This is a genomic window from Streptomyces sp. SAS_270, from assembly GCF_052543295.1.
Map to the genome: position 1 here is coordinate 57,672 of NZ_JBMNDS010000032.1, position 42,989 is coordinate 100,660.

The 42,989-nt window shown below is 70.8% G+C and carries 39 protein-coding genes (1 of these 39 only partly in view); 33 read left to right on the forward strand and 6 right to left on the reverse strand.

Annotated features, from left to right (window positions below; all coding sequences use genetic code 11):
• The 5 genes from ACN6LB_RS21830 to ACN6LB_RS21850 all read left to right on the forward strand — a co-directional run.
• Positions 1–548 carry the 3' portion of an ABC transporter permease gene (locus ACN6LB_RS21830; RefSeq protein ID WP_356134137.1) on the forward strand. It extends 451 nt beyond the left edge of the window, so 548 of the gene's 999 nt are visible here — the last part of the coding sequence; the start codon falls outside the window, past its left edge; it ends in the stop codon at positions 546–548.
• Positions 545–1,639: an ABC transporter ATP-binding protein gene (locus ACN6LB_RS21835; protein ID WP_445027380.1), complete on the forward strand. Its 1,095-nt coding sequence runs from the start codon at positions 545–547 to the stop codon at positions 1,637–1,639. The genes ACN6LB_RS21830 and ACN6LB_RS21835 overlap by 4 nt, the downstream gene beginning before the upstream one ends.
• A gap of 23 nt (positions 1,640–1,662) precedes the next feature.
• Positions 1,663–3,057 carry a dipeptide ABC transporter ATP-binding protein gene (locus ACN6LB_RS21840; RefSeq protein ID WP_445027381.1) on the forward strand — a complete coding sequence of 465 codons (1,395 nt, stop codon included), beginning with the start codon at positions 1,663–1,665 and terminating at the stop codon, positions 3,055–3,057.
• A 95-nt stretch (positions 3,058–3,152) separates the two neighbouring features.
• Entirely contained in the window at positions 3,153–4,544 is a 1,392-nt protein-coding gene (locus ACN6LB_RS21845; RefSeq protein ID WP_445027382.1) for a M1 family metallopeptidase, read from the forward strand.
• 98 nt (positions 4,545–4,642) lie between these two features.
• Positions 4,643–5,299, forward strand: coding sequence for a trimeric intracellular cation channel family protein (locus ACN6LB_RS21850; protein ID WP_356134042.1), 657 nt, complete (start codon positions 4,643–4,645; stop codon positions 5,297–5,299).
• On the opposite strand, the gene ACN6LB_RS21855 is transcribed toward ACN6LB_RS21850, so the two are convergent.
• Positions 5,208–6,419: an alpha/beta hydrolase gene (locus tag ACN6LB_RS21855; protein ID WP_445027383.1), complete on the reverse strand. Its 1,212-nt coding sequence runs from the start codon at positions 6,417–6,419 to the stop codon at positions 5,208–5,210. The genes ACN6LB_RS21850 and ACN6LB_RS21855 overlap by 92 nt on opposite strands.
• A gap of 145 nt (positions 6,420–6,564) precedes the next feature.
• Between ACN6LB_RS21855 and ACN6LB_RS21860 the strand changes: the two genes are divergently transcribed.
• The 3 genes from ACN6LB_RS21860 (at position 6,565) to ACN6LB_RS21870 (ending at position 8,975) form a co-directional block, all read left to right on the forward strand.
• Entirely contained in the window at positions 6,565–7,425 is an 861-nt protein-coding gene (locus ACN6LB_RS21860) for a thioesterase family protein (RefSeq protein ID WP_356134039.1), read from the forward strand.
• Between the two features lie 74 nt (positions 7,426–7,499).
• Positions 7,500–8,483 (forward strand): helix-turn-helix transcriptional regulator, encoded by a 984-nt coding sequence (locus ACN6LB_RS21865; protein WP_356134037.1) that lies wholly within the window; start codon positions 7,500–7,502, stop codon positions 8,481–8,483.
• Between the two features lie 105 nt (positions 8,484–8,588).
• A complete protein-coding gene (locus ACN6LB_RS21870) occupies positions 8,589–8,975 on the forward strand; it encodes a hypothetical protein (RefSeq protein ID WP_445027384.1) in 387 nt (128 codons plus the stop codon).
• 72 nt (positions 8,976–9,047) lie between these two features.
• Here ACN6LB_RS21870 and ACN6LB_RS21875 read toward each other — a convergent pair whose 3' ends face one another.
• Complete coding sequence (locus ACN6LB_RS21875; protein WP_445027385.1) at positions 9,048–9,674, reverse strand: TetR family transcriptional regulator; 627 nt, start codon at positions 9,672–9,674, stop codon at positions 9,048–9,050.
• A 155-nt stretch (positions 9,675–9,829) separates the two neighbouring features.
• Here ACN6LB_RS21875 and ACN6LB_RS21880 point away from each other — a divergent pair, with 155 nt between their 5' ends.
• The 3 genes from ACN6LB_RS21880 to ACN6LB_RS21890 all read left to right on the forward strand — a co-directional run bounded on the left by ACN6LB_RS21880 (position 9,830) and on the right by ACN6LB_RS21890 (position 11,642).
• Positions 9,830–9,997: a hypothetical protein gene (locus ACN6LB_RS21880; protein ID WP_356134031.1), complete on the forward strand. Its 168-nt coding sequence runs from the start codon at positions 9,830–9,832 to the stop codon at positions 9,995–9,997.
• Positions 9,998–10,017: 20 nt separating this feature from the next.
• The gene (locus ACN6LB_RS21885) at positions 10,018–10,296 is read left to right on the forward strand and encodes a DUF4190 domain-containing protein (protein WP_445027386.1); all 279 of its coding nucleotides are present in this window, start codon (positions 10,018–10,020) and stop codon (positions 10,294–10,296) included.
• A 176-nt stretch (positions 10,297–10,472) separates the two neighbouring features.
• The gene (locus tag ACN6LB_RS21890; protein ID WP_445027387.1) at positions 10,473–11,642 is read left to right on the forward strand and encodes a cysteine desulfurase family protein; all 1,170 of its coding nucleotides are present in this window, start codon (positions 10,473–10,475) and stop codon (positions 11,640–11,642) included.
• Between the two features lie 42 nt (positions 11,643–11,684).
• Here ACN6LB_RS21890 and ACN6LB_RS21895 read toward each other — a convergent pair whose 3' ends face one another.
• Positions 11,685–12,368: an N-acetylmuramoyl-L-alanine amidase gene (locus ACN6LB_RS21895; RefSeq protein ID WP_445027388.1), complete on the reverse strand. Its 684-nt coding sequence runs from the start codon at positions 12,366–12,368 to the stop codon at positions 11,685–11,687.
• A gap of 60 nt (positions 12,369–12,428) precedes the next feature.
• Between ACN6LB_RS21895 and mnmA the strand changes: the two genes are divergently transcribed.
• Positions 12,429–13,568, forward strand: coding sequence for a tRNA 2-thiouridine(34) synthase MnmA (gene mnmA / locus ACN6LB_RS21900; protein WP_445027389.1), 1,140 nt, complete (start codon positions 12,429–12,431; stop codon positions 13,566–13,568).
• 63 nt (positions 13,569–13,631) lie between these two features.
• On the opposite strand, the gene ACN6LB_RS21905 is transcribed toward mnmA, so the two are convergent.
• Positions 13,632–13,955, reverse strand: a complete 324-nt coding sequence (locus tag ACN6LB_RS21905; RefSeq protein ID WP_445027390.1) for a DUF427 domain-containing protein — start codon at positions 13,953–13,955, stop codon at positions 13,632–13,634.
• A 50-nt stretch (positions 13,956–14,005) separates the two neighbouring features.
• Here ACN6LB_RS21905 and ACN6LB_RS21910 point away from each other — a divergent pair, with 50 nt between their 5' ends.
• The 16 genes from ACN6LB_RS21910 to ACN6LB_RS21985 all read left to right on the forward strand — a co-directional run bounded on the left by ACN6LB_RS21910 (position 14,006) and on the right by ACN6LB_RS21985 (position 32,739).
• A complete protein-coding gene (locus tag ACN6LB_RS21910; RefSeq protein WP_445027391.1) occupies positions 14,006–14,545 on the forward strand; it encodes an LOG family protein in 540 nt (179 codons plus the stop codon).
• A gap of 7 nt (positions 14,546–14,552) precedes the next feature.
• Complete coding sequence (locus ACN6LB_RS21915) at positions 14,553–15,251, forward strand: SDR family oxidoreductase (protein WP_445027392.1); 699 nt, start codon at positions 14,553–14,555, stop codon at positions 15,249–15,251.
• 11 nt (positions 15,252–15,262) lie between these two features.
• A complete protein-coding gene (locus ACN6LB_RS21920; protein WP_445027393.1) occupies positions 15,263–15,661 on the forward strand; it encodes a hypothetical protein in 399 nt (132 codons plus the stop codon).
• A 19-nt stretch (positions 15,662–15,680) separates the two neighbouring features.
• Positions 15,681–16,688, forward strand: a complete 1,008-nt coding sequence (locus ACN6LB_RS21925) for a methionine synthase (protein WP_445027394.1) — start codon at positions 15,681–15,683, stop codon at positions 16,686–16,688.
• 15 nt (positions 16,689–16,703) lie between these two features.
• Positions 16,704–18,899, forward strand: a complete 2,196-nt coding sequence (ligA, locus tag ACN6LB_RS21930; protein ID WP_445027395.1) for an NAD-dependent DNA ligase LigA — start codon at positions 16,704–16,706, stop codon at positions 18,897–18,899.
• 260 nt (positions 18,900–19,159) lie between these two features.
• Entirely contained in the window at positions 19,160–21,376 is a 2,217-nt protein-coding gene (locus tag ACN6LB_RS21935) for a putative bifunctional diguanylate cyclase/phosphodiesterase (RefSeq protein WP_445027396.1), read from the forward strand.
• A 205-nt stretch (positions 21,377–21,581) separates the two neighbouring features.
• Entirely contained in the window at positions 21,582–21,878 is a 297-nt protein-coding gene (gene gatC / locus ACN6LB_RS21940) for an Asp-tRNA(Asn)/Glu-tRNA(Gln) amidotransferase subunit GatC (RefSeq protein ID WP_015036350.1), read from the forward strand.
• Positions 21,879–21,883: 5 nt separating this feature from the next.
• Positions 21,884–23,389 (forward strand): Asp-tRNA(Asn)/Glu-tRNA(Gln) amidotransferase subunit GatA, encoded by a 1,506-nt coding sequence (gene gatA, locus ACN6LB_RS21945; protein ID WP_356134007.1) that lies wholly within the window; start codon positions 21,884–21,886, stop codon positions 23,387–23,389.
• The gene (locus tag ACN6LB_RS21950) at positions 23,386–23,625 is read left to right on the forward strand and encodes a hypothetical protein (protein ID WP_356134005.1); all 240 of its coding nucleotides are present in this window, start codon (positions 23,386–23,388) and stop codon (positions 23,623–23,625) included. Before gatA ends, ACN6LB_RS21950 begins: the two co-directional genes overlap by 4 nt.
• Before the next feature lie 15 nt (positions 23,626–23,640).
• Positions 23,641–25,158 (forward strand): Asp-tRNA(Asn)/Glu-tRNA(Gln) amidotransferase subunit GatB, encoded by a 1,518-nt coding sequence (gatB, locus tag ACN6LB_RS21955; RefSeq protein WP_356134003.1) that lies wholly within the window; start codon positions 23,641–23,643, stop codon positions 25,156–25,158.
• Positions 25,159–25,425: 267 nt separating this feature from the next.
• Positions 25,426–27,666: an MMPL family transporter gene (locus ACN6LB_RS21960; RefSeq protein WP_445027397.1), complete on the forward strand. Its 2,241-nt coding sequence runs from the start codon at positions 25,426–25,428 to the stop codon at positions 27,664–27,666.
• Positions 27,644–28,219 carry a GNAT family N-acetyltransferase gene (locus ACN6LB_RS21965; RefSeq protein ID WP_356133999.1) on the forward strand — a complete coding sequence of 192 codons (576 nt, stop codon included), beginning with the start codon at positions 27,644–27,646 and terminating at the stop codon, positions 28,217–28,219. The genes ACN6LB_RS21960 and ACN6LB_RS21965 overlap by 23 nt, the downstream gene beginning before the upstream one ends.
• A 35-nt stretch (positions 28,220–28,254) precedes the next feature.
• Positions 28,255–28,881 carry a hypothetical protein gene (locus tag ACN6LB_RS21970; RefSeq protein ID WP_445027398.1) on the forward strand — a complete coding sequence of 209 codons (627 nt, stop codon included), beginning with the start codon at positions 28,255–28,257 and terminating at the stop codon, positions 28,879–28,881.
• 182 nt (positions 28,882–29,063) lie between these two features.
• Positions 29,064–29,276 (forward strand): hypothetical protein, encoded by a 213-nt coding sequence (locus ACN6LB_RS21975; RefSeq protein WP_445027399.1) that lies wholly within the window; start codon positions 29,064–29,066, stop codon positions 29,274–29,276.
• A gap of 113 nt (positions 29,277–29,389) precedes the next feature.
• Positions 29,390–32,458 carry a helix-turn-helix transcriptional regulator gene (locus tag ACN6LB_RS21980; RefSeq protein ID WP_445027400.1) on the forward strand — a complete coding sequence of 1,023 codons (3,069 nt, stop codon included), beginning with the start codon at positions 29,390–29,392 and terminating at the stop codon, positions 32,456–32,458.
• A gap of 38 nt (positions 32,459–32,496) precedes the next feature.
• The gene (locus ACN6LB_RS21985) at positions 32,497–32,739 is read left to right on the forward strand and encodes a DUF6191 domain-containing protein (RefSeq protein ID WP_356133991.1); all 243 of its coding nucleotides are present in this window, start codon (positions 32,497–32,499) and stop codon (positions 32,737–32,739) included.
• 11 nt (positions 32,740–32,750) lie between these two features.
• Here ACN6LB_RS21985 and ACN6LB_RS21990 read toward each other — a convergent pair whose 3' ends face one another.
• Together ACN6LB_RS21990 and ACN6LB_RS21995 are read right to left on the reverse strand one after the other, a co-directional pair.
• Positions 32,751–33,899, reverse strand: coding sequence for a PQQ-dependent sugar dehydrogenase (locus tag ACN6LB_RS21990; protein WP_445027401.1), 1,149 nt, complete (start codon positions 33,897–33,899; stop codon positions 32,751–32,753).
• A gap of 103 nt (positions 33,900–34,002) precedes the next feature.
• A complete protein-coding gene (locus tag ACN6LB_RS21995) occupies positions 34,003–35,001 on the reverse strand; it encodes an aldo/keto reductase (RefSeq protein ID WP_445027402.1) in 999 nt (332 codons plus the stop codon).
• Positions 35,002–35,077: 76 nt separating this feature from the next.
• Between ACN6LB_RS21995 and ACN6LB_RS22000 the strand changes: the two genes are divergently transcribed.
• The 5 genes from ACN6LB_RS22000 to ilvC all read left to right on the forward strand — a co-directional run.
• Positions 35,078–36,019 carry a 2-hydroxyacid dehydrogenase gene (locus ACN6LB_RS22000; RefSeq protein ID WP_356133985.1) on the forward strand — a complete coding sequence of 314 codons (942 nt, stop codon included), beginning with the start codon at positions 35,078–35,080 and terminating at the stop codon, positions 36,017–36,019.
• 452 nt (positions 36,020–36,471) lie between these two features.
• Complete coding sequence (locus ACN6LB_RS22005; protein ID WP_445027409.1) at positions 36,472–39,525, forward strand: putative bifunctional diguanylate cyclase/phosphodiesterase; 3,054 nt, start codon at positions 36,472–36,474, stop codon at positions 39,523–39,525.
• A 226-nt stretch (positions 39,526–39,751) separates the two neighbouring features.
• Positions 39,752–41,635, forward strand: coding sequence for an acetolactate synthase large subunit (locus tag ACN6LB_RS22010; protein WP_445027403.1), 1,884 nt, complete (start codon positions 39,752–39,754; stop codon positions 41,633–41,635).
• A 26-nt stretch (positions 41,636–41,661) separates the two neighbouring features.
• Positions 41,662–42,189, forward strand: a complete 528-nt coding sequence (gene ilvN / locus ACN6LB_RS22015; protein WP_356133981.1) for an acetolactate synthase small subunit — start codon at positions 41,662–41,664, stop codon at positions 42,187–42,189.
• Positions 42,190–42,314: 125 nt separating this feature from the next.
• A partial coding sequence (gene ilvC / locus ACN6LB_RS22020; RefSeq protein ID WP_445027404.1) for a ketol-acid reductoisomerase occupies positions 42,315–42,989 on the forward strand: 675 nt, incomplete at its 3' end.

Here is a 42,989-nt window from a genome sequence, read left to right on the forward strand (position 1 = left end):
CGATGTTCGTCGCGCTCTCGGGCGTCTCGCTCCCCATCTACTTCACCGGTCTGCTGGCCTCGGCGGTCTTCATCTTCGGACTCAAGTGGTTCGACGGCCAGTACGTCCCGCTCAGTGACGGCATCGGCGGGTATCTCGGCGGCATGATCCTGCCCTGGGTCACCCTCGCCTTCCTCTACGCGGCGATGTACGCGCGGATCACCCGCGCCACCATGCTGGAGATCATGGGCGAGGACTACATCCGCACCGCCCGTGCCAAGGGCCTGCGCGAGCCCGTCGTCATCGGCAAGCACGCCATGCGCTCCACGATGACGCCGATCCTCACCATGCTCGGCATGGACCTCGGCGCCCTCATCGGCGGCGCGATCCTCACCGAGACCACCTTCAGCCTCCCCGGCCTCGGCCAGGCGGTGCTCCAGGCGATCCGCACCCAGGACCTGCCCGTCATCCTGGGCGTCACACTGATCACGTCGCTCGCGGTGATCGTTGCCAACCTTGTGGTGGACTTCCTGTACGCCGCGATCGACCCCCGAGTGAGGCTCGCATGACCGAACTCAGCAAGAGCGGAGCGGTGGCCGAGCCCGTCAAGGACTCGCCCGCCCCCTCCGCCTTCCTCGAAGTACGCGACCTCAAGGTGCACTTCCCGACCGACGACGGCCTGGTCAAGTCCGTCGACGGGCTGAGCTTCCAGCTGGAGAAGGGCAAGACCCTCGGCATCGTGGGCGAGTCCGGCTCCGGCAAGTCGGTCACCTCGCTCGGCATCATGGGCCTGCACACGGCCGGCCAGTACGGCAAGCGCAAGGCGCAGCTCTCCGGCGAGATCTGGCTGAACGGCACGGAACTGCTCTCCGCCGACCCCGACCACGTACGCAAGCTGCGTGGCCGTGAGATGGCGATGATCTTCCAGGACCCGCTGTCGGCGCTGCACCCGTACTACACGATCGGCCAGCAGATCGTGGAGGCGTACCGCATCCACAACGACGTCGACAAGAAGACCGCGAAGCGCCGCGCCGTGGAGATGCTCGACCGCGTCGGCATCCCGCAGCCGGACAAGCGCGTCGACAGCTACCCGCACGAGTTCTCCGGCGGTATGCGCCAGCGCGCGATGATCGCGATGTCGCTGGTGAACAACCCCGAACTGCTCATCGCGGACGAGCCGACGACCGCCCTCGACGTCACCGTCCAGGCGCAGATCCTCGACCTCATCCGGGACCTGCAGAAGGAGTTCGGCTCCGCGGTCATCGTCATCACCCACGACCTGGGCGTCGTCGCCGAGCTCTCCGACGACATCCTGGTGATGTACGGCGGCCGCTGCATCGAGCGCGGCCCGGCCGAGAAGGTGTTCTACGAGCCCCGCCACCCCTACACCTGGGGTCTGCTCGGTTCGATGCCCCGCCTCGACCGCGACCAGCAGGAACGCCTGATCCCGGTCAAGGGCTCCCCGCCCTCCCTGATCAACATCCCGTCGGGCTGCGCCTTCAACCCGCGCTGCCCGTACGCGGACGTCCCCAAGGACAACGTCACCCGCACGGTCCGCCCCGAGCTGACCGAGGTCGGCAGCAAGCACTGGGCCGCCTGCCACATGACGCAGGAGCAGCGGGAGCGTATCTGGATCGAAGAGATTGCGCCCAAGCTGTGAGTGACAACGCAGAGGACAAGGCAGTGAGCATCCCTGCACAGAGCGACGGCGCGGCCCAGGACGCGGCCCCGGTGGCGACCCTCACCAAGGACGCCGCTCCCGGCGAGGTCCTGCTCAAGGTGACCGGGCTGCAGAAGTACTTCCCCATCCGCAAGGGGCTCATGCAGCGCCAGGTCGGCGCCGTGCGAGCCGTCGACGGCCTCGACTTCGAGGTGCGGGCCGGCGAGACCCTGGGCGTCGTGGGCGAGTCGGGCTGCGGCAAGTCGACGATGGGCCGGCTGATCACGCGGCTGCTCGAACCGACCGCCGGCAAGGTCGAGTTCCAGGGCAAGGACATCACGCACCTCGGTGTGAACGGCATGCGCCCGATGCGCCGTGACGTCCAGATGATCTTCCAGGACCCGTACTCGTCGCTGAACCCGCGCCACACCATCGGCACGATCGTCAGCGCTCCCTTCAAGCTCCAGGGCGTCACGCCCGAGGGCGGCGTCAAGAAGGAAGTGCAGCGGCTGCTGTCGGTCGTGGGCCTCAACCCCGAGCACTACAACCGCTATCCGCACGAGTTCTCCGGCGGCCAGCGCCAGCGCATCGGCATCGCCCGCGCGCTCGCGCTCAGGCCGAAGCTGGTGGTGGCGGACGAGCCGGTCTCCGCGCTAGACGTGTCGATCCAGGCGCAGGTCGTGAACCTGATGGACGACCTCCAGGAGGAGCTCGGCCTCACGTACGTGATCATCGCGCACGACCTGTCGGTCGTCCGGCACGTCTCGGACCGGATCGCGGTGATGTACCTCGGCAAGATCGTCGAGCTGGCGGACCGCGAGTCGCTGTACAAGGCGCCGATGCACCCGTACACCAAGGCGCTCATGTCGGCCGTGCCGATCCCGGACCCGGCACGGCGGGGCGCCAAGAGCGAGCGCATCCTGCTCAAGGGTGACGTGCCCTCGCCGATCGCGCCGCCGAGCGGCTGCCGCTTCCACACCCGGTGCTGGAAGGCCACGCAGATCTGCAAGACGACCGAGCCGCCGCTCCTGGAGCTGAAGCCCGGCCAGCAGGTCGCCTGCCACCACCCGGAGAACTTCGCCGACCAGGCACCGCAGGACACGGTGCTGCTGTCCGTGGCGAAGGAGGCGGTGGAGCTGGTGCCGGACGCCGCGCTGGCGGAGTCCGCGGCCACCTCGGCGGCCCTGGCGGAGATCGTCGAGGCTGACGAGACGGCTGAGGTCACCAAGACCGCTGAGGTCACCGAGGCCCCCGAGGTCACCGAGTCTGCGGAGACCACTGAGGCAACCGAGGCCTCCGAGACTCCTGAGGCAGCCGTCGCGGAGGAGACTCCGGAGGCCCCTGCGGCCGCCGAGCCCGCCGAAGCGGAGGCCGAGGCGGAAGCGGAAGCCGACCGTCAGGAGTCAACTGACAAGTAGGCCATGACGATTGGGCAAAGTCATGTCCATGTTCGAACGGGAGAGTGCAGAGTCTCGCGTGTCCGTCTGATCGGAACACGCTCGAAGGGACGCTCATGGCACTCTCCCGTTCGGCACGTTTAGGAGCCCTCGCGACCGCGGCGGCCTCCTTCCTCGTCATCGCGGCATCGTCCGCCCCGTCACCCGGCGCCGACGGCATCGGTGACACCTACTTCCCGCAGCTCGGCAACGGCGGCTTCGACGCCCGTCACTACGACCTCGACGTGGCGTACAACCCCGACACCGACCGCCTCGACGGCCGTACGACGATCACGGCCCACGCCACCCAGAGCCTCACCTCGTTCGATCTCGACCTCCAGAAGCTGGACGTCACGCGCATCGAAGTGAACGGCAGACGCGCCGACTTCACGCGCGAGGGCGACGAGATCCACATCACCCCCCGCGGTGTCCTGCACAAGGGCCGCACCTTCACGGTGACCGTGACGTACGGCGGCGTTCCCGAACCGCTCGGCGGCCCCATCGTGTTCGGCTCCAACTACGGGTGGATGAAGACCGCCGACGGCGTCTTCGTGGCGTGCGAGCCCAACGCCGCCTCCACGTGGTTCCCGTCCAGCGACCACCCCTCCGACAAGGCCACCTACGACATCCGCATCAAGACCCCCAAGGGCCTGACCGGCGTCTCCAACGGCCGGCTGATCTCGACGTACGACAAGGGCTCCGAGACGGTCAGCCACTGGCGCGAGAGCCGGCCCATGGCGACGTATCTCGCGACCGCGACCATCGGCAAGTTCGACGTGAAGACCGGGAAGACACCCGGCGGCACACCCATCTACGTCGCCATCGACCCGGTGCTCGCGAACAGCAACACCGTCGACGTGTACGCCGTCACCGCCGAGGCCACCGACTACTGGTCGCAGGTCTTCGGCCCGTACCCGTTCGAGGAGACCGGCGCGATCGTCGACGACATGCCGGAGGCCGGGTTCTCCCTGGAGGTCCAGTCGAAGCCCGCCTACTCGGCGGTGCGTTCCGAGCAGACCATCGTGCACGAGCTGGCCCACCAGTGGTTCGGCGACTCCGTCTCGGTGGACCGCTGGAAGGACATCTGGCTCAACGAGGGCTTCGCGACCTACGCCCAGTGGCTGTGGTCCGAGCACAAGGGCGTCCGCTCGGCGCACGACTCGTTCCTCGCCGGGTACAACTCGCGCCCCGCCGACGCCGCCTTCTGGCAGATCGTCGTCGGCGACCCGCAGCGCGACACGATGTTCGCCTCGGCGGTCTACCAGCGCGGCGCGATGACGCTCCAGATGCTGCGCGAACGCATCGGCGACACCGCCTTCTTCAAGCTGCTGCCCGCCTGGACGAAGATCCACAAGTACGGCAACGCCAACACGGCCGACTTCATCGAGCTCGCCGAGAAGATCAGCGGACAGAAGCTCGACGACCTGTTCCAGACCTGGCTCTTCACCACCGGGAAGCCCGTCGTCTAAGCCCGGCCGTCCCGCTCTTGTCCGGCCACTCCAGGCAATCCCGCCCTCCGGACCTGGCTTTGTAAGGTTCACGCCCGGTGGCGGGTGAGAATGTTCGGGTGCTTCAGCAACTGTTCAGTCCCTCCGTCCAGCACACGCTCGACCTGGTCGGGATCTTCGTCTTCGCGATCTCCGGCGCGCTGCTGGCCGTCCGCAAGAACTTCGACGTCTTCGGCATCGCCGTACTCGCCGAGGTGACCGCGCTGGGCGGAGGGCTGTTCCGTGACCTGATCATCGGCGCCGTACCGCCGACCGCGTTCACGGATCAGGGGTACTTCCTCACCCCGCTGCTCGCCGCCCTGCTCGTCTTCTTCCTGCACCCCCAGGTGGAGCGCATCCAGGTCGGCGTCAACGTCTTCGACGCGGCCGGCCTCGGGCTCTTCTGCGTCTCGGGCACGATGAAGGCGTACGAGTACGGGCTGAGCCTCACCTCCTCGGCCACCCTCGGCCTCGCCACCGCCGTCGGCGGCGGTGTGCTGCGCGACGTGATCGCGGGCGAGGTGCCGTCGCTGCTGCGCTGGGACCGCGACCTGTACGCGGTGCCCGCGATAGTGGGCGCCACGATGGTGGTGCTGTGCATCCGCTACGACGTGCTGACCCCGTTCACCAGCGGCCTCGCCGCCCTCACGGCCTTCGTGCTGCGCCTGCTCGCGATGCGGTTCCACTGGCGAGCGCCGCGTGCCTGGAACCGTCGTTCGACGGTCCGCGAGGAGTAGTCGCGCCCCGGGCCCGGCCCTGGCCCGTCTCCTCGGTCAGCCAGCGGAACGCCGGTACCACCTGCGGTTCCCACAGCGCCATCGTGTGCCCGCCCGCGCTGCGCGGCACGTACACCACGTGCACGGTCGTCGGCGCCTTCGCGATCTGCTCCAGGGCCACACCCGCCTCGTAGCCGTCGCGCGGCTGGCCGGAGATGTAGAGCGCGATCCGGGGAGGCGTGCCGGCCCCCCGGAGCAGCAGGTAGGGGTTGTTCGCGGCGCGCAGGGCGGGGGTCTGCGCGGCGAGCGAGGCCCGCTCGCCGATCGGGTCGTTGTAACCGGACAGGCCGATCGCGGCCCGGTAGCGGTCCGGGTGCGCCACCGCGAGCTTCACCGCACAGTGCGCGCCCGCCGAGTACCCGGCGACCGACCAGCCCTTGGGAGCAGGCTCGGCCCGGAAGTTGTCCATGACCATCCTCGGCACGTCGACGCTGAGCCAGCTGTCGGCGTTCACCGTGCCCGGGATGTTCGCGCAGCCCGTGTCCACCCCGGCCAGCAGGTTGGTCCGCGGCGCGACCAGGATGAACGGCGCGACCTGCCCGTCCCGCATCAGCGGCAGCAGCTGCTCGTGCGCCCTCAGCGACCCGAACCACGCCTTCGCCGAGCCCGGGTAGCCCGGCAGCAGCTCGACGACCGGGAACTTGTGGTGGCGGTAGGCGGGTTCGTCGTACTGGGGCGGCAGTGAGACGTAGACCTCGGCGTTCACGCCCGACACCCGGCCCTTGAGCTGGGTGACGCGTACGCCGTCGAGGTGGGTCGCGTCGAACTGCTGACGGACCCTGGGCAACCGTTTCAGCGCGATGCCGCCGGTGCCGTCGGCGCCCAGATCCGCGGCCTGCTGCACGTGATTGCCGGTGCCCAGCAGGTCGGCCCAGTTGTCGTACAGGTTGTTCTCGTTGTTGACCAGCACGAAGACGAGGGCGACGGCCGTGCCCTGGGCGAACAGCACCATCAGCACCCGGGCGAGGGCGCGCAGTGGTTTCGGCCCCCCGATCCGCGACCACAGCGCGAGGGGGAGCACGACGGCGACGACGGACAGCACGATCAGCGTGTACAGGAACGCGGTCCCGGTGAGGCTCATGCCCCTACAGAGGGCGATTCGATGACATCGGTTGACGGACGAGTACGGACACTTACCAAGAAATTGCCCGGGTCTCACCTTGCCGGGCCGACCCGAATCCATGGAAAAGCTACCGCTTAGTAATTACCTGTTGTACCGTTCACTCATGCCAGAAGCAGCTTCCGTACAGGTCGCACGGGCCACGATCGGCGACAGCGAGTTCGACCGCGACACCGCGCTCACCCGCCGCGAGCCGGGCGTCTACGACATCGACCTCTCCGCCGGGTGGACGATCATCAGCGCTGTGAACGGCGGATATCTGCTCGCCGTCCTGGGCCGCGCCCTCTCGGACGCGCTGCCGCACGCCGACCCGTTCACCATCTCCGCGCACTACCTGACCGCGTCCCAGCCGGGCCCGGCCGTCGTGCGCACCGACGTCGTACGGACCGGCCGCACCCTGTCGACCGGCCAGGCCTCCCTGTTCCAGTACGACGACCAGGGCCGCGAGGTCGAGCGGATCCGCGTGCTCGCCTCCTACGGCGACCTCGACACGCTGCCCGACGACGTCCGTACGACGGCGAAGCCCCCCGCGTTCCCGCCCATGGACCAGTGCTTCGGGCCCGCGGACGGCCCGGCTCCGGTCGACGGCAGCTCGGCCATCGCCGACCGGCTGATGCTCAAGCTCGACCCGTCGACCCTGGGCTGGGCCCTCGGTGCGCCGTCCGGCAAGGGCGAGATGCGCGCCTGGTTCGGCCTCGCCGACGGCCGCGACCCGGACCCGCTCTCGCTGCTCCTCGCGGTGGACGCGCTGCCGCCGACCGCCTTCGAGATCGGTATCTCCGGCTGGGTGCCGACCGTCGAGCTGACGGTGCACGTGCGCTCGCGCCCGGCGCCGGGCCCGCTGCGCGTGTCCATCACCACCCGCAATCTCGCCGGCGGCTTCCTGGAGGAGGACGCCGAGGTCTGGGACAGCGCGGACCGACTGGTCGCACAGTCCCGCCAGCTCGCCCGGGTGCGGCTCGGCTGACCCCTGGTGGTCTCCTCGGAGGCCGGCACGCACCGTATTTGCCCGGCCTCCCCGCGCGGCGGAATCCTGGTGCCGTGAAGTCCGACCGCCTGCTCTCGATCCTCCTGCTGCTGCAGACCCGCGGCCGCGTCCCGGCCCGTGAACTCGCCGGCCGCCTGGAGGTGTCGGTGCGCACCATCTACCGCGACATCGAGGCACTGTCGGCCGCAGGGGTCCCGGTGTACGCCGAGCGCGGGCGGCACGGCGGCATCGAGCTGCTCGCCGGATTCCGTACGGACGTCACGGGGCTGACCGCCGACGAGTCCCGCGCCCTGTTCATCCTGGCCGCACAGGGCGCGCACGCCGCCCTCGGCCTGGACGCCGCGCTCGGCTCTGCGCTGCGCAAGGTGATGGCCGCGCTGCCGGCCCCGCACCGGCCGGCCGCGGAGGCCACCAGCCGTCGCGTCCTCGTCGACGCGACCCGCTGGAAGGGCGGACCGCAGCCCGCCGTCGACCTGGAGGCGCTCCAGGACGCGGTGTTCGCCGACCGTCGCGTGCGGCTGCGCTACCGGCACAGCGGCCGGAAGGCGCCGAGCACCTACACCGTCGACCCGTACGGGCTCGTCTCCAAGGCGGGCGTCTGGTACCTCGTCGCCGACCGGCGCGCCACCCCGCAGCTCTTCCGCGCCGACCGGGTCCGCTCGGCGACCCTCCTCCCCGACCCCGTGGAGCGGCGCCCGGGGGTCGAACTCGCCGACGCCTGGGAGGTGCTGAGGCGCCAGGTGGAGCAGCGGCCGGGCGGAATCGATGTCACGGTTCGGGTACAGCGCTCCCGTCTCGACCTGTTCCTGCGGCTCACCGCTTCCGCCCTCGGGGAACCGCCCGAGGACGACGGCGAGAGCGAGTGGGTGACCGCCCGGCTGTCCTACGGCGACGTCCGCGAGGCCCGCTCCCTGCTGGTCTTCGTCGACGGGCTGGAGGTGATCTCGCCTCCCGAGGTGCGCGCGGAACTGGCCGGGGGAGCCGCCGCCATCGCTGCCCGCTATGCGGACGAATCGCCCTCGGGCGCGGCCCGTTGATCCACAGCAAGCCACAGGAACGGCACAGCGGGCCCCTACGTGGATCTGGTCCTCTGGCCCCCGACTGAACCACCGGTTCCCGTGACTTGACTGGGAGTTACCCACATGAAGCGTCGCGCACGACTCGTCCCCGTCGTCGCCCTGCTCGCCCTGACGCCCCTGCTGGCGGCGTGCGGCTCGGGCGACTCGTCGTCCTCGAACAGCGGCAACTCCGGCGCGCAGAACTGCCAGGCGCCCTCCGGCATGCCGAGTGGCGGTGCGTCCGGTCGGCCCAGTGGCGCTCCCTCGGGGATGCCGTCCGGGGCACCCTCGGGCGCGGCCGGCGGCAAGGCCCCGTCGGGAGCGCCCTCGGGTATGCCGTCGGGCAGGCCCAGCGGCGGCCCCGGCGGAGGTGGCCAGGGTGGCGGCTGCGGCGGCGGCCCGGGCGGGCAGCAAAGTCAGGGACAGCAAAGTCAGGGACAGCAGGGTCAGGGGCAGCAGGTGCAGGGCTGACTCGGGTCCTGAACCCGGCGGTACGTGGGCGGCGCGCTCGGTGAACGGGCGCGCCGTTCCGCTGTGTCCGGGCTATCCCAGCCAGTGCCGGCGGCCGGTGCTGATCAGCAGCATCTGGCGGCTCGCCACGCGGGCCACCCGGTCCCGCTCCTCCTCCGGGCCCTCCAGCGCCTCCAGGAACAGCGAGGCCGTCATCAGCATCTGGTCGACGTACAGGCCGGAGAGCATCAGCAGATCGCTGTCGCTCCACCCCTCGGACTCGGGGTGTTTGGCCAGCTCGACCTTGACCTCCTCGGCGAACCGCGCCAGTTGGTCGCTGATCGCCGTCCGCACCGGCTGGACGCCGCCGTGCCGCTCCCGCGCGATGAACCGGACGTGCGCGGGGTACGTCCGGACGTGGCGGTCGATCAGGTCGACCGCGCGCGCTATGCGTTCACTGCTGTCGTCGGCCGCGGACACCGTCTCGCCGATCATCAGGTGCAGACTGCCGAGGGCCTCCTCGACGAGCGCCACGCCCAGATCGGCCGTCGAGCGGAAGTGCCGGTAGAAGGCGGTCGGCGCGACCCCGACCGCCCGGGTGACCTCGCGCAGGCCCAGGCTGCTGAGGCTCTGCTCCTCCAGCAGCTCCAACGCGGCGTCCAGGAGCGCCTGTCGGGTCTTCTGCTTCTGGGCCTGTCGGATGCCGAGGGTGTGACTCATGCCATGCAGTTAACAACTGTTCTCTGTAATTGGAAAGCCGAAGGACGCGCTAGACTCATAAGTCAGTGAACAAGTGTTACTACAACCGTTCACTGAAACGTCAGGTTCCCGAAACATTCGGGGGCCGGACCCGAGACTTCAACGAGAGGCATCCGATGCTGGTCCTCGTAGCCGCCCTTCTGCTGATGGGCGTAGTCATGGGCACCGTGGCCCATGCGCCGCTCTCCATCACCCTGGTCGCCGCCGCCGTCATCGGCGTCTGGCTGGCCGTCTTCGCACTGCGCGAGCGGCTCGCCCGCCGTCGCCACACCTCGACCAACTGACTGTCGGGAGCCGACACATCATGGAACTCACCGCCACCCCCACCGCCACCGCAGAGCGCCGGACCGGCACGAAGGACGCCGACGGCATGGCCGTCGCCTCCTTCATCCTCGGCCTGCTCGGCCTCCTGGTCCTCAACCTCTTCCTCGGCCCCATCGCGATCGCCCTGGCCGGCGTCGCCCTCTGGCGCGGCACCGCCCGCCGCGGCCGTGCCCTCCTCGGCCTCACCCTGGGCTTCGCCGACCTCATCGTCCTGGTCAGCGTCATGCACTTCGACAACACGGTGTCCTGGAGCTTCTAGCGGCACCTGCTGTGGGCAGTCCTTCCGGCAGAGCGGAACGGGTTGCCGGTGCGTCGCGCAACGGTCCGGCCCCGGCGCGGGCCAGGCGCACGACGAACCCCGGTTGCGGACGAGGCCGACGCACACCCGTGGGGGGCCGAGGCAGTGGACAGCGGGCCCGTAGAATCGGGCCCATCATGGCTTACCTCGACCACGCCGCGACCACGCCCATGCTCCCCGAGGCGGCAGAGGCACTGACCGCCCAACTGGGAGTCACGGGCAACGCCTCCTCGCTGCACGCGTCCGGCCGCCGCGCTCGCCGCACGGTCGAGGAGTCCCGGGAAACCCTGGCGGACGCCCTCGCCGCGCGCCCCAGCGAGGTGGTCTTCACCGCCGGCGGCACCGAGGCCGACAACCTCGCGGTGAAGGGCCTGTACTGGGCCCGCCGCGACGCCGACCCGGCCCGCACCCGCGTCCTCGCGAGCCCTGTCGAGCACCACGCCGTCCTCGACTCCGTGCACTGGCTCGGCGAGCACGAGGGCGCCACGATCGAGTACCTCCCGGTCGACGCGTACGGCAGGGTCCACCCGGACGCCCTGCGCGAGGCCATCGCCCGCAACCCCGACGACGTGGCCCTCGCCACCGTCATGTGGGCGAACAACGAGATCGGCACGGTCATGCCGGTCCGCGAACTGGCCGAGGCGGCCGCCGAGTTCGGCGTCCCGCTGCACGCCGACGCCGTCCAGGCCTTCGGCCAGGTCCCCGTCGACTTCGGCGCCTCCGGCCTCGCCGCGATGACGGTGTCCGGCCACAAGATCGGCGGTCCGTACGGGATCGGCGCGCTGCTCCTGGGCCGCGAGTACAGCCCCGTACCCGTACTGCACGGCGGCGGCCAGGAGCGGCATGTGCGCTCCGGCACCCTCGACGCGCCCGCGATCGCATCTTTCGCCGTCGCCGGGCGGCTCGCCGCCGAGCAGCGCGAGTGGTTCGCCCGGGAGATCGGCGCGCTGCGGGACGACCTGATCACGGCGGTCCGCAAGGCCGTGCCCGACGCGATCCTCGGCGGCGACCCCGCTCCCGGCGGCCGCCTCCCGGCCAACGCGCACTTCACGTTCCCCGGCTGCGAGGGCGACTCGCTCCTGCTGCTGCTGGACGCGCAGGGCATCGAGTGCTCCACGGGCTCCGCCTGCACCGCGGGCGTGGCCCAGCCCAGCCACGTCCTGCTCGCCACCGGCACCGACCCCGACCTGGCCCGCGGCACCCTCCGCTTCTCCTTCGGCCACACCTCCACGGAGGCGGACGTCGAGGCGGTGGCCAGGGCGATCGGCCCGGCGGTGGAACGCGCCCGCACGGCGGGGCTCACCTAGGACCTGTCCCCGGCGGGCACGGCAGCCGTACGAACCGGCGGGTCACGCCTTCGCCGTACGCGCCTGCCGTACGAGCCGTATGTACCGGTCCCAGTCCCAGTGCGGGCCGGGGTCCGTGTGGTCCGTACCCGGCACCTCCACGTGCCCGATGATGTGCTTACGGTCCACGGGGATGCCGTACCGCCCGCAGATCCCGGCGGTCAGCCGCGCCGAGGCCGTGTACATGGCGTCGGTGAAGTCCTTGGGCCGGTCCACGAAACCCTCGTGCTCTATGCCGACGCTCCGCTCGTTGTACTCACGGTTGCCCGCGTGGAACGCCACGTCCAGTTCGCGGATCATCTGTGTGATGTGGCCGTCCTTGCCCACGATGTAGTGCGCCGCCGCCCCGTGCGCCGGGTCCTTGAACACCTTCACCGCGCTCTTCAGGCTGCCCTGGGTGACATGGATGACCACGCGGTCTATGTCGTAGTCGTCGGGCCGGTCGGCCCGCCGCCAGTTCGCCGACGACGCCGCCACCCACCGGGCACCCCGGAAGTCGACCGCGCCCGCCACCCGCGGCTTCTGCACGCCGGGCAGCCGCCACCACAGGTGCGCCAGCTCGTCGCGCGCCAGCGCCGCGGTGCCCAGCGCGGCCGCGGCCCCGCCGATGAGCAGTGACCGGCGCCCGATGCGCCGGTCGGAGTCCCCTCCCCGGCTGCTCTTCTGCTTTCCCGTCTTCGCCCCCATACGATCTTCAACGGATACTCGCGGGTTCCGGTTCCCGCCGCCCCGTACCCTGAAGGGGTTATGACTGACACCTCGCAGCGCCCCCGCCCCCGCTCCCGTTCCCTCCGGGTACTGGCCGCCATGTCCGGCGGCGTGGACTCAGCCGTCGCCGCCGCCCGCGCGGCGGAAGCCGGCCACGACGTGACGGGCGTGCACCTCGCCCTGTCCGCGAACCCGCAATCGTTCCGCACGGGCGCGCGAGGCTGTTGCACCATCGAGGACTCGCGCGACGCCCGCCGCGCCGCGGACATCATCGGCATCCCGTTCTACGTGTGGGACCTCGCCGAGCGCTTCCGCGAGGACGTCGTCGAGGACTTCATCGCCGAGTACGAGGCCGGCCGCACCCCCAACCCGTGCCTGCGCTGCAACGAGAAGATCAAGTTCGCGGCCCTGCTCGACAAGGCCCTCGCGCTCGGCTTCGACGCGGTCTGCACCGGCCACTACGCGCAGGTGACCGTGAACGAGGACGGCACGCGCGAACTGCACCGCGCCTCCGACATGGCCAAGGACCAGTCGTACGTCCTCGGCGTCCTCGACGACCGCCAGCTCGCCCACGCGATGTTCCCCCTCGGCGACACCCTCACCACGAAGGACGAGATCCGCGCGGAGGCGGAGCGCCGCGGCCTCGCCGTCGCCAAGAAGCCGGACTCGCACGACATCTGCTTCATCGCCGACGGCGACACCCAGGGCTTCCTCGCCGACCGGCTGGGCAAGGCGGAGGGCGACATCGTCGACGAGTCCGGCTCGAAGATCGGCACCCACGAGGGCGCGTTCGGCTTCACCATCGGCCAGCGCAAGGGGCTGCGCATCGGCACCCCGGCCGCCGACGGCAAGCCGCGCTACGTCCTGGACATCTCCCCGGTGAACAACACGGTGACGGTCGGCCCAGTGGACGCCCTGGACGTCACCGCCCTGACGGCGATCAAGCCCCGCTGGTGCGGCGCCGCCCCGACGGGCCCCGGCACCTACACGGCCCAGCTGCGCGCCCACGGCGGCGAGACCGAGGTGACCGCCGAACCGGTCGACGGCACCCTCCGGGTCACCTTCACCGAGCCGGTCCGCGGCGTGGCCCCCGGCCAGGCCGTCGTCCTCTACGACGGCACACGCGTGGTCGGCTCGGCGACGATCGCGACGACCACGCGCGCGACGGCGGCTGTCTGACGTCAGGGGTCCGGCGTCAGCGGTCCGGCGTCAGCGTTCCGAGGTCGGTTCACTTCTGCTTCGTCAGTCGACTTCTACTTCGTAGAAGCAGAGGTGGTCCTTTATCTCGGCCACGTCCGGCTTCGGGTCGGGGTAGAACCACACCAGGTCCGCCGCGTCCGGCACGGACCAGTACGACGCCGTGCCCTTGAACGGGCAGTACGTGTGGGTCTCGGACGGGGTCAGCAGGTCGAGGCGTACGTCCTGCGGCGGGATGTAGTAGCGCACGGGACTGCCCGTCTCGCGCAGCACCAGGGGCCGGTCGCTCTCCGCCAGGAGCTGGTCGCCGTGCAGCACGCGCACGTGGTCGTCGGTCCGCTCGATCGTGATCGTGTGTCCATCAGCCATACCGGGACAGCACGCGCGGGGCCCGGGTTCTTCCCGCGTACGGTGATCGCATGAACATCTGCGTCTTCCTCTCGGCCGCCGACCTCGACATCCGCTACACGACTCCCGCGCGGGAGTTCGCCGAACTCCTCGGCAAGGGCGGCCACACCCTGGTGTGGGGCGGCTCCGACGTCGGTCTGATGAAGGTCGTCGCCGACGGTGTACAGGAGGCGGGCGGACGGCTGGTGGGCGTGTCGGTCGACTTCCTGGCCGCCAAGGCCCGGCCGGGCGCCGACGAGATGGTGATCGCCCGCGACCTCGCCGAACGCAAGGCGCTGCTCCTGGAGAAGGCCGACGCCGTCGTGATCATGGTGGGTGGCACCGGGACGCTCGACGAGGCGACCGAGATCCTGGAGCTGAAGAAGCACGGCCACACCGACATGCCGGTGGTGCTGCTGAACACCGAGGGCTTCTACGACGGGCTCAAGGAGCAGTTCCGGCGCATGGAGGACGAGGGCTTCCTGCCGCGGCCGCTCACCGATCTGGTGTTCTTCGCCGAGGAGCCCGTGGGTGCGCTGGCCTACCTTGAGGAGAGCCAGGGCACCCGCTGATGCGAGCATGGCGGGCATGGCTACACATCTGATCACCGGGGCAGGCTCCGGCATCGGCGCGGCCGTCGCCCGCCGTCTGCACGCGCGCGGGGACGAACTCGTGCTGCACGCGCGCGACGTGGGCCGCGCGAAGGAACTGGCCGCCGAGTTCCCGGGGTCGAGGACCCTGGTGGGCGATCTGGCGGACCCGGACAAGCTCTCCTGGGCGTTCTCCCACCAGTCCCTGCCCGACCGCGTCGACTCCCTGATGCACATCGCGGGCGTGGTCGACCTCGGCCCGGTCGGCGAGCTGACCCCCAAGGCCTGGCGCCACCAGCTCAACGTCAACCTGATCGCCCCCGCCGAGCTGACCCGCCACTTCCTGCCCCAACTCCGGCTCGTCCAGGGCCACGTGCTGTTCGTGAACTCGGGCGCCGGTCTGAACGCCCACGCCGACTGGTCCGCGTACGCCGCCTCCAAGCACGGCCTGAAGGCCCTCGCCGACTCCCTGCGCCACGAGGAGCACCCGAACGGCGTCCGTGTCACCTCGGTCTACCCCGGCCGCACAGCGAGCCCCATGCAGGCCAAGGTCCACCAGCAGGAGGGCAAGGAGTACGACGCCTCGAAGTGGATCGACCCCGAGTCCGTCGCGACGACGATCCTGATGGCCCTCGACCTGCCGCGCGACGCCGAGGTCAACGACCTGACGGTGCGACCGGGACGGTGACCCTGGAGTGGATGGACGCCGCGACGGGCGGTGAGGAGATCCGCCGCTGGCTTGACGAGGTCTGGAGCCGCACCGAGGCAGCGGTGATCCTCCAGGGCGGGGAGGACGGCGGCCCGCTCGCGGGACGCCCCCTCCTGGGCGACGTCTTCGACCCGGACGACCTCGCGGAACTCCGCACCCTCACCACCGGCGGCGACTTCATGAACGACATCTGCCGCTGCCACGGCAGCCTGACGGTCGCCCTGCTCGACGCCGACGGCGAGTTCATCGCGAGCGGCAGCTACCACGGCCGCAGCGACATCGCCTGGGAGCGCGGCCGCTTCGGCAACAACCTGGAGGTCGCCGACCCCGAGCGGCTGCTCGACGTCCTGGAACGCCATGTGGGGCGGTCGTTGAGACCACCCTCGTAGAGTTCCGTAGGCTTCCGGGGTGAGCGAAGACAGCAGGTTCAGGTTCGGGGCCGCCACCGGGGTCGGCTCCCTGCCCGGTGGCGACGCGCGGGAGGCCGCGAAGACCGCCACCGGGTCCTTCGAGGACTTCCCGTTTCTTCCCGAGCTGCCCGCCCGCGGGCCCGGGGCCGACATGATCGGGCGGACCGCGGGGATGCTCGTCGAGCTGTACGCGCGCGTGGAGCCCAGCGGATGGCGGGTGGGGGACCGGCCGGGGCGGGACACCAAGAGGGCCCGCTCCTGGCTCGGCGAGGACCTCGACGCCCTGGAGGAGTTCACCCAGGGCTACGAAGGGCCGCTCAAGGTGCAGGTGGTCGGGCCGTGGACGCTGGCCGCCGCTCTGGAACTGCGCAACGGCGAGGTGATGCTGTCGGACGCCGGCGCCTGCCGGGACCTCGCCGGATCGCTCGCCGAGGGGCTGCGCCTCCACCTCGAAGAGGTACGGCGACGCGTCCCCGGTGCCCAACTCGTCCTGCAGCTCGACGAGCCCTCGCTGATCGCCGTCCTGCGCGGCCAGGTGAAGAGCGCGAGCGGATACCGCACGCACCGGGCCGTCGACCGGCAGGTCGTGGAGGCCACGCTCCGGGACGTCGTCGGGGTTCACGTCGACGGGCCCGTCGTGGTCCACTCGTGCGCACCGGACGTCCCGTTCGCCCTGCTGCGCCGGGCGGGCGCGGACGCGATCTCCTTCGACTTCTCGCTCCTCACCGAGCGTGACGACGACGCGATCGGAGAGGCCGTGGAGGGAGGCACCCGGCTGTTCGCCGGTGTCGTGCCGGGCACCGACGGCCCGTTGTCGGACCCTGCCGGTAGCGTCATGGGTGTCAGGACGCTGTGGCGCAGGCTGGGGCTGCATCCGGGGCTTCTCACGGAGACGGTCACGATCACGCCGTCGTGCGGACTCGCGGGGGCCTCCCCGCAGTACGCGCGCTCGGCGCTCGCCCACTGCGTCCGGGCGGCGAGATCCCTCGCGGACAACCCAGAGTAACGGGAGGACAACACGGTGGCCGGCGACAAGCAAGCGGAGACGACGGTGCCCGCCGAGGCACGGGAGAAGCACGCGCAGCTCGCTGAGCAGATCGAGGAGCACCGCTTCCGGTACTACGTGAAGGACGCTCCCGTCGTCAGCGACGCGGAGTTCGACACGCTCCTGCGCTCCCTGGAGGCATGCGAGGAGCAGTACCCCGAGCTGCGCACCCCCGACTCGCCGACCCAGAAGGTCGCGGGGGCGTACGAGACGGAGTTCACCTCCGTCCAGCACCGTCAGCGCATGCTCTCGCTCGACAACGCCTTCGAGGACCTGGGGCTCGCGGCCTGGGCCGACCGGGTCGCCAAGGACGTCGGCACCTCCGCGTACCACTTCCTGTGCGAGCTGAAGGTCGACGGCCTCGCCGTCAACCTCACCTACGAGCACGGCCGTCTCACCCGCGCGGCGACCCGCGGCGACGGCCGCACGGGCGAGGACATCACGCCCAACGTCCGCACGATCGCGGAGATCCCGGACCGTCTGACGTCCGGCGAGCACATCCCCGACCTCGTGGAGATCCGCGGCGAGGTCTATTTCCCGATGGAGAAGTTCGAGGAGCTCAACGCCCGCCTGGTCGAGGCCGGGGACAAGCCCTTCGCCAACCCGCGCAACGCGGCGGCGGGTTCGCTGCGCCAGAAGGACCCGCGCGTCACGGCCGGCCGGCCACTGCACATGGTCGTCCACGGCATCGGAGCCCTGGAGGGCTTCGACGGCATGACCCGCCTCTCCGAGGCGTACGACCTCCTGAAGGCCTGGGGTCTGCCGACGGCCAAACACAACAAGGTGGTCGACGACCTCGACGGCGTACGGGAGTTCATCGCCCACTTCGGCGAGAACCGCCACTCCGTGGAGCACGAGATCGACGGCGTGGTCGTGAAGCTCGACGAGATCCCCCTGCAGGGGCGCCTCGGCTCGACCTCGCGGGCCCCGCGCTGGGCGATCGCCTGGAAGTACGCGCCGGAGGAGGTCAACACCAAGCTCGTCAACATCCGTGTCGGGGTGGGCCGCACCGGCCGCGTCACGCCGTACGCCCAGGTCGAACCGGTCACGGTCGCCGGCTCCGAGGTCGAGTTCGCGACCCTGCACAACCAGGACGTGGTCAAGGCCAAGGGCGTCCTGATCGGGGACACGGTGGTGCTGCGCAAGGCCGGCGAGGTCATTCCGGAGATCCTCGGCCCGGTCGCCGACCTGCGGGACGGCAGCGAGCGGGAGTTCGTGATGCCCGCCGAGTGCCCCGAGTGCGGCACACCGCTGGCGCCGTCGAAGGAGGGCGACGTCGACCTGCGCTGCCCCAACGGCCGGAGCTGCCCGGCCCAGTTGCGCGAGCGGCTCTTCTACCTGGCCGGGCGCAAGTGCCTGGACATCGAGAACTTCGGATACGTCGCCGCCGCGGCCCTCACCAAGCCGCTGGAGCCCGCCCAGCCGCCGCTGGGGGACGAGGGCGACCTCTTCGACCTCACCATCGAGCAACTGCTGCCCATCAAGGCCTATGTCCTCGACCAGGACAGCGGGCTGCCCAAGCGTGACCCGGAGACCGGCGAGGAGAAGATCGCCACCGTCTTCGCCAACCAGGAGGGCGGCCCGAAGAAGAACGCGCTTGCCATGCTGGAGAACATCGCGGCCGCCAAGGAGCGCCCGCTCGCCCGCGTCCTCACCGGGCTGTCGATCCGCCATGTCGGTCCGGTCGCCGCCGAGGCACTGGCCCGCGAGTTCCGCTCGATCGACCGCATCCAGGAGGCCACGGAGGCGGAACTCACCGCGGTGGACGGGGTCGGCGGGATCGTCGCGGCCTCACTCAAGGAGTGGTTCGCGGTCGACTGGCACCAGGAGATCCTCCGCAAGTGGCGGGCCGCCGGAGTCCGGCTGGAGGAGGAGCACTCCGGCGAGGACGAGGGGCCGCGTCCGCTCGAAGGGCTCACCCTCGTGGTCACCGGCACCCTGGAGCACTTCACACGGGACGGTGCGAAGGACGCCCTGCAGAGCCAGGGAGCAAAAGTGACCGGTTCTGTTTCCAAGAAGACGTCTTTCGTCGTTGTGGGTGACAATCCGGGTTCGAAGTTCGACAAGGCAATGCAACTCAAGGTTCCGGTTCTGAACGAGGACGGCTTCGTCGTCCTGCTCGAACAAGGGCCTGAGGCGGCGGCGGACGTCGCACTTCCGGTCGCGGAGTAGCGGTTGAAGGCCACCCGTTCGGCGCATATCAGATGCATACGGGTGGCCGGGTCGCATTCGGGCAACCGTGGGCGACCGCTGCCCGTGGAAGCCTTCTGCGGCCTACTGTTGAGATGTGCGCCTGCCGTGCCCGGCTGCGGTTGGCGCACTCCCTGCTCTTCACGAGCCAGGGGAAGGGTTTTCCGGCACGGTGCCTGCGGCGGTTGTCGCAGGCATCGGGCTGCAGGGCGCGGGCACCGCCGGCTGTGAGAGGGACGGGAATGGAACCGACCGAGAGCGCCGCTCCGGATTCACGGCTGCGCCTGAGCCGGGTGACCGGCGCATGGCTGGACAGCCGCCGGACAGCGCGGTCTTCGGAGCGCCCCGGCACCGGCGCGCACGACTCCGCCCCCCTCACCCACGAGCGCGGCTCGGGCCTGCCCGACCACGACCCGGACCGGCACACCTCCTGGCCCGCGCTCCCCGGGGCGGTCGTCGCGGCCGCCGGGTTCGTCCTCGGTGCCGGGTTCTACCGGGCGTTCGCCGGAGACCACGCGCTCTTCCCGGCGGGAGCGGCGGGCTGGTCGCTGGCCCTGCTGACCGGCATCATCGTGGGCCATCTGGTGGCGCTCGGCCGCGCCCGCTGGTGGGGCGGCACGGGCTCCGGCGCCGCCCTCACCCTCGCGGTCCTGCTGCTCTACGGCTGGGTGCCGGCCGGAATGGTCAGCCTCACCGTCGTCGTGCTGGTCGCCACGGCCCGGCGCAACCGCCGGCGCCAAGGGGTGCTGCACGGCGCGGTCGACATCCTCGGCATCGGCGCCGGAGCACTGGTGCTGGCCGCCTTCGGACGGGTGCCGTCCGTCGAGGCGCCCTGGAACCCGCAGAGCTGGGACGTCTACGCGGCACCCCAGGTCATGCTGGTCGCCATCGCCTACCTCGCGGTCACTCGCACCCTGCTCTGGTACCTGCACGCGCCGCGCTCCGGCGGGCTGCCGACCGTCGCCCGCACCGCCCTGGTCAGACAGGGGCTCGTCGCGGTCGCCCTGCTCGGCATCGCACCGCTGATCTGCGTGGTCGCCGTCGCCCTGCCGGTGCTGCTGCCGCTCTTCTCGATTCCGCTGATCGCCCTCGACTCCACCCTGTGGATCGCTCGCGCCCGGGCCGAGGAGCAGTTGCGCGACCGGCTCACCGGACTGCCCAACCGGCAGTGGCTGCTGGAGCGGACCTGGACGGCTCTGGACGATGCCGAACGAATCGGTGCGCGTTCCGCCCTGGTGCTGATCGACCTCGACCGATTCCGTTCCGTCAATGACACGTTGGGGCACCTTGCCGGGGACCGGCTGCTGTTGCAGATAGCGGACCGGCTGCGGCTGGCGCTGCCGCGCGGGGCGGAGGCCGCGCGGCTCGGCGGTGACGAGTTCGCGGTGTTACTGCCGGTCGCCGATTCCACGACATCGGCGACCCGGGTCGCCCGCAACCTGGTGGCCGCCCTTGGCTCGCCGCTCGACCTCGACGGACTCACCCTCGTCCTGGAGGCCAGCGCCGGGCTCGCCGTCTTCCCCGACCACGCGCTCGACGCGGAGGGGCTGCTGCGGCGCGCGGACGTCGCGATGTACCAGGCCAAGCGGGACCGTACGGGCGTAGAGGTGTACGAGTCCAAGCGGGACTCCAACACCCCGGACCGCCTCGGGCTGCTGGGGGATCTGCGCCGGGCCCTGGACGCCGGCGACGTCGAACTGCACTACCAGCCGAAGGTCCGCTTCGACGGACAGGTGGCCGGGCTCGAAGCGCTGGTGCGGTGGGTGCACCCCGAGCGCGGCAGGGTGGCGCCGGACGAGTTCATAGCCATCGCCGAGTCCTCCGGGCTGATGCCGCACCTCACGGAGTACGTGCTGGAGACGGCGCTCGCGCAGGTCGCGCGCTGGCGGGCGCAGGGACTGCACGTGCCGGTCGCCGTGAACGTGTCCCCCCGCGACGTGCACACCCCCGGCTTCGCCGGAGCCGTCGCCGCCCGGCTGGCCCGGCACGGCGTCCCCGCCGGGTCGCTGCAGCTGGAGATAACCGAGCACGTCCTGCTGGAGGACCCGCAGCGGGCCGCGGACACCCTGGCCGGGCTGACCGGGCACGGCGTGAAGATGTCGCTCGACGACTTCGGTACCGGGTACTCCTCGCTGGTGCATCTGCGGCGGCTGCCCGTCAGCGAGCTGAAGATCGACCGGTCCTTCGTGGCCCGGCTCGCCGTGGACAACGAGGACGCGGAGATCGTGCGCTGCACCGTCGACCTCGCGCACTCGCTCGGACTGCTGGTGGTCGCCGAGGGCGTCGAGGACGACGAGACGTGGGAGCGGCTGCGGGATCTGGGGTGCGACGCGGTGCAGGGGTGGCTCGTCGCCGCGGCGATGCCGCCCGACGAGGCCACGGCGTGGCTGCTGGCGCGGGGGTCTCGGGGGTGGCAGCGGCCGGCAGCCGCACTTCCTGCGGCTGCCGCGGACGAATAATCCGGCCTTCGGCCGGGATCGTTCCCCGTCCACGCACCGCCCGTGACTGTCGCCTCGAGACGTACAGCTCTCCTGTGGGGGCTCGCCACCGTCGGCGGCCGACCCTCCGTGCAGCGCGCTCCGAACCAAACCCGTGCGCGGGCACCCGTGCCCGCCCCATAGGATTGGGCCCAAACCACACACACTCACCCCAGAGGATCGCTGCATGCCTGGCATCACGCGCGAGGAGGTCGCCCACCTCGCACGGCTGGCGCGTCTGGAGCTGAAGGGCGAAGAGCTCGACCACTTCGCCGGCCAGCTCGACGACATCATCGGCGCGGTCGCCCGCGTCAGCGAGGTCGCCGACCAAGACGTACCGCCGACCTCTCATCCGCTGCCGCTGACGAACGTCATGCGCGCGGACGAGGTCCGTCCGTCGCTCACCCCCGAGCAGGCGCTCTCCGGCGCCCCGGCCCAGGAGCAGCAGCGTTTCAAGGTGCCGCAGATCCTGGGGGAGGACTAATCACCATGACGGACACCAACGTCAACATCATCAGGCTCACGGCAGCCGAGATCGCCGCGAAGGTCGCCTCCGGCGAACTCACCGCCGTCGAGGTCACCGAGGCCCACCTCGCCCGCATCGACGCCGTGGACGAGAAGGTGCACGCCTTCCTGCACGTCGACCGGGAAGGTGCCCTCGCGCAGGCCCGCTCCGTCGACGCGAAGCGCGAGCGCGGCGAGCTGCTCGGCCCGCTCGCCGGCGTGCCGCTGGCGCTCAAGGACATCTTCACCACCGAGGGGATCCCGACCACCGTCGGATCCAAGATCCTCGAGGGCTGGATCCCGCCGTACGACGCGACCGTCACCAAGAGGCTGAAGGCCGCCGACGTCGTCATCCTCGGCAAGACCAACATGGACGAGTTCGCCATGGGGTCCTCCACCGAGAACAGCGCGTACGGGCCGACCGGCAACCCGTGGGACCTCACCCGCATCCCCGGTGGCTCCGGCGGTGGATCGAGCGCCGCGCTCGCCTCCTTCGAGGCGCCGCTCGCCATCGGCACCGACACCGGCGGTTCCATCCGCCAGCCCGCCGCCGTCACCGGCACGGTCGGCGTCAAGCCGACGTACGGCGGTGTGTCGCGCTACGGCATGGTGGCGTTCTCGTCCTCCCTCGACCAGGGCGGCCCCTGCGCCCGTACGGTCCTGGACGCGGCCCTCCTGCACGAGGTCATCGCCGGACACGACCCGCTGGACTCCACGTCCATCGACGCGCCGGTCCCGCCGGTCGTCGAGGCCGCCCGCAACGGCAGCGTGGCCGGTATGCGCGTCGGTGTGGTCAAGCAGTTCCGCGGCGAGGGCTACCAGGCCGGTGTCGTGCAGCGGTTCGACGAGGCCGTCGCGCTCCTCAAGGAGCTGGGCGCCGAGATCGTCGAGCTGGACTGCCCGTCCTTCGACCTCGCGCTGGCCGCGTACTACCTGATCGCGCCGAGCGAGTGTTCCAGCAACCTCGCCCGCTTCGACGCGATGCGCTACGGCCTCCGCGTCGGCGACGACGGCACGAAGTCGGCGGAGGACGTCACCTCCCTCACCCGTGAGGCGGGCTTCGGCCCCGAGGTCAAGCGCCGCATCATGCTCGGCACGTACGCCCTGTCGAGCGGCTACTACGACGCGTACTACGGCAGTGCCCAGAAGGTCCGTACGCTCATCACGCGCGACTTCGAGAAGTCGTTCGAGCAGGTGGACGTGATCGTCTCCCCGACCACGCCCACCACCGCCTTCCCGATCGGCGAGCGCGCCGACGACCCGATGGCGATGTACCTCGCGGACCTGTGCACCATCCCGACCAACCTCGCGGGCAACGCGGCCATGTCGCTGCCCTGCGGTCTCGCGCCGGAGGACAACCTTCCGGTCGGGCTGCAGATCATCGCCCCCGCGATGAAGGACGACCGCCTCTACAAGGTAGGCGCTGCTGTCGAGGCCGCCTTCGTGGAAAGGTGGGGCCACCCGCTGATCGAGGAGGCTCCGTCGCTGTGAGCGCACTGACCAAGGCCAAGGGCTTCAAGAAGTCCAAGTCCGGCACGTACCTGTCCATCGCCACCACCGCGTTCGGTGCCGTCAGCGTCGCCAAGCAGGCCAAGAAGGCCCGCTCGGAGAGCGACACGCTGCGGCTGATCGACGCGGCCGTGTCCGCCGCCGCCATCGTCACCGGCCTCGCCATCCTCTACCGGGAGCTCAAGCGCCTGGGCGACGACGACGTCCTGCTGGGCTGAGAGGGAAGCTTCACCGTGACCACCACGACCGACGAGCTGCTGTCGTACGAGGACGCGCTGGCGTCGTACGACCCCGTCATGGGCCTCGAAGTCCATGTCGAGCTCGGCACCAGGACCAAGATGTTCTGCGGCTGTTCGACCGAGCTGGGCGCCGAGCCCAACTCGCAGACCTGCCCCACCTGCCTCGGCATGCCCGGCGCGCTGCCCGTCGTCAACGCGATCGGCATCGAGTCCGCCATCAAGATCGGCCTCGCGCTGCACTGCGAGATCGCCGAGTGGTGCCGCTTCGCCCGGAAGAACTACTTCTATCCGGACATGCCGAAGAACTTCCAGACCTCCCAGTACGACGAGCCGATCGCCTTCAACGGCTATCTGGACGTCCAGATGGAGGACGGCGAGGTCTTCCGCGTGGAGATCGAGCGCGCCCACATGGAGGAGGACACCGGCAAGTCGATGCACGTCGGTGGCGCGACGGGCCGTATCCACGGCGCCTCGCACTCCCTGCTCGACTACAACCGCGCGGGCATCCCCCTCATCGAGATCGTCACCAAGCCGATCGAGGGTGCGGGCGAGCGCGCTCCCGAGGTCGCCAAGGCGTACGTCGCCGAGCTGCGCGAGCTCATCAAGGCGCTCGGCGTCTCGGAGGCCCGTATGGAGATGGGCCAGATGCGCTGCGACGTGAACCTGTCGCTGCGCCCGCACGGCCGCGAGAAGTTCGGCACGCGCAGCGAGACCAAGAACGTCAACTCGCTTCGCTCCGTGGAGCGTGCGGCCCGCTTCGAGATCCAGCGGCACGCCGCGGTCCTCAGCTCCGGCGGCACGATCATCCAGGAGACCCGCCACTTCCACGAGGACACCGGGTCCACCACCTCGGGCCGCGTGAAGGAGGAGGCCGAGGACTACCGGTACTTCCCGGAGCCCGACCTCGTTCCGGTGGCGCCGTCGCGCGACTGGGTCGAGGAGCTGCGTGCCGGGCTGCCCGAGCAGCCGCTGGCCCGCCGCAACCGGCTGCGCGAGGAGTGGGGCGTGGGCGCCCACGACATGCAGTCGATCCTCAACGCCGGTGCCATCGACCCGATCGTCGCCACGATCGAGGCCGGCGCGGACGCCGCGTCCGCCCGCAAGTGGTGGATGGGTGAACTGGCCCGCAGCGCCAACGAGTCGGGCAAGCCCCTGGAGGACCTGCCGATCACCCCGGCGCAGGTCGCCCGGGTGTCGCAGCTCGTCGCCGCCGGTGACCTCAACGACAAGCTCGCCCGCCAGGTCATCGAGGGCGTCCTCGCCGGCGAGGGCACCCCGGACGAGGTCGTCGACAAGCGCGGACTGAAGGTCGTCTCGGACGAGGGCGCGCTGACCGCCGCCGTCGACGAGGCCATCGCCGGCAACCCGGGCGTCGCGGACAAGATCCGCGGCGGCAAGGTCGCCGCCGCGGGAGCCCTGGTCGGCGCGGTCATGAAGGCCACCCGCGGCCAGGCCGACGCGGCCCGCGTCAAGGAGCTCATCCTGGAGAAGCTGGGCGTCAGCGAGGGCTGACTCCGGCGTTCCTGAGGGCCCTGAGGGGTGCATCGGTTGCGATGCACCCCTCAGGCGTGTCCGGGGTGCGTGAGCGGTGCGACAGAGTCCTTTGATTTGTCCTGTGACTTGGCTCGCAGTCCTGTGAGGAAGTCCACGAAAGCGACAAAGGATCACTTCCGGCTGCAAGAGTGGTTTGGCATTGCTCATGCGTTCTTTGCGGGCTGTTCAGTTCATTGCAGACTGTTCCCGGTCAAAGATCCACAAATCCACCTGGGAGCACGTTTCGTGGCAGCCCTTGCACGCTGGTGTGTCCGGCACCGCCTCGTCGCCGTTCTGCTGTGGCTCCTCGCCTTCGGCGGCGTGAGCGCCGCCGCGGCGGTCATGGGATCCGCGTACTCGAACGACTACGAGGCGCCGGGCACCGAGTCGGGCCGCGCCACCCAGCTCCTCCAGGACGGCTTCCCCGACCTCGGCGGCGACAGCGACACCGTCGTCTGGCACACCACCCCGGGCACTGTGCGCTCCGCCGACATCGAACAGACGATGACCCGGACCCTGGACAGGATCGCCGACCTCCCCGGGGTGGCCTCCGTCGTCAGCCCGTACCAGGGCTCCGGCGCGAGCCAGATCAGCGGCGACGGACGTACGGCGTATGCGGTCGTGACGTTCGACGACAAGGCCGAGGACATCGACAAGGGCGAGGCCCAGGCCGTCGTCGACGCCGCCGAGTCCGCCAGGGCGGACGGGCTCCAGGTGGAGCTGGGCGGCAGCGCCATCGCGCTCACGGAGCCCTCCGGCGGGCATCTCGCCGAGGTCGTCGGCGTGGTCGTCGCCGCCGTGGTCCTCTTCCTCGCCTTCGGCTCGTTCGCCGCCTCGATGCTGCCCATCGCCACCGCGCTCATCGGCGTCGGGACGGCGTACGCGGGAATCGGGCTGCTCGGGCACGCCATGACCGTCGCCGACTTCGCGCCCATGCTCGGCATGCTGATCGGGCTCGGCGTCGGCATCGACTACGCGCTGTTCATCGTGACCCGGCACCGCAGAAGCCTCAAACGCGGCCTGTCGGTGGCCGAGGCCGCGCAGAACGCCGTCGCCACCACCGGGCGTGCCGTCGTCTTCGCGGGTGCCACCGTCTGCATCGCCCTGCTCGGCATGCTCATCCTGCGGCTCGGCTTCCTCAACGGTGTCGCGATCGCCGCCTCGCTGACCGTGGTGCTCACCGTCGCCGCCTCGGTGACCCTGCTGCCCGCCCTGCTGTCCTTCATCGGCCCGCGCGCCCTCAGCAGACGCGAGCGGCGCCGGCTGGCCGAGCACGGGCCCATGCCGGAGATCCCGACCGGGTTCGCCGCCCGCTGGTCCGCCTTCGTGGAGCGCCACCCCAAGCTGCTCGGCGCGCTCGCCGTCGTGGTCATGGCCCTGCTGGCGCTGCCCACGTTCTCGCTCCACCTCGGCACCTCCGACCAGGGCAACGATCCGAAGGCGACGACCACCCGCCAGGCCTACGACCTGCTGGCCGACGGCTTCGGCCCCGGCGTGAACGGCCCGCTCACCCTGGTCACCCACGTCGACAGCGGCGCGGACAAGCTCGCGCTCGACAACCTCGACACCACCCTGCGGGCCACCGCCGGGGTCCAGTCCGTGACTCCGGTGACGTACGACACCAGTGGGAGCACCGCGTATCTCACCGTCGTCCCGGAGTCGGCGCCGCAGTCGCAGAGGACCAGCGACCTCGTGGACCGGCTGCGCACCGAGGTGCTGCCGCGCGCCGAGGCCGACACCTCGCTCGACCTGCACGTCGGCGGTGTGACGGCGAGCTACGACGACTTCGCGGACGTCATCGTCGGCAAGCTGCCCCTCTTCGTCGGCGTCGTCATCGGCCTGGGCTGCGTCCTGCTGCTGCTCGCCTTCCGCTCCCTCGGCATCCCGCTGAAGGCCGCCGTGATGAACATCGCCGCGGTCGCCGCCGCCTTCGGTGTCGTCGTCGCGATCTTCCAGTGGGGCTGGGGGAGCGAGCTGCTCGGCCTCGGCCGCGCCGGACCGATCGAGCCGTTCCTCCCGGTGATCATGGTGTCCGTCCTCTTCGGGCTGTCCATGGACTACCAGGTCTTCCTGGTCAGTCGGATGTACGAGGAGTGGCTGGAGACCGGCGACAACCGGCGGGCGGTCCGGGTCGGCCTCGCCGAGACCAGCCGCGTGATCAACTCCGCCGCCGTGATCATGATCTCCGTCTTCCTCGCCTTCGTCCTCAGCGGCGACCGTGTGATCGCGATGTTCGGCATCGCCCTCGCCGCGGCCGTCGCCCTGGACGCCTTCGTCCTGCGGACACTCCTCGTCCCCGCCCTCATGCACCTGCTCGGCGGCGCCAACTGGTGGCTGCCCCGCTGGCTCGACCGACGTCTGCCGCGCATCAGCATCGAGCCGCCCGAGCGCCGTGCCGCACATGAGAGGCTCGCGGACGTAGCGCTGGACGTGGCGGACGTACTGGAGAAGGAGCAGCGGCAGGATGTACGCGATATCCCTGGGTGACGGCGAAGCGGAACTGCGGCCCCTGGAGCCCTGGCACGCCGAGGAGTTCCTGGCGCACCTGAACCGGGGGAGGGAGTTCATCGGGCAGTTCATCCCCTTCGGCTCCAAGGCCACGGACCTGGCCTCGGCGCGGGACACGCTCCAGCGGTACGCCGACATGCGGGCCGCGGACACCGCCTCGTACCACGGCATCTGGCTGGACGGAACGCTCGTGGGCGGGGTGCTCACGCTGAACTTCGACGCGGAGCGGGGCAACTGCGAGGTCGGGTGCTGGCTGGAGCCCGCCGCGACCGGGCGCGGGCTGATCACCCGGGCGATGCGGGTGCTCATCGACTGGGCGATCGAGGAGCGCGGCATCCACCGCGTCGAGTGGATCGCCGCCTCCGGCAACCGCCCGAGCCTGAACGTGGCCCGGCGGCTCGGCATGACCAGGGACGGCGTGCAGCGCGAGAGCCACCTCCACCAGGGCGTACGGCTCGACCTGGAGGTGTGGTCCCTGCTGGCCCCCGAGTGGCGTGCGCTGCGCGCGAGCGGCGCACACAGCGATCATTAAGGAACCTCTCAGACAGCGTCCGTACGGTGCGTCGCATGGGAACCAAGACTGTGGACGAGGCCGTGGACGCGAACGGCACCGAGGCGAAGAGCGACGAGGAAACGGCGGACGTCACCAAGGCCGACGCCACCAAGGCGGATGTCACCAAGGCCGACGCCGACGAAACGGCGGAGACCGCCGCCGCGGAGGCCTCGGCCGACATCGAGGACGAGGACGACAGCGCCGACACGGGCGACCTGACGGCGGCGGCCGAGGACGGGCCCGCCGCGGCCGTCGGCCAGGGCGCCGCGGCCGTCGTGGCGGCGGCCCTCGGCCTGGTCTCGCTGACCGGCAGCTGGCTCGGCACCGTCGCCCAGGCGCGCGACTCGCTGTACGGCCAGCTGCAGACCGCGTCGAGCGCGAGCGTCTCCACGCAGATCAAGCAGGTCTACGCCGACTCGTGGAACGCCAACGCGCTGGTCGCCGGCGCCTTCGCACTGGTGGCCCTGCTCGCCGGTGTCGCCGTGCTGGCCCGCCCGGCGTTCGGCAACCCCGAGCGGGTGCCGGCCCAGGCCCCGTGGATCAAGTCCGTCGCCTGGGCGGGCGTCGCGCTCGGCCTCGTAGGGCTGCTGCTGGCCGTCCTGAAGTACACCGACGTCCTGATGGCCATGCCGACCACCTGACCGGCGCATTCACCGACTTCTGAGGGGCCTTAGGCCCGCCGTGAGCGACTTACGGCGGGACTAAGGCCCCTGGTGCGTCCAAGGATGCGGAACTCTCCCGATGTGACGCACCCCCCTTGGAGACGAAAGTTGAGGCATCGCAACAAGCGAGGCAGAAACCGACTCTTCACGAGGGGTACGAGATGTTCGAGTACGAGCTTCACCAGACCCGGTCCGCCGATCTGCTGGCCGCGGCGCAGCACGACCGGCTGGTGCGCGAGGCGCTCCGCGCCCGGGCCGCCCGCCGCGCCGAGACCCGCGCGTCCGGGCGGGGCGAGACCTCCGCTCAGGACGACGCCGAGGGGCGGTCCCATAGCCGCCGTCCCCGGCGGCACCGGTTCGCTCGCGCGGCGTGAGCGCCGGGCCAAGGGAGGGCGGCCGTACGGGGGTCGGCCGCCCTCCACGAATTCCAGCGGCACCGGTCGTGGCTCTCCCCACGGCCGGTGCCGCTGTGTCGGACCCCTGTGCGATGCTCGGGCACGTGGAGACCAGGTCCGTCAGCCCGGTGTTCGTCGGCCGCGCCAGCGAGTTGGGCGTACTGAACGAAGCGCTCGCCCGCGCCGCCGACGGCCCCGGGGGAGAACCGCAGGCGTTGCTGCTCGGCGGCGAGGCGGGTGTCGGCAAGACCCGGCTGCTGGAGGAGTTCTCCGCCGCGGCCGCCCGCGAGGGTGCCGTCGTCGCCTGCGGCGGCTGCGTCGAGATAGGCGCCGACGGACTGCCGTTCGCGCCCTTCTCCGCCGCCCTGCGCGCCCTGCGCCGACAGCTCCCGGACGAACTCGCCCAGGCTGCCGCCGGTCAGGAGGAGGAGCTGGCCCGGCTGCTGCCCGAACTGGCCGAAGCGTCCCGCCGACCCGACAGCCGGCACGGCGAGGAGGGCATGGCCCGCCTCTTCGAACTCACCGTCCGCCTCCTGGAGCGCGTCGCCGCCGACCGCACGGTCGTCGTCGTCCTCGAAGACCTGCACTGGGCCGACGCCTCCACCCGCCACCTCCTCGCCTACCTCTTCCGTACGCTGCGCACCGGCCGACTCGTCGTCGTCGCCAGCTACCGCGCGGACGACATCCACCGCCGCCACCCGCTGCGCCCGCTGCTGGCCGAGCTGGACCGGCTGCGCACCGTCCGCCGTATCGAACTGAGCCGCCTCAGCCGCGCCGAGGTCGGCCGCCAGGTCGCCGGGATCCTCGCCCAGGAACCGGACCCGGCCCAGGTGGACGAGATCTTCGAACGCTCCGACGGCAACGCCTTCTTCGTCGAGGAACTGGCCGTCGCCGCCCACGAGGGCTGCCGCACCGGCCTGACCGACTCGCTGCGCGACCTCCTCCTGGTCCGTGTCGAGAGCGTGCCCGAGGGGGCCCAGCGGGTCGCCCGGATCGTCGCCGAGGGCGGCTCGACCGTCGAGTACGCGCTGCTCGCCGCCGTCGCCCGGCTCGCCGAGGACGACCTCATCGAGGCGCTGCGGGCCGCCGTCGGCGCCAACATCCTGCTCGCCTCGCCCGGCGGCGACGGCTACCGCTTCCGCCACTCCCTGGTCCGCGAGGCCGTCAGCGACGACCTGCTGCCCGGCGAGCGCTCCCGCCTCAACCGCCGCTACGCCGAGGCGCTGGAGGCCGACCCCGGGCTCGTACCGGCCGACGAGCGCACCACCCGCCTGGCCAGCTACTGGTACCACGCGCACGACGCCGCCAAGGCGCTGCCCGCCGTCCTCGACGCCTCCGTCGAGGCCCGCCGCCGACACGCCCACTCCGAGCAACTCCGGCTCCTGGAGCGGGCGATGGAGCTGTGGGACGTCGCCCCCGACGCCGTACGCAGCGCCCTGCGCCCCGTCGACTACGTGGAGGTCTACCCTCCCTGCGGCTGCGATCCGGCGAGCACGCCCCTGCGCTATCTCGACCTGATGGCCGAGGCCGCCGTCGCGGGCCGGCTGTGCGGGGAGCGCGAACGCGCCCTGAAGATCACCAAACGCGCGCTGCACCTCCTTCAGGAGGAGGACGATCCCCTGCGCGCCGCCTGGTTCTGGGTCCAGCGCTCCCGTCTGGTGCAGGCGCAGGCCCGCGGCGACGGCCGGCAGGAACTCGCCAGGGCCCAGGAGCTGGTCCGTGGCCTGCCGCCGTCCGAGGTGCACGCCGAGGTCCTCGCCCTGGTCGCCGGCTGGTCCTGGCTCCACGAGCCGGGCCCCGACGTCCTCTCCGACGCCCAGCGGGCCGTCGACTACGCGCGCATGGTGAACGCCGACGAGATCGAACTGACCGCGCGGCTCACCCTCGGCGGACTCATGGTCGACGCGGGTGACATCGCATCCGGTCTCGCCGAGATGTACGAGGTCAAGGACCAGGTGGCCGAGCGGCGCCTGACCGCCGTCGTGGGCCGCAGCCATGTGAACCTGCCGTCCGTGCTCGAAGGCATCGGCCGCTCCACGGAAGCGATCGACATCCTGGGCGAGGGCCTGCGCCTGACCCAGGAGACGGGTCTGCTCGACTCCGAGGCCTGGGTATGGCTCAACCTCGCCAAGTCGCTGTTCTCGCTGGGGCGTTGGGACGAGTCCCGGGAGGCCGCGGTGAAGGCCCAGACGATCGGCGAGGGCGCCAAGCCGCGCGGCGGCGGTTCCACCCAGTTCGCCCGACTCGCGCTCGCCCGCGGCGACATCGCCGAGGCGGTCCGCCAACTGGACGCGGCCCGCGTCCACTTCGGCACCCACGACCCCATGCACCAGCACAACCTGCCCATGACCCAGGTCGCCATCGGTATCGCCGTCGCCGAAGGCCGTCTCCTCGACGCCCGCGCCGAACTCGACCACGCCCTCGGCGCCGGCTTCCCGCCCGGCACCCAGCGCTACGCCTGGGCGGTGCTGCTCGCCGCTGCCTCCGCGGAGGCCGACGCCCGCGGCCTGCCGGTCGCCGAACAGGGCCGCGCCTCGGTCGTCGAACGCATCCGCAAGGCCGCCCGGTCACTCGCGACCGGGGCGCCACTCTGGCAGGCGTACGAACTGTGGGTCCGCGTCGAACTCCGGCGCGCCGAGGGCCGCCGCATCCCGGACGAGTGGTGGGAGGTGGCGGCCGCCTTCGAGTCCCTGGAGCGCCCCTACGACCTCGCACGCGTCCGGTACCGCCTCGCCGAGGCCCTGCTCGCGGCGGACGCCGGCGACGAGGAGCGCGCCCGCGCCACGGAACTGCTCCGGCTGTCCCTGGCCGTGGCCGAGCACCTCGGTGCCCGCCCGCTCGCCGAGGCCGTGGCGCTGCTCGCCCGGCGCGCCCGCCTCACCCTGGACCACGCGCCCGGAGAGCCCGCCCCGGCCGTCGCCGACCCGGCCAGGGCGCTGGGCCTCACCACCCGCGAGCGTGACGTCCTGCGTCTCGTCGCGGCCGGCCGCAGCAACCGCGGGATCGCCGAGGAACTCTTCATCTCCCCGAAGACCGCGAGCGTCCACGTGTCGAACATTCTCGCCAAGCTCGGCGTCTCAGGTAGGGGCGAGGCGGCGGCGCTGGCACACCGGCTGCGGCTGTTCCCGCCCGAGACCTCCGCCGCGCAGGCGGTGGGGTGAGGCTTACGCTGTGAAGGATCCAGGCCGAGGGAGGCCCTGTGTTCAACATGTTCGAGGAGCTCTTCGCACCAGGTCGCAAGCACACCAACGACGAACGCAAGCGGCTGGAACTGTCCCGCGTGGACCTGAACGACGGTGACCCCGGCCGCGGCCCCATAGACCTGTCCTCGGGCAAGGTGGTCGTACGCCTGCCCGCACAGGAGCAGGAGCAGGAGCGGACGGCCACGGATCAGGACGAGGGCGGGGACGCGGACGAAAACAGGGCCGGGAACGGGGCCTGAGGTCGGGCCCGCTACTTCACCTCCAGCTCCAGGATCCGGTCGTCCCCGCTCCCCGGCGACCCCCGCCCGTCCGTCTCGCTCGTGACCAGCCACAGCTTGTCGTCGCCCGCCGGGACCACCGTGCGCAGCCGGCCGTACCTGCCCTTGAGGAAGGCCTGCGGGTCGGCGGCGGCCTCGGTGCCACGCAGCGGGATGCGCCACAGGCGTTCGCCGCGCAGACCCGCCATCCAGATCGAGCCCTCGGCATAGGCGATGCCGCTGGGCGAGGCGTCGTTCGTGTGCCACTGGGCGATCGGGTCGTGGTACTTGGCGTCGTTGCCCTTGCCCTCGACCTCCGGCCAGCCGTAGTTGTCGCCCGGCTTGATCTGGTTCAGCTCGTCCCAGGTGTCCTGGCCGAACTCGGAGGCCCACAGGCGCTGTTTGTCGTCCCAGGCGAGGCCCTGCACATTGCGGTGGCCGTAGGAGTACACGGGGGAGTCGTCGAAGGGGTTGCCGGGCGCCGGCTCGCCCTCCGGGGTCAGGCGCAGGATCTTGCCGCCCAGAGCCTTCTTGTCCTGGGCCAGGCCCGTGTCGCCGGTTTCGCCCGCGCCCGCGTAGAGCATCTTGTCCGGACCGAACGCGATCCTGCCGCCGTTGTGGATCATCCCCTTGGGGATGCCCTTGAAGATCGTGTCGGGCGCGCCGAGCTGCTCGCCGGGCGGCTTCTTCTCGTCGTACAGCATGCGGGCGATGCGGTTGTCGGACTCCGTGGTGAAGTACGCGTAGACCATGTGGTCCGTGGCGTACGTGGGGGAGAGCGCGAGGCCCAGCAGGCCGCCCTCTCCCGCGGGGGCCACCCCGGGGACCTCGCCCAGCACGGTCTTCTTCCCGGTGCGCTCGTCGACCCGGGTGATCGTCCCCTCGTCCCGTGAGGAGACGAGGAGGTCGCCCTCGGGCAGCGGTGCGAGGCCCCAGGGGGACTTCAGGCCCTCGGTGACCGTGCGGACCACCTTCACCGAGCCCTTCGCGGGAGGGGCGTCCTCCTGGGCCTTCCTGGAGGGCGTGGCCCCCTGCTTCGTACCGCTCGGTGACGCGCTCTTGCCGCCGGTCGGCTCTCCTCCCCCGTCGGAGGAGCAGCCGGCCGCCAGCAACAGTGCGCCCGTGGCCAACACGGCCGTCACAGCTCGACGTTGCACGATCAAGGTCCCTTCGACGCGACGGTTCTACTGTGTCTTACACCGTGAGCGTCCTGCAGGTTCCCGATCAACGAATCCTGGCGGGGGCTCAGTCCCAGGATCCGCGCGCCCCCGGCAGCTCCGCGATCTCCGTGAGATCCCCCGCCGTCAGCTCCAGTGCGGCCGCGCCCGCGTTCTCCACGGCCCACCGCTCCCGTTTCGCCCCCGGCACCGGCACCACGTGCCGCCCCTGCGCCAGCACCCAGGCCAGCGCCACCTGTGCGGGGGTGACGTCGGCGCCGTGCCGGCGGGCCACCCGCCGCAGGCCGACGACGATCGGCTGGTTCGCCGCCATCATCTCGGCGGTGAAACGGGGGTGGCGGGCGCGTACGTCGTCGGGTTCGAAGCCTTCTCCGGGGGTGAGCGTCCCGGTCAGGAAGCCGTTGCCGAGCGGCATCGCGGCGAGGAAGCCCACGCCGCGCGCCGCGCACCACGGCAGCAGCGCGTCCAGGGCCTCCGCCGACCACACCGACAGCTCGGCCTCGACCGCGCTCACCGGGAAGACCTGCTGCACCCGCTCCAGCTGCCGGATCGTTCCGTCGTGCAGCCGACCGCCCGAGCGCCGTCCGGCGCGGGCCCCTACCGCACAGAGCCCCAACGACCGTACCTTTCCGGCCGAAACGAGCTCGGCCATCGCGCCCCACGTCTCCTCGACCGGTACCTCGGGATCCGCTCGGTGCAGCTGGTAGAGATCGATCACGTCCGTCTGCAGTCGGCGCAGCGACGCGTCGCAGGCCCGTTTCACATAGCCGGGGCGCCCGTTGGCCACGATGTGCTGCTCGCCCACCAACAGACCGACCTTCGTCGACACGAAGGCCTCGGACCGCCGCTCCTTCAGCACCCGGCCCAGCAGCAGCTCATTGGTGAACGGCCCGTACATGTCGGCCGTGTCGAGCAGCGTCGACCCCCGGTCCAGCGCCGCGTGCACCGCGCGCAGCGACTCCTCGCCGCGCTGCCGCGAACCCGTGTAAGCCCAGCTCATCGGCATGCACCCGAGCCCGACCGCCCCCACATCGAGCGTCGCCGCACCGATCGTCCTGCGCTCCACCTGGACGTACCCTCCCTCTCCTGGCACCCCCAAACTAACCTCTGCACCGCCGGCCGCTTCGCATAGCCTCCTGACCATGACTTCCGACGTATGGCTTCCGTTTCACGCCGAAGAGATCGACGGCCTCCCCGAGGGCCTCAATTACCGCTTCTGGGACGGTGACCAGGAGTTTCCCGCGGATCCCGGCGACTGCGCGTTCTATGTCGTCCCTTACATGAAGCCGGCCCCCGTCTCACGGCGTCCGATGGCCGAAATGGCATCGGTGCGTGCCGTGCAGACGCTCTCCGCCGGGGTCGACCATGTGCTGCCCGCCCTCAAGTCCCTTCGCCCGGGCGTGCAGTTGTGCAACGCGCGCGGGGTGCACGAGGCGAGCACCGGTGAACTCACCCTTGCGCTGATCCTCGCGTCCCTGCGGGGCATCCCCGGCTTCGTCCGGGGCCAGGACAAGGAGGAGTGGCGGTCGGGGTTCTACCCGGCGCTGGCCGACAAGACGGTGCTCATCGTGGGCTACGGGTCGATCGGGGCCGCCATCGAGGACCGGCTCGCGCCCTTCGAACTGGAGCGGGTGGTGCGCGTCGCACGCTCCGCGCGCACTACGGCGCACGGACCGGTGCACGCGCTCACCGATCTTCCCGCCCTGCTGCCCGAAGCCGACGTCGTCGTCATGTCCACCCCCCTCACCGAGGCCACACGAGGCCTGGTGAACGCCGACTTCCTGTCCCGTATGAAGGACGGCGCCCTGCTGGTCAACGTCGCGCGCGGACCCGTGGTGGACACGAAGGCCCTTCTCGCCGAACTCGAGAACGGCCGTATCACCGCCGCACTCGACGTCACCGACCCCGAACCGCTGCCCCAGGGACACCCGCTGTGGCACGCCCCCGGGGTACTCATCAGCCCGCACGTCGGCGGCCCCACCTCGGCGTTCCTGCCCCGCGCCAGGCGGCTCCTGGTGGCACAGCTGAACCGTTTCGCGCGCGGGGAGCCGCTGCGGAACGTAGTACTGACAACCGGCGCGTAACACGCTTCTGTTCACAGAGTGTTCGATTCCCGTCCGGTTCGAGCACTCTTCGCAGTCCCCCGAATGCGCGGTGTGTCCATACCGCCGCTGATCGTCACGGAGCGTAGAGGAACTATGTCCCTGAGTGACGAGACTGGTGTATCGTCCCGACAGGGGCTGCGCCGCGCACCGTTCGGCGCCGGGGATGGAACATCAAGACTGCGAGGGGGGCGACGGGCGATGCACAGCCTATGGAGCAACGATCCGACGCGGCGGGGACGCCGACGACCCTGGTGTTCGGCCGCGCGCAGACACAAACCGGGCTGCCAGAGCGGACATCACCACCGCAGGCACGGCAGCCGCCGGAGGCATCCTCACCCAGCGCCGAGGGACCCGCGGGATCCGCGGGACCCCGCGGCGCGGACCGGGTGGACCCGGTGAGCTCCCCGGGAGCGCTGCTGACCCGCCGGCCGATGACCGGCGGCGGGACGGGCCTGTGCTCACAGCTCGTACTGGCCCTGTTCTGCGCGGGATACGCCGTCGGTTCCGCGATCGGCTGGGGCTCCGCGAGCCTCGCACTGGTCATGGGCGATTTCGGGCTGAGCGCCGCGGCGGGCACCGCGGCGGTCTCCTGCTTCCTCTACGCCCGCACTCGTCGCAGCCGCTTTCGACCCGCGTGGCTGCTCTTCTCGCTCTCCTCCGCCATGGCGTCGCTGGGCAACCTGGTCTGGGGGTGGTACGAGGTGGTCCTGGACCGCCCGGTACCCAGCCCCAGCTTCGCCGACCTGTTCTTCCTGTGCTTCGCTCCGCCCGCCATCGTAGGACTGCTCGTGCTTGCCAAGAGGCCCGTGACCAAGGCGGGTTGGGTGTGCCTGGCGCTGGACGCCTGGCTGATCGGCGGCTCGCTGCTCACGCTCTCCTGGAGTCTCGCCCTCGCACAGGCGGCGAGGTTCGACGGGCCGAGCGTCGCCCACACCGCGCTCTCCCTCGCATACCCGCTGCTGGACATCGCGCTGGTCAGCATGGTGCTCGCGCTGCACTTCCGGCGCTCCCCGGTGAACCGCTCCGCGGTGAACACGGCGATCGGCGCACTCGCCCTGACCGTGATGTGCGACGCCCTGTTCACCTCACCCCTCCTGCACAACGACTACCGCTCAGGGCAACTCCTCGACGCGGGCTGGTTCGCCGGCTCGCTGCTCCTGGCGTACGCCCCCTGGGCGAGCCGCTTCGGACGGGCGGACAGCGACGGGCACGCGCGCGTGGTGCACGAACACATCCCGGGACCGCGACAGGAAGGGCTCCGGCGGTACGAGGGCCGCGACGGACGCGACGGGTACGACGGGTACGACGAATACGCGGGGCATGAGGAACACCAGGAGCTTCAGGAGTACCAGGAGCACCAAGGTGACCTGGAGCGTCGGGGAGGGCATCCGTACGTGCTCCCGCAGGACGGCGGACCCGGTCGGTATTCGGCCACCCGCCCGATCACCGGATCACTGGCCGCGCTCACGCCCTATCTGGCCGCCGCCGTCTGCACGTTGGGGATCCTTTACAACGTCCTCAACGGCCGCAGCGTCGACCGCGTCGTGCTCATCACCGCTGGCATGGTCGTCCTCGCCCTCGTCGTGCGCCAGGGCATCATGCTGCTCGACAACATCACCCTCACCCAGGAACTGGCGCAGAAGGAGAACCACTTCCGCTCCCTGGTCCAGGGCTCCAGCGACGTCATCATGATCGCCGCGCCCAACGGCATCCTGCGCTACGTCAGCCCCGCCGCCGCCGGGGTCTACGGCAGGGCCGCCGAGGACCTCGTCGGCTCCGAGCTCGCCACGCTCATCCACCCGGAGGACCTGGGCTGCGTGGTGCACGAGGTGCGCCGCTTCCTCGCCGCCAGCCCCGTCGAGGAGCCCACCACCCGCATCGAGTGCCGCTTCAAGTCCGGTGATGGGGGCACCTCCCGCTCGAGCGGAGCCGAGAGTGGGGGAGGCTGGCTCAACGTGGAGTCCACCGTCAACCGCCACCACGGCGGCCTCATCTTCAACAGCCGCGACGTGACCGAAAGGGTGCGCCTCCAGGCCCAGTTGCAGCACAACGCCGAGCACGACCCGCTCACCGACCTGCCCAACCGTGCCCTGTTCACCCGGCGCGTCCAGCAGGCGCTCTCCGGCCGCCGCTCCTCCGACCGCGGCACGGCCGTCCTCTTCATCGACCTCGACGGCTTCAAGGCCGTCAACGACACGATCGGGCACCAGGCCGGGGACGAGCTCCTCGTCCAGGCCGCCCGCAGACTCCAGGACGCGGTCCGGTACGGGGACACCGCCTCCCGGCTGGGCGGCGACGAGTTCGCGGCCCTCATCGTCGGCGACGGCACCCGCGACCGCACCGCGCGCGAACGCCATATCTTCGAGCTCGCCGACCGGCTGCGCGTCACGCTCTCGCAGCCGTACGACATCGACGGCAACGATGTCCGGGTCGCCGCGTCCATCGGTGTCGCGTTCTCCGAACCGGGTCTCGGCGCGGGCGAGCTGCTGCGCAACGCAGACCTCGCCATGTACCGCGCCAAGGCGGCCGGCAAGGGCCGCGTCGAGCTGTACGCACCCCAGATGCAGCAGGACGTCGTACGCAAGGCGGAGCTGGCCACCCGGCTGCGGGCCGCCCTGCACGACGGCGAGTTCGCCCTGCTGCACCAGCCGGTGGTCTCGCTGGAGAACGGCCGGATCACCTCGGTCACCGCCCAGGCGCGCTGGCGTTCCTCCCAGGGCGTGTTCTTCACGCCCGCCGAGTTCCTGCGCGTCGCCGAGGACAGCGACAAGACCGCGGAGCTGGGCCGCTGGATGCTCGAGGAGGCCGTCGAGCAGGCCTCCGAGCGCGCCGCCACCGGCCTCGCGGTGCCCGTCGGGGTCCGGATGAGCGCAAGGCGCCTGCTCGACCGCTCGCTGCCCCTCGGTTCCATCGAGTCCCTTCTCACCCGGCACGGCCTCGCCTCCGGGGCGCTGGTCGTCGAGTTGTCGGACACGGATCCGAGGGTCTCCCTGGACGAGCTGGAGCGCCGCCTGAACGCGCTGCGCAGGCTCGGCGTCCGGATCGCCCTGGACGGCTTCGGCAGCGGCTATGCGGCCATCACCGCGCTGCGCCGCCTCCCCGTCGACGTACTGAAGCTGGACAGAAGCCTCGTCGAGGGCGTCGTCGAGTCCGCTCGGCTGCACAAGATCACCAGCGGGCTGCTGCGCATCGCCACCGACCTGGGGCTGCAGTCCGTGGCCGACGGTGTGGACCTGCCCGAGCAGGTCGTCGCCCTGCGCGCGATGGGCTGCACCCATGGACAGGGCATGGCCTTCTGCGGGCCGCTGGACGAGTACCGGCTGCGCCGGGCGCTGTCCGCCGGCCACTATCCGGTCCCGCACGGCCCGGCCGAGCCCGCGTTCGCGGGCGGCGGCGCCGGGGTGTACACCGGTGGTGTGTCCGCTGTCTACGGGGGCGGTACTGCCCTCCGCTCACATAATGAGACTCCCGTCCCACCCACTTGACAGTCAGTGCGTGCCGGGGGGAGGGTCAATGCCATGCGCACCCGAATTCTCGTACTTGGAAAGCGCGTCGGCTGAAGCTGGTGACTACCGGACGGACCCGGAACACCCAGCGACCGCACCCGGCGCGCTCCCCTCGCTTGCCTCACGGCACGAGGGGTTTTTTGTTGCACAGGCACCAGTCCAACACCGTACAAACCTCGCAAAAACCCTCAGCATCGAGAAGAGAATGCCGATGACCGAGCAGGCCACCGGGGCCCACCATCCGCAGCCGCGGCCCCGTTCCGGAGGACAGCCGTCCGCCCCCGAGCACGTCACGGGCGCGAAGTCCCTCATCCGTTCTCTTGAGGAGGTCGGGGCCGACACGGTATTCGGCATTCCCGGCGGTGCGATCCTCCCGGCCTACGACCCGCTGATGGACTCGAAGCGCGTGCGCCACGTGCTCGTGCGCCACGAGCAGGGCGCAGGTCACGCGGCCACGGGTTACGCGCAGGCCACCGGCAGGGTCGGTGTCTGCATGGCGACTTCGGGTCCCGGTGCCACCAACCTGGTGACGCCGATCGCGGACGCCCACATGGACTCGGTGCCGCTCGTGGCGATCACCGGGCAGGTGGCGTCGAAGGCGATCGGCACGGACGCCTTCCAGGAGGCGGACATCGTCGGCATCACGATGCCGATCACCAAGCACAACTTCCTGGTGACCAAGGCGGAGGACATCCCGCGGACGATCGCGGAGGCCTTCCACATCGCCTCCACCGGCCGTCCCGGCCCGGTCCTCGTCGACATCGCCAAGGACGCCCTCCAGGCGCAGACCACCTTCCAGTGGCCGCCCACCCAGGACCTGCCCGGCTACCGCCCGGTGACCAAGCCGCACGCCAAGCAGATCCGCGAGGCCGCCAAGCTGATCACCCAGGCCAAGCGGCCCGTCCTCTACGTCGGCGGCGGCGTCCTCAAGGCAAGCGCCACCGCCGAGCTGAAGGTCCTCGCAGAACTCACCGGAGCGCCCGTCACCACCACCCTGATGGCGCTCGGCGCATTCCCCGACAGCCACAAGCTGCACGTGGGAATGCCGGGCATGCACGGTGCGGTCACCGCCGTCACCGCGCTGCAGAAGGCCGACCTGATCGTCGCCCTCGGAGCCCGCTTCGACGACCGCGTCACCGGCAAGCTGGACAGCTTCGCCCCGTACGCCAAGGTCGTGCACGCCGACATCGACCCCGCGGAGATCGGCAAGAACCGAGTCGCCGACGTGCCGATCGTCGGTGACGCCCGCGAGGTCATCGCCGACCTGGTCCAGGCCGTGCAGAAGGAACACAGCGAGGGCCACCGGGGCGACTACAGCGCCTGGTGGAAGGACCTGAACCGGTGGCGCGAGACATACCCGCTGGGCTATGAGCAGCCGGAGAACGGCTCGCTCTCGCCCCAGCAGGTCATCGAGCGCATCGGACAGCTCGCCCCCGAGGGCACGATCTTCGCCGCGGGCGTCGGCCAGCACCAGATGTGGGCCGCGCACTACATCCAGTACGAGAAGCCCTCGACCTGGCTGAACTCCGGCGGCGCCGGAACCATGGGCTACGCGGTCCCGGCCGCGATGGGCGCCAAGGCCGGTCAGCCGGACCGCACGGTCTGGGCGGTCGACGGCGACGGCTGCTTCCAGATGACCAACCAGGAACTGACCACCTGCGCCCTGAACAACATCCCGATCAAGGTCGCCATCATCAACAACGGCGCCCTCGGGATGGTCCGCCAGTGGCAGACCCTCTTCTACAACCAGCGCTACTCCAGCACGGTCCTGCACGCCGACGACACCGGCCACCACACGGCCGGCTCCCAGGTCGGCGCGTCCACGGCGCCCCGCCAGGGCACCCGAGTTCCCGACTTCGTGAAGCTGTCGGAGGCCATGGGCTGCTACGCGATCCGCTGCGAGTCCCCGGACGACCTCGACAAGTGCATCGAGGAAGCGAACTCGATCAACGACCGCCCCGTCGTGATCGACTTCATCGTCCACGAGGACGCCATGGTGTGGCCGATGGTCGCCGCCGGCACCTCGAACGACGAGATCATGGCAGCCCGGGACGTCCGCCCCGACTTCGGCGACAACGAAGACGACTGAGAGCCGTAGGAAAAGGAACGAGACCCATGTCCAAGCACACGCTCTCCGTCCTCGTCGAGAACAAGCCCGGTGTCCTCGCCCGGATCACGGCCCTGTTCTCCCGGCGCGGCTTCAACATCGACTCGCTCGCCGTCGGAGTAACCGAGCACGCCGACATCTCCCGCATCACCATCGTGGTGAACGTGATCGAGGAACTCCCCCTCGAACAGGTCACCAAGCAGCTCAACAAGCTCGTCAACGTCCTGAAGATCGTCGAGCTGGAACCCGGCTCAGCCGTTCAGCGCGAACTCGTTCTGGTGAAGGTGCGCGCCGACAACGAGACGCGCTCCCAGATCGTCGAGATCGTCCAGCTGTTCCGCGCCAAGACCGTGGACGTCTCCCCGGAGGCCGTCACGATCGAGGCCACCGGCGGCAGCGACAAGCTGGAGGCCATGCTCAAGATGCTGGAGCCCTTCGGCATCAAGGAGCTCGTGCAGTCCGGCACGATCGCCATCGGCCGCGGCGCCCGTTCGATCACCGACCGCTCGCTGCGCGCTCTGGACCGATCCGCGTAACTCTGGAACCGGCTTGATCCGGGCGGTCGGCGATCGTCGACCGCCCGGATGCCGAGACCCGAAAACTTCCCTTCCCCCGCCCGCCGTACGGTGGGACGCAACACCGCACACCAAGGAGAACCCCAGTGGCCGAGCTGTTCTACGACGCCGACGCCGACCTGTCCATCATCCAGGGCCGCAAGGTCGCGGTCATCGGCTACGGCAGCCAGGGCCACGCCCACGCGCTGTCGCTGCGTGACTCGGGTGTCGACGTGCGGGTGGGTCTGCACGAGGGCTCGAAGTCGAAGGCGAAGGCCGAGGAGCAGGGCCTGCGTGTGGTCACGCCGGCCGAGGCCGCGGCCGAGGCCGACGTCATCATGATCCTGGTCCCGGACCCGCTGCAGGCGCAGGTCTACGAGGAGTCCATCAAGGACAACCTCCAGGACGGCGACGCGCTGTTCTTCGGCCACGGCCTGAACATCCGCTTCGACTTCATCAAGCCCCCGGCCGGCGTGGACGTCTGCATGGTCGCTCCCAAGGGCCCGGGCCACCTGGTGCGCCGCCAGTACGAGGAGGGCCGCGGCGTTCCGTGCATCGCGGCCGTGGAGCAGGACGCGACGGGCAACGCCTTCGCGCTCGCGCTGTCGTATGCGAAGGGTATTGGCGGCACCCGCGCGGGTGTCATCAAGACGACGTTCACCGAGGAGACCGAGACCGACCTGTTCGGTGAGCAGGCCGTTCTCTGTGGTGGTACGGCCGCGCTGGTCAAGGCGGGCTTCGAGACGCTGACCGAGGCCGGCTACCAGCCGGAGATCGCCTAC

What these genes read in the sequence shown, in the direction of transcription:
- ACN6LB_RS21835 (WP_445027380.1), top strand. Translation starts at nt 545, where the DNA reads ATGACCGAACTCAGCAAGAGCGGAGCGGTGGCCGAGCCCGTCAAGGAC.
- ACN6LB_RS21845 (WP_445027382.1), top strand. Translation starts at nt 3,153, where the DNA reads ATGGCACTCTCCCGTTCGGCACGTTTAGGAGCCCTCGCGACCGCGGCG.
- ACN6LB_RS21855 (WP_445027383.1), bottom strand. Translation starts at nt 6,419, where the DNA reads ATGAGCCTCACCGGGACCGCGTTCCTGTACACGCTGATCGTGCTGTCC.
- ACN6LB_RS21860 (WP_356134039.1), top strand. Translation starts at nt 6,565, where the DNA reads ATGCCAGAAGCAGCTTCCGTACAGGTCGCACGGGCCACGATCGGCGAC.
- ACN6LB_RS21870 (WP_445027384.1), top strand. Translation starts at nt 8,589, where the DNA reads ATGAAGCGTCGCGCACGACTCGTCCCCGTCGTCGCCCTGCTCGCCCTG.
- ACN6LB_RS21875 (WP_445027385.1), bottom strand. Translation starts at nt 9,674, where the DNA reads ATGAGTCACACCCTCGGCATCCGACAGGCCCAGAAGCAGAAGACCCGA.
- ACN6LB_RS21880 (WP_356134031.1), top strand. Translation starts at nt 9,830, where the DNA reads ATGCTGGTCCTCGTAGCCGCCCTTCTGCTGATGGGCGTAGTCATGGGC.
- ACN6LB_RS21885 (WP_445027386.1), top strand. Translation starts at nt 10,018, where the DNA reads ATGGAACTCACCGCCACCCCCACCGCCACCGCAGAGCGCCGGACCGGC.
- ACN6LB_RS21890 (WP_445027387.1), top strand. Translation starts at nt 10,473, where the DNA reads ATGGCTTACCTCGACCACGCCGCGACCACGCCCATGCTCCCCGAGGCG.
- ACN6LB_RS21895 (WP_445027388.1), bottom strand. Translation starts at nt 12,368, where the DNA reads ATGGGGGCGAAGACGGGAAAGCAGAAGAGCAGCCGGGGAGGGGACTCC.
- mnmA (WP_445027389.1), top strand. Translation starts at nt 12,429, where the DNA reads ATGACTGACACCTCGCAGCGCCCCCGCCCCCGCTCCCGTTCCCTCCGG.
- ACN6LB_RS21905 (WP_445027390.1), bottom strand. Translation starts at nt 13,955, where the DNA reads ATGGCTGATGGACACACGATCACGATCGAGCGGACCGACGACCACGTG.
- ACN6LB_RS21910 (WP_445027391.1), top strand. Translation starts at nt 14,006, where the DNA reads ATGAACATCTGCGTCTTCCTCTCGGCCGCCGACCTCGACATCCGCTAC.
- ACN6LB_RS21915 (WP_445027392.1), top strand. Translation starts at nt 14,553, where the DNA reads ATGGCGGGCATGGCTACACATCTGATCACCGGGGCAGGCTCCGGCATC.
- ACN6LB_RS21920 (WP_445027393.1), top strand. Translation starts at nt 15,263, where the DNA reads ATGGACGCCGCGACGGGCGGTGAGGAGATCCGCCGCTGGCTTGACGAG.
- ACN6LB_RS21935 (WP_445027396.1), top strand. Translation starts at nt 19,160, where the DNA reads ATGGAACCGACCGAGAGCGCCGCTCCGGATTCACGGCTGCGCCTGAGC.
- gatC (WP_015036350.1), top strand. Translation starts at nt 21,582, where the DNA reads ATGCCTGGCATCACGCGCGAGGAGGTCGCCCACCTCGCACGGCTGGCG.
- gatA (WP_356134007.1), top strand. Translation starts at nt 21,884, where the DNA reads ATGACGGACACCAACGTCAACATCATCAGGCTCACGGCAGCCGAGATC.
- ACN6LB_RS21965 (WP_356133999.1), top strand. Translation starts at nt 27,644, where the DNA reads ATGTACGCGATATCCCTGGGTGACGGCGAAGCGGAACTGCGGCCCCTG.
- ACN6LB_RS21970 (WP_445027398.1), top strand. Translation starts at nt 28,255, where the DNA reads ATGGGAACCAAGACTGTGGACGAGGCCGTGGACGCGAACGGCACCGAG.
- ACN6LB_RS21975 (WP_445027399.1), top strand. Translation starts at nt 29,064, where the DNA reads ATGTTCGAGTACGAGCTTCACCAGACCCGGTCCGCCGATCTGCTGGCC.
- ACN6LB_RS21980 (WP_445027400.1), top strand. Translation starts at nt 29,390, where the DNA reads ATGCTCGGGCACGTGGAGACCAGGTCCGTCAGCCCGGTGTTCGTCGGC.
- ACN6LB_RS22000 (WP_356133985.1), top strand. Translation starts at nt 35,078, where the DNA reads ATGACTTCCGACGTATGGCTTCCGTTTCACGCCGAAGAGATCGACGGC.
- ACN6LB_RS22005 (WP_445027409.1), top strand. Translation starts at nt 36,472, where the DNA reads ATGACCGGCGGCGGGACGGGCCTGTGCTCACAGCTCGTACTGGCCCTG.
- ACN6LB_RS22010 (WP_445027403.1), top strand. Translation starts at nt 39,752, where the DNA reads ATGCCGATGACCGAGCAGGCCACCGGGGCCCACCATCCGCAGCCGCGG.
- ilvN (WP_356133981.1), top strand. Translation starts at nt 41,662, where the DNA reads ATGTCCAAGCACACGCTCTCCGTCCTCGTCGAGAACAAGCCCGGTGTC.